Source organism: Pantoea sp. 1.19 (assembly GCF_001922585.1).
Lineage (GTDB): Bacteria > Pseudomonadota > Gammaproteobacteria > Enterobacterales > Enterobacteriaceae > 1-19.
Genome location: NZ_MRBS01000002.1, coordinates 458,897 through 515,973 on the forward strand (window position 1 = coordinate 458,897; position 57,077 = coordinate 515,973).

The window sequence follows — 57,077 nt, forward strand, 5'->3', positions numbered from 1 at the left end:
GGGTTGAACTGGCGGATCTGCTCTTCGGTGACATCCCAGGCCCACAGTTCACAGTAGACACCCAGTTCGCGGACGCGGCGGGCGACCAGCTGAGTGTATTGCGAACCGAAATCCAGAATCAGAATGCGGTGTTTATGAATGTTTTCCGTTGTCATTAAGGCTTTTCCAGGGCAATGAACAGAGCGCCCGGCGCGGGCCGGGCGATGACGCTAAGGGGGATTACGAACCCATGCGGTAGTTGGGGGACTCTTTGGTGATGGTCACGTCGTGCACGTGGCTCTCCTGAATCCCGGCGCCGCTGATGCGGACAAACTCGGCTTTGGTACGCAGGGTATCGATGGTACCACAGCCGGTCAGGCCCATACAGGAACGCAGTCCGCCCATCTGCTGATGGACAATCTCTTTCAGGCGGCCTTTGTAGGCCACGCGGCCTTCGATGCCTTCCGGTACCAGCTTGTCCGCCGCGTTGTCGGTCTGGAAGTAGCGGTCGGAGGATCCTTTGGACATCGCGCCCAGCGAGCCCATTCCGCGATAAGATTTAAACGCGCGCCCCTGGTAGAGTTCGATTTCTCCCGGAGACTCTTCGGTGCCGGCCAGCATGGAACCGACCATCACTGCGGAAGCGCCGGCGGCGATGGCTTTGGCGATATCGCCGGAGAAGCGGATGCCGCCGTCGGCGACCACCGGAATGCCGGTGCCTTCCAGCGCGGCCACCGCGTCAGACACGGCGGTGATCTGCGGTACGCCGACGCCGGTGACGATACGGGTGGTGCAGATCGAGCCGGGGCCGATGCCCACTTTCACCGCGTTAACGCCGGCCTCGACCAGCGCCAGCGCGCCGGCGCCGGTAGCCACGTTACCGCCGATGATTTGCAAATCCGGATATTTGGCACGGGTTTCGCGAATGCGCTGCAGCACGCCTTCGGAGTGGCCGTGGGAGGAGTCGATCAGCAGGATGTCAACGCCGGCCGCCACCAGCGCATCGACGCGCTCTTCATTGCCGGCGCCGGCGCCGACCGCCGCGCCGACGCGCAGGCGACCGTGTTCGTCTTTACAGGCATTCGGCTTACGCTCGGCCTTCTGGAAATCTTTGACGGTGATCATTCCCAGCAGGTGGAAGCTGTCGTCGACCACCAGCGCTTTTTCCACACGCTTTTCGTGCATTTTTTGCAGCACTACGTCGCGGGCTTCGCCCTCTTTCACCGTCACCAGGCGCTCTTTCGGCGTCATTACCGCCGTGACCGGCAGGTCCATGTCGGTGACAAAGCGCACATCGCGGCCGGTGATGATGCCCACCAGCTCGTTGCTATCGTTGACGACCGGGTAGCCGGCAAAGCCGTTACGCTCGGTCAGGGCTTTCACTTCACGCAGGGTGGTGGTCGGCAGCACGGTCTGCGGCTCGGTGACCACACCGCTTTCATGTTTCTTCACCTTGCGCACTTCGTCCGCCTGGCGCTCGATAGGCATGTTTTTGTGGATAAAGCCGAGGCCACCTTCCTGCGCCAGCGCAATGGCCAGCTCCGCTTCCGTCACGGTATCCATCGCCGCAGAGAGCATCGGGATGTTCAGGCGAATGCTGGCGGTCAGCTGCGTGCTGAGGTCAGCCGTGTTCGGCAGGACGGTAGAATGGGCAGGAACGAGGAGAACGTCGTCGAAAGTCAGTGCTTCTTTAGCAATTCGTAGCATGGCAATATCTCAACCTGGGGGTGAATGAGAACAGATAAAATATTGCCGCGGCATTATACAGGGCGTAATCGGTTGCCTCCACCTCTTTTTTCAGAAAAAGTCTTGATCCCCTGCCGCAGGCCTGTAGTATCGATGAATTAACCGCCTGATTTAAAATTTGATCTTCATCACATGTCACTATCCCCGTCCGCCAATATTTTTACCGTTAGCCGTCTGAACAGCGCGGTCCGTCAGCTGCTCGAGGGCGAAATGGGCCAGGTGTGGCTGAGCGCCGAAATATCCAATCTGTCACAGCCCGCCTCCGGCCACTGGTACTTCACGCTGAAAGACGACACGGCCCAGGTGCGCTGCGCGATGTTTCGCAACGCCAACCGGCGGGTGAATTTTCGCGTGCAGAACGGTCAGCAGGTGCTGGTGCGCGCCACCCTCACGCTGTATGAGCCGCGCGGGGATTATCAGCTGATTGCCGACAGCCTGCACCCGGGGGGCGAAGGGCTGCTGCAGCAGCAGTTTGCCGAGCTGAAGACGCGCCTCGCCGCCGAAGGGTTGTTTGACCCGGCGCACAAGCAGCCGCTGCCGCAGCCGGCGCGCCAGCTGGGGGTGATCACCTCCGCCACCGGGGCGGCGCTGCAGGATATTTTACGCGTGCTGCACCGGCGCGATCCCGGCCTGCCGGTGGTCATTTACCCCACGCCGGTGCAGGGCGCCGACGCGCCGGCGCAGATTGTACGCGCCCTGGCGCTGGCCAATGCGCGCGCCGAGTGCGACGTGCTGATTGTCGGACGCGGCGGCGGATCGCTCGAGGATCTGTGGAGCTTTAACGATGAGCGGGTGGCGCGAGCGATCTTTGCCAGCCGCATTCCGGTAGTCAGCGCCGTCGGCCATGAAACTGACGTGACCATGGCCGACTTTGTCGCCGACCTGCGCGCGCCGACGCCCTCCGCGGCGGCCGAGCTCGTCAGCCGCAATCAGCTGGAGCTGGTGCGTCGCCTGCAGTCGCAGCAGCAGCGTCTGGAGATGGCCTGGGATTACTATCTGGCACAGCAGCAGCGCCGCCATACCCGACTGCTGCATCGCCTGCAGCAGCAGCACCCCCAGCTGCGGCTGGCGCGCCAGCAAAGCAGCCTGCTGCGCCTGCAGCGTCGCCTGGCCGATGCCGTGCGCCAGCGGCTGCGCCAGGCCACGCAGCAGCAGGCCCACGCGGAGCAGCGCCTGCACGCGCAGGCGCCCGCGCCGCGGCTGCATCGCGCCGGCCAGCGCCTCAGCCACTGGCAGTACCGTCTGCAGCAGGCCATCTCACAGCAGCTGGCCACGCAGAAGCAGCGCTTTGGCGAAGCCAGCGCCCAGCTGGAGGGCGTCAGCCCGCTGGCCACGCTGGCCCGCGGCTTTAGCGTCACCACCACCGGCGACGGTGAGGTGGTGAAACAGGCCCGCCGTCTGCACCCCGGCGACCGGCTGATCACCCGGCTGGATGATGGCTGGGTGGAGAGCGACGTGGTTCGCGTGCAGCCCCGACCGGCGCGCCGCCGCCAGCGCGGCTGATCGCCAGTCCCCCGCCCGCCCCTTCTCACGCCCTTTATCATTCCGCCGCAGGCAAAAAAAATCCCCCCGCATGCGGGGGGATTCAGAGCCGGTCAACACAGCCGCGGTGTTATTTGGCGTCGTCCAGCGCGTAAGCGATCACGTAATCGCCGCGATCCGGCGACTGGCGTGCACCGCCTGCGGAGATCAGAATATACTGCTTACCGGTTTTCGGCGAGACGTAGCTGATCGGGCCGCCCTGGCTGCCCACCGGCAGGCGCGCTTTCCACACCTCTTTACCCGTGGCGCTGTCGAAGGCGCGCAGGTAGTAGTCCTGCGTGCCGGCGATAAATACCAGTCCGCCCTGCGTAGCCAGCGTGCCGCCCAGCGTGGGCATACCGACCGGTATCGCCGCGCGCATCTTAATGCCAAAGGGACCGGTATCCTGGACGGTGCCGACCGGCACCTGCCACAGAATTTTCTGCGTCTTCATGTCGATGGCCGACAGCGTGCCAAACGGCGGTTTTTGGCACGGGATGCCGATCGGGGACATAAAGCGGTTTTTATTGACCGCATACGGCGTGCCTTTCATCGGCACCATGCCCATCCCGGTATTCACCGCCTCGCCGCCGTTATTCACCGCGCCATCGCGGGACGGCGCGGCCGGGATCAGCTGCACCCACAGGCCGAGGCGCATGTCGTTGGCAAAGATCAGGTGGTGATTGGGATCGGTCGACAGGCTGCCCCAGTTCATGCCGCCCAGAGACCCCGGGAAGCTGAGCGATTTGTCGGTGCCCGGCGCGGTGTAGAGACCGTTATAGCGCATCTCTTTAAACGCAATGCGGCAGGCCAGCTGGTCGAACGGCGTCGCGCCCCACATATCCGATTCGGTCAGGGTATCGGCACCGATCTGCGGCATGCCCACCGAGCGCGGCTGGGATGTGGCATACTGTTCGTTCGGAATATTCGCCTGCGGAACCGGCTGCTCTTCCACTTTGGTCAGCGGCTGGCCGGTGTGGCGATCCAGCACGTAGATCTGTCCGGCTTTGGTGCCAATCACCACCGCCGGCTTGCTGCTACCGTCGGGCAGCGGGAAGTCGATCAGGCTCGGCTGCATCGGCAGGTCGAAGTCCCACAGATCGTTATGCACGGTCTGATAGACCCACTTCTCTTTACCGGTCGTGGCATCCAGCGCCAGCACCGACGCGCCGTACTTGTGGTCCAGTTTGGTACGATTGACGCCCCACAGGTCAACGGAGGAGCTCCCCATCGGAATGAACACGGTGTTCATCGCCGGATCGTATGACATCGCCGCCCAGGAGTTTGGCGTGCTGCGGGTATAGTGCTCACCCGGCTGCAGCGCCATCGTCGGATCGTCTTTGCCCGGATCAAACGCCCAGCGCATGGCGCCGGTTATCACATCGAAGCCGCGCAGTACGCCGCCTGGCATATCGGTGCTGACGTTATCCGCCACGCGGCCGCCCACCACCACGGTGGTGCCCGCCAGCGTCGGCGCCGAGGTCAGCACGTAGCTCGGGTCTTTCGCTTCGCCCAGTCCGGCTTTCAGGTCAACGACGCCATTCTGGCCAAAATCCGGGCAGAACTGGCCGTTATCGGCATCCAGCGCAATCAGGCGGGCATCGATGGTGTTCATCAGAATACGGCGCTGACAGGCGGCGCCCGGCGCCACGCTGGCCGTTGCCGGTGCAATCGAGCCGGCCACCGTCGGCGGCGGCACCGGTTTAGTGGCATCAAAGTAAGCCAGACCGCGGCAGCGCATCCAGACCGAGGATTGGGCATTGATCTCCGCTTTCCAGATCGGCTTGCCGCTGTCGGCGTCGACCGCAATCACATTATTGTGCGGCGTACACAGAAAAATACGATCCCCCACCTGCAGCGGCGTTTGCTGATCTTCCGCGCCGTTACCGTCCGGGCTGAGCGGCGTATCGCCGGTGTGGAAGGTCCAGACCGGCTTGAGGTTTTTCACGTTATCGCGGGTGATCTGGTCCAGCGCCACAAAGCGGCTGCCTCCCGGCGTATTACCGTAGTTATCCCAGTCTTTCTGCTGCTGGCCCTTCTCGACCGGCACCAGCGGCAGCGGCTTACCGGCAAAGGGCACCGTCGGGTGCGGCTGGAACATCTGCACCAGGGTGACAATCATTCCAACGGCAATCAGCCCGCTCAGGCCGAAAGCGACGCCGGCAAAACCGCGCTTGCCTTCACGCTGACGCAGCGCCGGCCAGGTGAGCAGCGACAGCATCATCAGGCCGGCCGGCACCATCAGGCGCGAGACCAGTGGCCAGAAGTCCAGACCGGCATCCATTGGCGCCCAAACCAGCGTACCGATGAACACCAGTGCGTAGATCAAGACCGCAGAAGATTTCCGGCGCAGGAACTGCACCGCCGCCAGCAGGGTCACGATCCCCGCAATCAGGAAGTAAGCACTCCCTCCCAGGCTAAGCAGTTTACCGCCGCCCACCGCAAAAAAAATCCCGACGGCAAGCAGGATCACTCCCAGCACGCCGCATCCTATACCCAATCCTTTGCCGGAGCGGGATTGCATTTCACTCATGTTTTCGCTTCTCCTGATGGTTCACCCCTCCGTTGGCAGCTGCGGGCGACGGGCGTCCGGTACCTGGTGCAAGGGCCATTCCCGGGGGGCAATGGCCGCGGGCCCCTCGCACGGCGGAGGTGGGGGGAGAAAATTGTACCACCTGGTACATAAAAAACTGAAGAGATTAATACGCTGTTAGTGGTGTTACATAATCGTTAGAAAAGCGTAAAGCCGTGGCGGGCAATGGTGACGATCGCCGCACCGGGCGCGGCAATCAAGCGACAGAAACAGTAAGGGGCCTGGCGGCCCCTTGAAGATTAACGCTTATTTTTTTTCAGGTGCGACATTAAACGCTTACGCTTACGCATCTGGGTCGGCGTCAGCGTGTTGCGCTTGCCGGCAAACGGGTTGTCGCCCTCTTTAAACTGGATCCGAATCGGCGTGCCCATTACCTGCAGGGACTTGCGAAAATAGTTCATCAGGTAGCGCTTGTAGGAATCCGGCAAATCTTTCACCTGATTACCGTGGATCACCACGATCGGCGGATTGTAACCGCCGGCGTGCGCATACTTCAGCTTCACGCGGCGACCGCGGACCAGCGGCGGCTGGTGATCATCTTCCGCCATCTTCATGATGCGGGTCAGCATTGACGTGTTCACCCGGCGGGTGGCGCAGTCGTAAGCTTCGGTAACCGATTCAAACAGGTTACCCACGCCGCTACCGTGCAGGGCAGAGATAAAGTGAATGCGGGCAAAGTCAATAAAGCCCAGCCGGTAGTCCAGCGTCTCTTTCACTTCATCGCGCACTTCCTGGCTCAGGCCGTCCCACTTGTTGACCACGATCACCAGCGAGCGGCCGCTGTTGAGGATAAAGCCGAGCAGCGACAGATCCTGATCGGAGATCCCTTCATGGGCATCGACAACCAGCATCACCACGTTGGCGTCTTCAATCGCCTGCAGGGTTTTGATCACCGAGAATTTCTCCACGGTGTCGGTGACCTTGCCGCGTTTACGCACTCCGGCGGTGTCAATCAGCACGTATTCGCGATCGTCACGCTCCATCGGGATGTAGATACTGTCGCGGGTGGTGCCCGGCATGTCATAGACCACCACGCGGTCTTCACCAAGAATGCGGTTGGTCAGCGTCGACTTGCCAACGTTGGGGCGACCAACAATCGCCAGCTTGATCGGCAGCGTGCGCGGATCGAACGGCTCTTCTTCATCGTCCGGGATGGCGTCGCTCTCTTCCGCCGCCAGCGCCGCCCAGTAGGCTTCGTTCTCTTCTTCTTCGGTCAGCGTCTTCGGCTTGTCCTGGTCCATCCACGGCAGCAGCACGTGCTCCAGCAGACTGACTATCCCGCGGCCGTGCGACGCGGCAATCGGGTGAATCTCACCCAGCCCCAGCGACCAGAAATCGAGGATCGCCGCGTCGGCGTCGATGCCGTCGGTTTTATTGGCCACCAGAAAGGTCGGCTTTTCGCGCGCGCGCAGGTGCTGGGCGATCGCCTCGTCGGCCGGCATCAGACCGGCGCGGGCATCCACCATGAACAGCACCACGTCCGCTTCTTCAATTGCCAGCAGCGACTGCGCCGCCATGCGGGTTTCTACACCCTCTTCGGTGCCGTCGATCCCGCCGGTGTCGATGCAGATGAATTCACGCCCTTCCACCTCGGCCCGGCCGTATTTACGGTCGCGGGTCAGGCCCGGAAAGTCCGCGACCAGCGCGTCACGGGTGCGCGTTAAGCGGTTGAACAGCGTGGATTTCCCCACATTGGGGCGCCCGACAAGCGCGACCACAGGTACCATAAGACAAGCCTCATTACGGAAAAACGTTCAGGGACGGGCCGCAGCCCGGCCGTAAGAATAAATAAAACGGGCGGAATATAACGCATCCGCCCGATAATATACAGAGATGATCCCGTAAGGTACGGCAGGCCAGCGGCCCGCCCCACGTCGCACGGGTCGCAGGGTTAGCGCGTGATGGCGTGCACCGTACCGTCTTTCGCCTGAATCACCAGCTTATCGCTGGCCACCACCGGCTCGCTCTGGAAACCGGAGCTGTCCACTTTCTGCTGTGCAACAAAGCGCCCGTCTTCGGTATTCATCCAGTGCAGGTACCCCTCGGCGTCGCCCACCACCAGGTAACCGTTATACAACACCGGCGACGTCAGGTTGCGGTGCAGCAGATCGCTCTGGCGCCACAGGGTCACACCGCCGTCGGTGCTCAGGCCAATCACGCGGTCGTCCTGATCCACCAGGAAGATGCGGCCGCCGTCGACGATCAGATCGCGAACCGAGCCGATTTCCCGCTTCCACAGGATTTGTCCGGAGCGCAGATCCAGCGCAGTCAGGTTACCGTTATAGGCCAGCGCATAGACCACGCCGTTGACAATCACCGGGGTGGTGTCCACGTCGCTCAGGCGGTCGATCTCGGTCGCGCCGCTCGGCTGGGAAATGCGCTGCTGCCAGATAATCTGTCCCTGGTTCATCAGCACCGCGCTGACGCGGCCGTTATCGCCGCCGACGATGGCCGCGCCAAAGGCGGTGGACGGTGCGGACTCTCCGCGCAGCGACAGTGCCGGCATATCGAGATTCACTGTCCATTTCACTGCGCCGCTGTTTTGATCCAGCCCCTGCAGGATGCCGTTGCTGGTATGAATCAGCACCAGGCCATCGCTGACCACCGGGCGCGACAGCGCCTCACCGGCAACGGTCGTCTGCCAGGCAATGCTGCCGTCGCCGGTGTTCAGGGCGTAGGCCTGCGCCCGCTCGCTGCCGATGTAAATCTTATCACCGGCCACGGTCAGGCCACCGGACAACAGCGCAGAGCGATTCCTGGAGAAGAAACCGGTCTTCTCCGACAAGTCCACTTTCCACTTCTCTTTGCCGTTGCTGGCGTCCAGCGCCTTCACCACGCCAAAGCGATCGGCGGCATAGAGCGTGTTGTCCTGCCAGGCCGGGTGCAAATTGGAATAGAAATCACCTGTGCCATCGCCGACCGACGTGTCCCACACCTGCTGCGGGGTGAACTGGTTTTCGACTGTCGGCAGCGGCGACATTTTAACCACATCTTCTTCGCCGCTGAACAGCGAGCAGCCACTGAGTAAAGTGACTGACATCAGCCCTGGCAGAAGTAATTTACGCAATTCCATGACGTCCCTCTTAGCTGGACAAGTTATTCATTTTCATCTGCATCATCTCCTTGAGGGCGGAAGATGCATCGGAAGCAATGCCGTGACTCCAGGCGTCACGCGCGCCCTTCACATCGCCTTTACTCAACAGCGCATCGCCGCGGATGTCCGCCACAATCGCCGCCCAGCCGTCGCTTTTGATGGCGTCAAGGGTGCTCAGCGCCTCATCGGCCTGCTTCAGCTGCAGCTGCACGCGGGCAAGGCGCAGACGCAGCACCGCCTGCAGGTTAGCGTCGTCGGTATCGTGAAGACCGCTGCGCAGCTGGTCGGCCGCGCGCTCAAACTGACCGGCGTCGACGTAGCCTTTGGTGACATCCAGCGACGCCAGCGCGCCGTAGCTGTTCGCGGTGTCGTCGGCAAATTTTGCCGCGGCGCTCAGCGACCCGGGGTTAGCCGGGTTGATTGCGTGCGTCACCTGCTGATAGGCCTGCGACACGTCCCGGGCGTTCACCGCTTGGTGGTTGCTCCAGAACTGCCAGCCGGCCAGCGCGCCGATACCGACGATCACGCCCACCACCAGCGCTTTGCCGTTATTGCTAAAAAAGCGACGCAGCGCGTCTTCCTGCTCATGTTCGTTGCTGTACACTTCCACGCACTCTCTCCTGTCCCTTATCGCCGGCCACTCAGGCCAGCAGCGCCGCCACGGTCGCGGCTACGTCAGCCTGCGCAACGGTGTGCTGTTCACCGGCGCGCAAATCTTTTACGGTCACGCGCTGGTTGGCGACTTCATCCTCGCCGAGGATCAGCGCGACGCGCGCGCCCCACTTATCGGCCCGCGCAATCTGCTTCTTAAAGTTACCGCCGCCGTGGTTAGTCATCAACTTAACCGCCGGCAGCGCATCACGCACCTGCTCGGCCAGCAGCATGGCGGCACACTGCACCCCCTGCCCCGAAGCGATAACATAGACATCAACGATCGGCGTCGGTTCAAAATCCGGATTCACCGCCTGCACCAGCAGAACCAGTCGCTCCATGCCCATGGCAAAGCCGACGCCCGGGGTCGCTCGACCACCCAGCTGTTCGACCAGCCCGTCGTAGCGACCGCCGGCACATACCGTGCCCTGCGCGCCGAGGCTGGCGGTCACCCACTCAAACACCGTGCGGTTATAGTAGTCGAGACCGCGCACCAGGCGCTGATTTACGCGATAGGCAATGCCGGCCTGATCCAGCAGCTGGCACAGCCCGGCAAAGTGCGCGCGGGACTCCTCGTCGAGGTAGTCATGCAGCGCCGGCGCGTCGTTCAGCAGCGCCTGCACCTCCGGGTTCTTGCTGTCCAGCACGCGCAGCGGATTGGTGTACATCCGGCGCTGGCAATCGTCATCCAGTGCCGCTTTGTGCTGCTCGAGGAACGCCACCAGCGCGGTACGATAGTCGGCGCGCGCCGCCAGCGAGCCGATGGAGTTCAGCTCCAGCGTCACGTGATCGGCGATGCCCAGCGCCTTCCACCAGCGGGCGGTCAGCAGAATCAGCTCCGCGTCAATGTCCGGTCCCTGCAGGCCAAACACTTCGGCACCGATCTGATGGAACTGGCGGTAGCGGCCTTTTTGCGGACGCTCATAGCGGAACATGGGGCCCATATACCAGACGCGCTGCTCCTGGTTGTACAGCAGGCCGTGCTCAATGCCAGCGCGCACGCAGCCCGCGGTGCCTTCCGGACGCAGGGTGAGACTTTCACCGTTGCGATCGTCAAAGGTGTACATCTCTTTTTCCACCACATCGGTGACTTCACCAATGGCGCGTTTAAACAGCGGGGTGCTCTCCACCAGCGGGGTGCGAATTTCGCTGTAGCCGTAGCCAGCGAGGACCGATTTCAGAATGGTTTCTACCCGCTGCCAGACGGCCGTATCGGCCGGCAGCGCGTCATTCATGCCACGAATGGCCTGGATATTTTTTGCCACGTAAGGACTCTCTTTATTTTTCGACTTGCTGGACATCAATGCGGTTGGTCGCATCCAGCACGCTGGCTTTCGCGCGAATTCGCGCCTCCAGCTGATCAATCATGTCGTTGTTATCCAGACGATCGCGCAGGCGCACGCCGTCTTCATAAAAGCCGCTTTTCTTATTGCCGCCGGTGACGCCAAGGGTAGAGACCAGCGCTTCACCGGGGCCGTTGACCACGCAGCCGATGATCGAGACATCCATCGGGGTGATGATGTCTTCCAGCCGCTGCTCGAGCGCGTTGACCGTGCCAATGACGTCAAACTCCTGGCGCGAGCAGGTGGGGCAGGCAATAAAGTTGATACCGCGTGAGCGAATGCGCAGCGACTTGAGAATATCGAAACCGACCTTGACCTCTTCCACCGGATCGGCCGCCAGCGAAATTCGCAGGGTATCGCCGATCCCCTCCGACAGCAGCAGACCCAGCCCGATGGCCGATTTGACCGCGCCGGCGCGGGCCCCGCCCGCCTCGGTGATCCCAAGGTGCAGCGGCTGAGCAATCTCTTTCGCCAGCAGGCGATAGGACTCCACGGCGAGGAAGACGTCTGAGGCCTTCACGCTGACCTTAAACTGGTCAAAATTCAACCGCTGCAGGTGCTCTACGTGGCGCATCGCGGACTCCAGCAGCGCCTGCGGCGTCGGTTCGCCATATTTTTCCTGCAGGTCACGCTCAAGGGAGCCGGCATTTACGCCGATACGGATGGGGATGTTGTGGTCGCGGGCGCTGGCCACCACCTGGCGGATGCGCTCCTCACTGCCGATATTGCCCGGGTTAATGCGCAGGCAATCGACGCCGTACTCGGCGACTTTCAGCGCGATGCGGTAATCAAAATGGATATCCGCCACCAGCGGCACGCTGACCTGCTGTTTGATCAGCCGAAAGGCCTCGGCGGCGTCCATGGTCGGCACCGAGACGCGGACGATGTCCACGCCGACGCGCTCAAGGGCTTTAATCTGGTTAACCGTCGCCTCGACGTCGGTGGTGCGGGTGTTGGTCATGGACTGGACGGCAATCGGTGCGCCATCGCCGACCGGCACCTTTCCGACATAAATCCGCGTCGATTTACGCCGGGTAATGGGTGCTTCGTTATGCATATGCTCTTCTCTCCACGGTTACACGAGACCTGTACACGGCCGGGAGCGACTTACTGCGCACCCAGCGTCAGGCGAGCAACCTGGTTGGTACGAATAAAACGGCTAAGATCAACGGGCTGCCCCTGGTATTGAATGCTCACCGCGCGCGGCGCGCCGATTTTCAGCCGGTAGGGCGCGGTGCCGGACAGGCTGAGTTTACCACCACTGCGCTGCATTCCGCTAAACAGCTTTTTGCCCGCGGCGTCGGTGACTTCCAGCCAGCAGTCGGCGTTGAAATCCATGACCACCGCATTGGGATCGGCGGTCACGGCGCTCTCTCCCACGCCGGCGCTGGCGGTCGGCAGGGAACCGGCAGTGGCGGCCGGTGCCGCCCCGTCGGTGACCGCCTGGCTCGGCGCCACAACCGCGGCGCTCTCGGCCGGCGCGGCAGGCGCCGCACCGTCAGCAGGCGTCGCGTTCGGTGCCGTCGCGGTCTGGGCCGGTACACTCTCCTCCGGCGACTGGCTGCCGTCGGCGGCCGGCACCTCGGGCGCCGCGTTAGCCTGCGCGGTCGCGGTGTCGTCCGGCGTCGTGTTCAGCGGAATCGACTGGCTACCGTCGCCCTCGACCGCACTGTTCACCGACAGCAGATCGTCCTGCGAGGCCTGATGGTTTTGCCACCACCAGGCACCGGTCAGGCCGATCACCACAAACAGCACCAGCCAGGTGAAGGTCATTAACCAGCCGTCGCGTTTTTTACGCCGCTTGCCCAGCGAAAAACTCTGCATCGGCTGCACCTTAGAGGGCCGCACCGGCGCAGAGTTAGCCAGCATCGGCAGCAGCTCCTCTTCCGGTACGTGCACCAGGCGGGCATACGATCGGATATAGCCGCGCAGAAAGGTGGAGGCCAGATCCGCCGGGGCCTTGTCCTCTTCAATGTCGCGTACGGTGGAAAGTTTCAGGCAGAGACGCTCGGCAACATTCTGCTGGCTCAGCCCCATTTGTTCACGAGCGGCGCGAAGTCGCGCGCCAGTGGAATTTCCTGCTGATTTTTCTTGCGTGGCTTCAGTATTCATTCGCTAACTAGTCGTGTTGCCGTATCGATGAGGAAAAAAATAACGCCAAACATGGGAACCCCGAGAGCGGAAGCCCGTGCTGACGCGGCGAATCATGTCTCTGCATCATACTGCCTCAAACCGTAAAGAAACGCACCGTTATTGTTGAAAATTCCCAGCTAATTCCGGTACGTAACCGGTCTGAACGGGAGGGGGCATGACGGACAGCCGCCTCCCGCCGCGGACCGCGGCCGGTCAGACCGCTTTTACCGCAATCGGCTCACCGGCGCTGCGCTTGCGCAGGGTGCGCTTGGTACGGTCAATCACCTCGCCGGCCAGCTGGCCGCAGGCGGCGTCAATATCATCGCCGCGGGTTTTGCGCACGATGGTGGTGAAGCCGTACTCCATCAGCACCTTGGAAAAACGGTCTACGCGGCTATTGGAGCTGCGGCCATAAGGCGCTCCCGGGAAGGGGTTCCACGGAATCAGGTTGATTTTGCACGGGGTATCTTTCAACACCTCCGCCAGCTGATGGGCATTATCGGTGCTGTCGTTCACCTGATCGAGCATCACGTACTCCACCGTCACCCGCCCCTGATTGGCATTGGATTTGGCCAGGTAGCGACGCACGGCCGCGAGGAAGGTTTCGATATTGTACTTCTTGTTGATCGGTACGATCTCATCGCGGATGGTGTCGTTAGGCGCGTGCAGCGAGATGGCCAGCGCCACGTCAATCATATCGCCCAGCTTATCCAGCGCCGGTACGACGCCCGACGTGGAGAGGGTCACGCGGCGCTTGGAGAGACCAAAGCCAAAGTCGTCCAGCATGATCTCCATCGCCGGCACCACGTTGGTCAGGTTCAGCAGCGGCTCGCCCATGCCCATCATCACCACGTTGGTGATCGGACGCTGACCGGTCACTTTGGAGGCGCCGATGATTTTGGCCGCGCGCCACACCTGACCAATGATTTCAGACACCCGCAGGTTACGGTTAAAGCCCTGCTGCGCCGTCGAACAGAATTTGCACTCCAGCGCGCAGCCCACCTGGGAGGAGACGCAGAGGGTGGCGCGATCTTTTTCGGGAATATAGACGGTTTCGACCTGCTGGCCGCCTACGCTGATTGCCCACTTTATGGTGCCGTCGGAGGATCGCTGCTCTTCGGCCACTTCCGGCGCGCGAATTTCCGCCACCTGCTGCAGCTTGCCGCGCAGCACTTTATTGATGTCGGTCATCTGCTCGAAATCGTCACAGCAGTAATGATAAATCCACTTCATCACCTGATCGGCGCGAAACGGTTTTTCACCGAGCTCCTGAAAGAACGCGCGCATCTGCTGACGGTTCAGGTCGAGTAAATTGATTTTTTCGGATTTGGGGCTGACTACAGCGGGAGAAGCGGACGCGGACGTCACCTGGGATTCTGACATAATGTTCTCTGGCCTCGTTGTTACACGTTATGGCACGGGGGTAGTGAGTTAAAAGAGACGCCCCCGCTGAGAGACTCAGCAGGGGCGCGTAATTCTACTACCGGCAGGCAGGGGGTGAAAGGGCCGTCGACAATTAAATTGTAAAGGCCACCGCCATCCCCTGCTCCATCCCCATCGGCGTTGCCGGGGGGCAAGGACGCGTATTAGCGGGTGCGCGGGCAGATTTCACCTTCGCCGAAGAAATACGCGATTTCGCGCGCGGCAGACTCGGCAGAGTCAGAGCCGTGGGTGGCGTTTTCGGTGAAGCTGTCGGCGTAGTCAGCACGCAGGGTGCCGGCCAGCGCGTTGGCCGGATTGGTGGCGCCCATCAGATCGCGATGACGCTGAACCGCGTCTTCACCTTCCAGCACGGAAACCACGACCGGACCGGAGGTCATGAACTCAACCAGACCGTCAAAGAACGGCTTCCCCTGGTGCTCGGCGTAGAAGCCTTCAGCCTGCTCTTTGCTCAGGTGCAGCATTTTTGCGCCAACGATTTTAAAGCCTGCGCTTTCAAAACGGTTGTAGATGGCACCAATCACGTTTTTTGCAACGGCGTTTGGCTTGATGATGGAGAAAGTACGTTCGATTGCCATGTTAACCTCTGTCTGAATATTCTGGTGAAAGCGGGAGCGGGGCCCCGGCTTTAGAAACGGCGCCGATTATAGGGGTACAACCGGCCGTTGCCTATCACCGATGCAATAATTTATTGAAAAACCTTGATCAATAACATTGCGCCAATGCCGATTCGCAGGCGCTGGCTGTGCGAATGCGGCCTGCTGGCGGCGTGCTGTATGAAAACCGCCATGACATCCCGGTGGTCTGATTGATTACCACTCTCCGTACGGATAGGTTTTCCCTTTGATGAAATCACGGATAAAAGGATCAAAGCCGTTAACCGCAAGATAATTAAAATCAATCCGGCTGGGAACATGCTTACATATCAGCATATCCTCCCCCGTCATCATGAGCTGCCGGGCAGGATACTGAAGTACTGAAGATTCCCCGTTATTCTCCAGCCAGACCCGCACCGTTCCTCCTGGGGCCAGTCCGATAATCATATTATCCCGGTAATACGTCTTTCCCGGACGATAAGTATCAGGATAGGCCGCGAGCATCTGCCGCCACGTCTCCCGGCTGAACCAGATCTCGGTCTCGTACGCCTTTTTATCGATAACCGAGTCCCAGCACACCGTCATCCTGACCGGCAGCGCCTTGCCGGTATTAAAATTGGCTGAAAAACCGCCTACGCGCTGGCTCCATTTATCTACACTGCTCTGACTGGGTCTGGCTGCGTCAAGCTGTCGAAAGATACTTTCCCGGATATCCCCGTCCTCCAGATATACCATCGTCACCAGCGCCGGCAGATTTTTCGGGTGAAAAAAATTAAACTGCCAGTGGTCATAAGGCAGCTTTTGCCCCCACTGCTCCACCCCATCCCCCAGCAGCGTCCTGACGCCCGCGCGGCGGTCATGGCAGCCGGCAAGCAGCACAACACCCAGCGCGGCCACCATCAGTGCTAATCGTCTCATCCCTGCCTCCTCAGAAAAGCCCGTCCAGCGCGTCCGCGTTCGCGCGGCCCTGCGCTGTCGCTTTATCACACTTGGGATTAAGTTCTGATCGCCGCGCCAGCTCCGGCCACATCCCCTTAACGCCGTTCAGGCTGAAATCTGCCCGTTTCCGTTGACTGGCTGCACCAGTACTGCGGCAATGCAAATCCGCAGGCGCTGGCTGTGCAAATGCGGCCTGCTGGCGGCGTGCTGTATGAAAACCGCCATGACATCCCGGTGGCCTGATTGATTACCACTCTCCGTACGGATAGGTTTTCCCTTTGATAAAATCGGGTGTCTTTCCGTAATAAACATACCCGTTAGGATGTTTCGTTACCCCTTTACATATCAGCATATCTTCCCCCGTCATCGTGAGCTGCCGGGCAGGATGCTGAAGTACAGCAGGATCGCCATTATCCTCCAGCCAGATCCGCACCGTTCCTCCTGGGGCCAGTCCGATAATCATATTATCCCGGTAATACGTCTTTCCCGGACGATAAGTATCAGGATAGGCCGCGAGCATCTGCCGCCACGTCTCCCGGCTGAACCAGATCTCGGTCTCGTACGCCTTTTTATCGATAACCGAGTCCCAGCATACCGTCATCCTGACCGGCAGCGCCTTGCCGGCATTAAAATTGGCTGAAAAACCACCTACGCGCTGGCTCCATTTATCTACACTGCTCTGACTGGGTCTGGCTGCGTCAAGCTGTCGAAAGATACTTTCCCGGATATCCCCGTCCTCCAGATATACCATCGTCACCAGCGCCGGCAGATTTTTCGGGTGAAAAAAATTAAACTGCCAGTGGTCATAAGGCAGCTTTTTCCCATACTGCTCCACACCGTCTCCCAGCAGCGTCTTCACGCCTGCGCGACGGTCATGGCAGCCGGCAGTCAGCGTCACGGCCAGCACGGCCACCATCAGCGGTAATCGTCTCATCCCTGCCTCCTCAGAAAAGCCCGTCCAGCGCGTCCGCGTTCGCCCGCGCCCGGTCTTCCCACTGCTGCTGGTCGTCCATCCGCCATACCGTCCGCATCCAGCCTTTGCCCGGTGCCATCGGCCACACAAAGGAGCGTTCATCCGTCGGCGCATAGTGGTTTCGCAGAAAAACCTCTCCCGAGGACGGACTCACCCACAGGCTCAGGTCGGAGTCGATATTCCAGTTCGCCGAACCGTGCAGGTAGCGCCCGATGATCCGCATCTCCTCCGCCGTAAAGCCCGCCGGCTCCGCGCCCCGCCGGACCGCGCGCCCCTGTGCTATCGCTTTATCACACAGGGGAACCAGCTCAGCGGGAAGGGCAGTGTCAGGGTTTTGCGGGTCAATATCCCCGAATATCACCCCGGCGTCCTGGGCCGCATCCAGCATCACCCGCATGCACACCTTTTCCCAGTCGTTCGGCACCGCTTTCCGCGTCATAAACACCGCCGCGCCGGCTTTCTTCTCAAAAATAAACGCCCGCGCCTTGTTCTGATTGACCAGCGGCCACGAAATCATTTTCGTCTCCACCTTGCCGTGCGGCATCAGGTACTTCAGCGCCGGCAGCGAATACAGCGCCTGGCGCATCTTCTCCGCCTGACGGTACACCGCCGTCTGCGTCTCGTCCGCGCTCTCCGGTATCACCTCAAAGTCCGGCATCGTCAGCAGGGAGATTTCATCCTCTCCCGCGTTGTAGCCCCCGCCGATGTCCGAGTGCGCCCCCGGCAGCGCCAGCTCCGGCCACATCCCTTTAACGCTGTTCAGGCTGAAATGATAGCGGCACTCGTGCATCGCGCTTATCTGAAACACCTTCTGCGCCACCGAGGGGCGCAGCTCAAGATTCACACCGGGGTTGCTGCGCCCGTTGAGGCCGTAAAAGTTCAGCAGGCTGCCAATGGCCGCCACCGTGTCAAACAGCCCCAGAAAGCGCACCTCACCCGCCGGTTTTCCGTGGTGCCCCGCCATAGCCAGCCCCTTGTCTATCGCCGCCGCTATCGCCGCGTCCTGGTGCATCACCCAGTTGGCAAAGTGCCGCGCCGCCGCCGCCCCGCGGCTGAACCCAAACACGTCAAACTGCACCTTCGCGATCGCCACTTTGTCACGGTTAAGTTTGATAAAGCGGGTCAGCTCTGCGCTGATCTTTTCCAGCGCCTTATCGGTTTTCGTCACCACCCCTTCGAACTGCCGGATAAGGCTGCTGCCCAGCGCCATCCCCAGCATAGAGTCGCTCTCGCCGTCCGCCGTCCCGATGCCGCTGACGTAGGCTTTCACCTGCGCCTCTGTCTGGCTGTCGTTGAGTTCATCACTCAGCTGATAAAGGTCAAACAGCCGGGAAATATTGGTGATCCCCCCTGCCAGCTGGCGTTACCCAGCCCCGCTCTGGCGTGTTCTTCATACTTCGCGCACGCTCTGGCTCGCTCCTCGCCGACCAGGCCGGCGCAGTGGGCATACGCCAGCCGCAGATCGTCGGCGTTCGCCCGGTTGTTGCCCGTACCGTCAAAGAACACCCCCACCGTCAGGGTGATCCCCCTGACCGGCACCCGCTGGCAGTAAATAACCTTTACGCTGCCGTGAATATCGGTTCGATGCGTGTTGTCACCGACAACTTCGTAACGGTAATAGCCAGTCTCATCCGACACGTCCTTTTCACTCTCAGTCATAGAAAATCCCTGTATTTAGCAAATAATCGCCGTTGAAGCACCTCTGGCTGATGCGTTCCGATTAACCGCGCCTGTCAACATCGTCACTTTGCCCCGCGGCAACTGTATGGTTATTGGGTGTTTTAAGACGCGTGCGCGTCCATTAATTGCAGTGACCGGGCCGCAGCACAAACAACGCCCGCGAGATACGCGTCGTCCTGATTGCCTCCTGCCGGGTATCTACCGATAACAAAAAGACGCTCAATTTCACACCAATGCCCCCAGTTTCGCAACGCATCCCTTGAGATATGCGAGCCATTGCCCGACACTGCTGTTTTTATGCTGAAGAAGAGGTTGCCATGACCGCTCCCCTGTTTGTTTCCGTTGACTGGCTGCATGAACACTATGCCGACGCTGATCTGCAGGTACTGGATGCGCGGATGCTGCCGCCAGGGCAGGAGGCCGTGCGCGATGTTAACGCCGAGTACCTGAGTGGCCACCTGCCCGCTGCGCCGTTTTTTAATATTGAAGCGCTGTCCGATCACTCTTCACCCTATCCGCATATGCTGCCGCGCGCCGAGGGCTTCGCCGTGGCGATGCGCGAACTGGGCGTCAGCAGCGATAACCATCTGGTGGTATATGATGAGGGCAACCTGTTTTCCGCCCCGCGCGCCTGGTGGATGCTGCGTCAGTTCGGCGTGCAGCGGGTGTCGATCCTCGCTGGCGGCCTGAGCGCGTGGCGCGCAGCCGGTCACCCGCTGGCACCGGGTGAGGTTGCCGCCGAAGAGAGTGAGTTTGAGGCAACCGTGCCGGATCGGGCGGCGGTGCGCAGCCTGACCGACGTGCTGCTGGTCAGCCATGAGGGCGGCGCGCAGATCGTTGACGCCCGCGCGGCAAACCGCTTTCGCGGCGAGGTGGATGAGCCGCGCGCCGGACTGTATCGCGGGCACATTCCGGGCAGCGTTAACGTGCCCTGGACGGCGCTGGTGGAGAATGGCGCGCTGAAGAGCGATGCGGCGCTGCGCGCGGTATTTGCCGCGCACGGCGTGGATGTGGCGCAGCCGGTGATTGGCAGCTGCGGCTCCGGGGTCACCGGGGTGGTGGTCCTGCTGGCGCTGACCCAGCTTGGCGCCGGCGACCTCAGCCTGTATGACGGCTCCTGGAGCGAATGGGGCAGCCGCGCCGATCTGCCCGGCGTGGATCTGGCCCACCGTTCCTGAGTTGGCGACCTGCCCCGCGAGCGGGGCAGGTGCGCAGCGGCCTCAAACCATTTTGACCTTAATGTCGCGCAGAAAGCTGCCCCAGCGACGTTCGTAAAACGGCGTGATATGCGCCGAGAAAAAGTGGCTGATGCCGCCCTCCCCTTCCACCACCTGACAGATATCAATCGGCGCATCGTCGGTCAGGGTATCCGTTGCCACCTGCCCGGCGGTGTGGATGATGGTGGCGATATCGCTGTCCGCTTCGATGCCGATCAGCAGATTGGCCGGGCCATCGGCCTGCTCGCGCAGCAGGGCGACAAAGGCGCGGCGTACCGGTTTAGTCTGGCTGAACAGCGTGGTCAGCGAGGCAATCATCTGCGCCGGCGGCGCCGCCACCTCGGAGAGCAGCAGCGCGCTGCCGCCCTCCAGTACGGTTTGTTGCGTCAGCGCGCTCCCCCCCTCGTCAATCAGCCGGGCGATCTCCGCCGGCGTGAACTCCTTGCCGCTGGGCAGTTTTGGATTGAGAAACAGCGTTTCCCCCTGCGTCAGCGCAAACAGGGTACGCACCGGTAAAATCACGTACGGCTGCGCATCGCTCACCGCGTCCGCCAGCGCCTGTTCAGAGGTGAAGAACGGGATCACCGAGGTGCCGTCCTCCTTCTCCCAGTGTTGCAGATCCAGCGGCGTGCTGGCATCCAGCGGACCATCGCCGCCGTCGGCGCGGGTACCGGGGACCAGCACGCTGGCTTCCAGCAGCTGTGAGAAAAACGCTGGCCGATGGGCCGGCTCGGTTGCCGCAAGGGCGAGCACCTCTTCCAGGCGCGAATTGAATGTGTTCATCAGAAAGTCCCGCAGCCTGCCGCAAACGCGGCAGGCCTCGCAGCATTATTTCAGTAACAGACCGGCAAGGGTGCGCACACCCAGCCCGGTGGCACCGGCTGACCACTGCTCAACGGCGCTCTTGCGGTAGGTGGCAGAGCAGTCGATGTGCAGCCAGCCCTGCTGATAGCGGCTGACGAAATGCGACAGGAACGCCGCGGCGGTGCTGGCGCCGGCGCTGTGGGCCGGGCCGGCGATATTATTCAAATCGGCAAAGTTCGACGGCAGCTGGCCGCGGTGAAATTCCGCCAGCGGCAGGCGCCAGAACGGTTCGTTCTCCCCGGCGGCCACGCTCAGCAGGCGCTGGGCCAGCGCATCATCAAAGGTGAACAGCGCGTGATAGTCGTTGCCCAGAGCAGTTTTGGCCGCGCCGGTCAGGGTCGCCGCATCGATCAGCAGCTCCGGCTGCTGTTCGCTGGCGTCAATCAGGCCGTCAGCCAGCACCAGGCGCCCTTCGGCGTCGGTGTTCATTACCTCAACGGTTTTGCCGTTGCGGTAGCGAATGATATCTCCCAGCTTAAAGGCGTTGCCGCTGACCATGTTGTCGGCGCAGCAGAGCCAGAGCTTCACGCGCTTGTTGAGGCCGCGGGCAATCGCCAGCGCCAGCGCGCCGGTGACCGTGGCCGCACCGCCCATGTCGGACTTCATGGCGTCCATAAACGCGCTCTGCTTCAGGCTGTAACCACCGCTATCGAAGGTGATGCCTTTACCGACCAGGCAGGCAAACACCGGCGCATCAGCGTCACCGCTGGGGTTGTAGTCCAGCGCCAGTAGCACCGGCGGGCGGGCGGATCCGCGTCCCACGGTGTGAATGCCGAGGTAGCCCTGCTCGCGCAAATCGTCCCCTTTGGTGATGCGATAGCTGACCGCCGGGCCGCCCACAGCGGCGAGCAGATCGACCGCCCGCTGCGCCAGCTGCTCCGGACCCAGATCTTCCGCCGGCGCGTTAATGGTATCGCGCACCCAGTCGATGGTCTGCAGCCGACTATCCAGCTCGGCGCGTTCGGCGACGGAGAGCGCCGGCCAGCGGATATGCCGCTCGCCCTTCGGTCCGCGCCAGCCCTGCCAGAAGGCCCAGCAGCGCGCCAAATCCCAGCCCTCACCGTCGAGCGCGACGCGGCGCAGCCCCATGCCGTCGATTTTGCGCGCCGCGCGCTGAATGCGCCCGAGCGCATCCTCACCGGTGTGAATGGTCACCCCGCCGTCGCCGATGCTGGTCAGGGCCTGTTCGCCCCAGCGGGCGTCGGCCGGCGCCGGGGAAAGCTCAATCATCATCACATCATTTGCCATCGCAACACTCTCCCTATCGTGATTCTGTTTTACCGCGTGGCGCGGTCGTCCGGCGCCCTGACGGACGCCGGCGGCCCTCAGTGCTCGCGCGCGTGGTTAATGGTATAGCGTGGGAACTCCACCACCAGATCCTCATCGGCGATGCGCGCCTGGCAGCTCAGACGGCTGTCCGGCTCGAGACCCCACGCTTTGTCCAGCATGTCATCTTCGTCTTCGCTGCTCTCGGCCAGCGTATCAAACCCCTCACGCACCACGCAGTGGCAGGTCGTGCAGGCGCAGGATTTTTCGCAGGCGTGTTCCACGTCCATCCCGTTTCGCAGGGCGACGTCCAGAATGGTTTCACCCGGCTGCGCGTCAAACACCCCGCCTTCCGGCAACATATCCTGATGGGGCAAAAATACAATCTTCGGCATGACTCTTACACCTCGTCCACAGAGTGCCCGGCCAGTGCGCGGCGAATGGAGTCATCCATGCGGCGCGCGGCAAAGTCCTGGGTTACGTTATCTAGTTGTTTCACCGCGGCGGCAATGACGCTGGCGTCATCCCCCTGCAGCGCATCGTGCAGGGCCTGCTGCGCGGCGGTAATCGCCGCCGCTTCCGGCTCGCTCAGCAGGTGGGCGTCTTCCGCCAGCGCCCCGCTGAGGCTCTCCAGCACGCGCAGACCATCGACCTTCTCTTCCGCCAGGCGGCGGGCGTCCACGTCCTGCTGAGCGTGGCTGACAGAATCGGTGATCATCTGCGCAATTTCGTTTTCGCTCAGGCCAAACGACGGTTTCACCTGAATGGCCGCCTCAACCCCGGTGGATTTCTCCATCGCGGTGACGCTCAGCAGGCCATCGGCGTCTACCTGAAAGGTGACGCGAATGTGCGCGCCGCCCGCCGGCATCGCCGGGATGCCACGCAGCGAGAAGCGCGCCAGCGATCGGCAGTCGCCGACCATCTCGCGTTCGCCCTGCAGCACGTGCATGCTCATCGCGGTCTGGCCGTCTTTAAAAGTGGTAAACTCCTGCGCGCGCGCCACCGGGATGGTGGTGTTACGCGGGATCACTTTTTCCACCAGCCCGCCCATGGTTTCCAGGCCGAGCGACAGCGGGATCACGTCCAGCAGCAGCATGTCGCTGTCCGGCTTGTTCCCAACCAGTATATCGGCCTGGATGGCGGCGCCAATCGCCACGACGCGATCCGGATCGATGTCGGTCAGCGGCGAGCGGCCAAAGAAGGCCCCCACCTGCTCACGCACCGCCGGCACGCGGGTCGATCCACCGACCATCACGACATCCTGCACCTCGTCGGGGCTGACGCCGGCGTCCTTCATGGCGCGACGCGACGCCAGCAGGGTGCGCTTGATCAGCGGGGCGATCAGCGCAGTAAATTCGGCGCGCGTGATGCTTCCCTGCCAGTCGCCGAGGGTGACCGGCACGCTTTCGGCGTCGCTGAGGGCGATTTTGGCCGCCGTCGCAACGTCAAGCAGTTCGCGGTTGCGCAGGGCATCGCTGCGGTCCTGCCAGCCGGCTTTTTCCCGCAGCCGATCGGCCAGCAGGCTGTCAAAGTCATCGCCGCCAAGGGCCGAATCGCCGCCGGTGGCCAGCACTTCGAACACGCCGCGGCTGAGGCGTAAAATGGAGATATCAAAGGTGCCCCCGCCGAGATCGTACACGGCAATCACTCCCTCCTGACCGGAGTCGAGACCGTAGGCCACCGCCGCCGCGGTCGGCTCATTGAGCAGCCGTAGCACGTTCAGGCCGGCCAGCCGCGCGGCGTCTTTGGTGCCCTGGCGCTGCGCATCGTCAAAATAGGCGGGAACGGTGATCACCACGCCCTCCAGCGCGTCGCCGAGGCTGTCGCGGGCGCGCTGCGCCAGCGCGCTGAGGATGTCACCGGAGACCTTGATCGGACTGACCACGCCGGCGACGGTGTCGATCAGCGGCAGGCCGTTTTCACTGGCGGCAAAGCGGTAAGGGAGCTGCGGATAGCGCTGCCGGACATCCGCCAGCGAGCGGCCCATCAGTCGCTTCACCGAGCTGATGGTGTTATGCGGATCGCGCGCCGCGCCTTCGCGGGCTTCCCAGCCGATGCGCGCGGCATCGCGGCCGTAGTGCACCACCGAAGGGAGCAGGTGGCGGCCCTGCGCATCGGGCAGGGTTTCCGCCTGGCCGCTGCGCACGGTGGCGACCAGCGAGTGGGTGGTACCCAGATCAATACCGACGGCCAGGCGGCGCTGATGCGGCGCCGTACTCAGGCCCGGCTCACTAATTTGTAATAACGCCATGTTGAGCTTCCCGTATTAAAAATCGAGCAGCTGCTCTTCGAGCGCTTCTGCCTGGCTGCGCAGTTTAGCGAGAAAACGCAGCTTGCGCACGGTGTCCGCGCCCTGCGCCCACTGGCTGGCGGCCAGCGCGTCGCGCAGCTCGGTTTCCCGCGCCGTCGCCATCGCGCTGACGCGGGCAATCAGGCCGCCCAACGCCGCGGCGTCTTTGCGCTGCGCCATCGCCTCCAGCTCTTCACGCAGCTCAAGCTGTTCCATCAGGAACGCGGCGTCACGCATCGTGTGCTGTTCGTTGTTGATGTCGAAGCCGTGCAGGCTGAGCAGGTATTCGGCACGCGGCAGCGGCGAGCGCAGCGCCTGATAGCCCTGATTAAGGGTGGCGGCCTGCTGAACGGCCTGCAGACGGACGGATTCGGATTCGGTAGCGAAGCGATCGGGATGATACTGACGTTGCAGTTCCTGAAAACGGCTTGTCAGCGCCGCCGCATCGATATCCCAGCTTTGCGGCAGACCAAACAGGGTGAAGTAATCCATAAACGACTCGAAAAACGCGGGTTTCAGTAAAAACGAAATCGCCCCGACGGCGTCGGCGCGATTTCATCAGGTGCTACAGCGGGCGTCAGACGTGGAAGCTTTCGCCACAACCGCACTCGTCTTTGACGTTCGGGTTGTTGAACTTGAAGCCCTCGTTGAGCCCCTCTTTGACAAAGTCCAGTTCGGTGCCGTCAAGGTAGACGAGGCTTTTGCCATCAATCACAATCCGGACCCCTTTCTGTTCAAAGACGGTGTCTTCCGGCTGCGGCTCGTCGACAAACTCCAGCACGTAGGCCATACCGGAGCAGCCGGAGGTCCGCACCCCCAGCCGCAGGCCGTAGCCTTTACCGCGATGGGTGAGAAACTGGCTCACGCGGGATGCCGCGCTGTCGCTTAAGGTGATCGACATACCGCCTCCGCTTACTGTGGCTCTTTTTTACTCTTGTAATCCGCAATCGCGGCCTTGATCGCGTCTTCTGCCAGGATTGAGCAGTGAATTTTCACCGGCGGCAGCTCCAGCTCTTCGGCAATCGCCATGTTGGTGATGCTTTGCGCTTCGTCGAGGGATTTGCCTTTCACCCACTCGGTGATAAGCGAGCTGGACGCGATCGCAGACCCACAGCCGTAGGTTTTAAACCGTGCGTCTTCGATGATGCCGCCATCGCTGACTTTGATCTGCAGTTTCATCACGTCGCCGCAGGCCGGGGCGCCGACCATGCCGCTGCCGACGGAAGGATCGCTGTTGTCAAACGACCCAACGTTGCGCGGATTTTCGTAATGATCGATGACTTTTTCGCTGTATGCCATGGTAAGTATCTCCTGCTTCCTGAAATTAGTGATGTGCCCATTCGATGGTGTTCAGATCCACGCCGGCTTTGAACATGTCCCACAGCGGGGAGAGCTCGCGTAAGCGGCCGATGGATTTCTGTACCAGCGCAATGGCGTAATCGATCTCTTCTTCGGTGGTGAAACGCCCCAGCGAGAAACGGATAGAACTGTGTGCCAGTTCATCGTTCATGCCGAGTGCGCGCAGCACGTAGGAAGGTTCCAGGCTGGCAGAGGTACAGGCGGAGCCTGAAGAGACCGCCAGGTCTTTCAGCGCCATGATCAGCGACTCGCCCTCAACGTAGTTAAAGCTGACGTTAAGAATGTTCGGCGCGCCCTGCTCGAGGTCACCGTTGAGGTACACTTCTTCAATGTCTTTGATGCCGTGCCACAGGCGGTCGCGCAGTACGCGCAGACGGGCCATCTCGTCGGTCATCTCAGCTTTGGCAATCCGATACGCTTCGCCCATGCCGACAATCTGGTGCACCGGCAGGGTACCGGAACGCATGCCGCGCTCGTGACCGCCACCGTGGATCTGCGCGTCCAAACGGATACGCGGCTTGCGGCGTACGTAGAGCCCGCCGATGCCTTTCGGGCCATAGATTTTGTGCGCGGAGAAGGACATCAGATCCACTTTCAGCTGCGCCAGATCGATAGGCAGCTTGCCCACGCTTTGGGTCGCGTCGACGTGGAAGATGATGCCGCGCGCACGGCAGAGCTCGCCGATGGTCGCAATGTCCTGCACCACGCCGATTTCGTTGTTCACGTGCATGATCGACACCAGTACGGTGTCTTCGCGCATGGCCGCCTGCAGCGTATTCAGATCGATAATGCCGTTGCTCTGCGGGGCGAGGTAAGTGACCTCAAAGCCTTCGCGCTCCAGCTGACGGCAGGTATCCAGCACCGCTTTGTGTTCGGTTTTGCAGGTGATGATGTGCTTGCCTTTTTTCTGATAGAAGGTGGCCGCACCTTTAATCGCCAGGTTATTCGACTCGGTCGCGCCGGAGGTAAAGACGATTTCACGCGGATCGGCGCCGACCAGATCGGCCACCTGGTTACGTGCGATATCCACCGCTTCTTCCGACTGCCAGCCGAAACGGTGCGAGCGGGAGGCGGGGTTACCGAACGTGCCATCCAGCGTCAGGTACTGCATCATCTTCTCTGCCACGCGCGGGTCAGCCGGCGTTGTGGCGGAGTAATCGAGATAAATCGGTAATTTCATTGCTCTTCAGGCTCCGTACATCACTTCAATTCGCAAAAGGTGATCCGATTCCCCGCGGCCGGCGGGGAAAAATACTGGGTGCGGCCGCATCGTGACCGCCACCGGGTCTCAGGCGCGCAGGTTGACGCTGATGGTCTCTTGCCCACGGCCGGTCGGGGCGCGGCGATGCTCGTTGGCATCTTTGCCACTCTGCCGGTCGGCCACGTCGAGGATCTCCTGATTGTTGACCAGCTCGGCCAGCGTAATATTGTTCAGAAAATCACTGATGCGCTCACTCAGATCGCGCCACAGCGCGTGGGTCAGGCAGCGTTCGCCCCCCTGACACCCCTCTTTGCCCTGACATTTGGTAGCATCCACCGACTCGTCGACGGCGGTGATCACCGCGCCCACCGCAATCTCCGCGGCGGTTTTGCCCAGCAGGTATCCGCCACCGGGGCCGCGTACGCTGGCGACCAGTCCGTGCTTGCGCAGGCGGGAAAACAGCTGCTCAAGGTAGGAGAGCGAGATCCCCTGGCGCTCGGAGATGTCCGCCAGCGGTACCGGGCCTTCATGGGAGTGCAGCGCAACGTCAAGCATGGCGGTTACGGCGTAGCGCCCTTTGGAAGTCAGTCTCATGGCAAACGTTACCTCAGGTCAGCCCCGGACGGGGAAATGTCAGAAAAGATGGTACCGGAGTCTGACATTCCTGAGTGATTTGGTCAACTATTTATCTGACTAAAATACTCAACTATTCCCGTCGCGCGGCTTACCAAAGGCGGCCAGCATACCGCGCAGAATATTCAGCTCGTCGCGCTCCGGACGGGCGCGGGTAAACAGGCGCCGCAGCTTACTCATCACCTGGCCGGGATTGGCCTGGCGGATAAATCCGCTGTCGACCATCATCTGCTCAAGGTGCTGATAGAAGCGTTCAAGGTCGTCCACCAGGGGGTAAGGCGACTCGGTATACACCGGCTTGTCGCCCTGCGTGGCCTGCCCGGCCAGCCACGCCATGCGCACCTCGTAGGCGATGATCTGCACCGCCATCGCCAGGTTCAGCGAGCTGTATTCCGGGTTGGCCTGAATGGCCACGTGGTAGTGGCATTTCTGCAGTTCGTCGTTGGTCAGGCCGACGCGTTCGCGGCCAAACACCAGCGCCACCGGCGCCTGCTGCCCCTCGTCCACCGCCTTTATCCCACACTCGCGCGCATCGAGCATCGGCCACGGTAGCGAGCGGGAGCGGGCGCTGGTGCCGACCACCAGGCCACAGCCGGCAATGGCGTCATCCAGTGTGTCGACAATCTTCGCCTCGCCGATCACATCGCTGGCGCCCGCAGCGAGCGAGATGGCCTGCGAGTCGGGTTTCACCAGCGGATTGACCAGATACAGCGAGGAGAGACCCATGGTCTTCATGGCGCGGGCCACGGAGCCCATGTTGCCGGTGTGGGAGGTTTCCACCAGCACGATTCGAATATTTTCCAGCATATTGGCGTCTGTCAGATCGGAGAATGGCGCTATCCTAACATAAAAGCAGGACATGAGCAGAACAGCCTGTTATACTTCGCGCCGATTAAAATTCGTGCGTCAGTGGACGCCGAGGCCGTTCTTTAACATCCATGAGAGAGACCCATGCATCCAATGCTCAACATTGCCGTGCGCGCTGCGCGTAAGGCCGGAAACGTGATTGCCAAGAATTATGAAACCCCGGACGCGGTAGAAGCCAGCCAAAAAGGCAGCAACGATTTTGTCACCAATGTTGATCGCGAAGCGGAGCGCCAGATTATTGAGGTGATCCGTAAATCTTACCCGAAGCACACCATTATCTCCGAAGAGAGCGGTGAGCTGGCCGGCGAAGAGGCGGATATTCAGTGGGTTATCGATCCTCTGGATGGCACCACCAACTTCATCAAACGCCTGCCCCACTTCTCCGTCTCCATCGCCGTGCGCATTAAAGGCCGCACCGAAGTGGCGGTCGTTTACGATCCGATGCGGAATGAGCTGTTTAGCGCGGTGCGCGGCCAGGGCGCCCAGCTGAACGGCTATCGCCTGCGCGGCGGCACCGCCCGCGATCTGGACGGCACCATTATCGCCACCGGCTTCCCGTTCAAAATGAAGCAGCACAGCCCGGCGTTTATCGCTATCGTGGCCAAACTGTTCACCCAGTGCGCTGATTTCCGCCGTACCGGCTCCGCCGCGTTGGATCTGGCCTATGTGGCCGCCGGCCGCGTGGATGGCTACTTTGAAATTGGCCTGAAGCCGTGGGATTTCGCTGCCGGCGAACTGCTGGTACGCGAAGCGGGTGGCCTGGTGACCGACTTTACCGGTAATCACAACTACCTGACCACCGGTAACCTCGTCGCCGGTAACCCGCGCGTGGTGAAATCACTGCTGGCCGCCATGCGTGATGAGCTGAGCGAAGCCCTGAAGCGCTAAGCGTTCCCGGGCCGCCCCCGCGCGGCCCGATATCACAGCGCGCGCAGTCCGCCTGAGGCGATCGGCTGCGCTGCCTGCCACAGCACGCCCCCCGCCACCAGCAGCAGCACGCCCCCTGCCAGCAGCAGAGTCGCCGCGCCGAGGCCCTGAGCACCGCCGCGCCCCCGACTGAGCCGCACCGCCAGACGACGCGACAGCTGTACCAGCAACGCCATCAGTGAGACCGTCAGCGCCGTGCCGGCCGCCATTACCAGCGCCGCCACCACTCCCCAGGCATAGACGCCGATCACTTTAGCAAACAGCAGCATCATGATCGCCCCCGAACAGGGACGCAGCCCCATTGACAACACCACCGCCAGCCGCATCCGGCCAGTAACCGCCTGCGCCAGCTGCTGCGGATCCGGTAGATGCTGATGGCCGCAGCCGCAGCGGCCCGCCGCCGGCTGGGCGCAGGCCCCGCCTGAGGCCGGTGGGTACAGCGCCTGAATGCGCGGCGGTCGCAGGCGCTGGCGGATCTGGCGCAGTGCGCGCCAGATCATGACGCCGCCCAGCAGCATCACCAGCAGATAGCTGCCCTTCTCCAGCCAGTAGCTGCTGAGGTGCAGCTGGCGCGAGCTGAGCGCCAGCAGGTGTAAACAGACCGTCACCAGCACGATGGCCACCGCGCCCTGCAGCAGCGAGGAGAGCAGCGTCAGCCACAGGCTGGTTTTCAGCCGCGTCGGGTGGGTCGCCAGAAAGGTGGCGATCACCACTTTGCCGTGGCCCGGTCCGGCGGCGTGCACCACCCCGTACAGCAGGCTGAAGCCGATCAGCATCGCGCCCGCGCGCTCGCTGTGGCCCGCGACCTGCAGCAGCAGGCGGGTGGTTTCGCGATTGAGCTGGCGCTGCCAGTCGGCGCTCTGCAGCAGCAGCTGCGGCCAGAGCAGCCAGAGCAGCAGCGCCCCCAGCAGCAGCAGCGCGGCAAACAGCCACAGCGGCCAGCGCGCCGCGGGCCGGCGAGTGGGAAAGATCACGGACACGTTAGCGTAACCGTTTGTGCAAATTGTCGGCCCAAATCCATCTCCTCCGCAGGGGCATCGGCTTTGTCCAGCGACAGCGCGTACTGCTTTAGCGCCGCGCCGGGCGTGGGCGTATCCACGCGGGAGCGGCAGCGGACCGCCGCCGCATCGCCCAGGCTGAATGCCGCCGCATTGTCGTAATGCATATCCACAAAATAGGTCGGGTCAAAGGTCATCAGGGTCAGCGACAGGCCGCTGAGCGGCAGCGGCTTCGCCAGCGGCAGCACAAAACTCAGCACCGCCTGGTGTCCCTCGCGCGCCAGCCCGTAGCGCGGCGGCACCGTATCAAACTTCACCCGCTGCCCCCGATGCCACATCTCGCTAAAGTAGTGCTGCCCGAGAACGTTCGCCATCACTTCGGCCGCCAGTTTTTTCCACACTTCGCTGCCGGGCGCTGCCGTTCCGGCATCGTAGAGCAGATCCGCCGACGTGATGTCATCCATCTTCCAGCGCATGGCGATACCGGTGAGCTTGCCGTCATCAATCACCGGCTGTGCCTGCAGGGCAATAAAGCTGTGCGGATGCGCCGCCGGGGCCGCGCTGAACAGCAGTAAGCTGGCCGTCAGCAGCCGGCGGATAAGTATGTTATAAGATAACAAAAGTGCGGTCATCGTCTTTCCTGTAAAAAATTCTGTGATCGCCATAGAACCGCTGAACAAAATCCCGCCGCGCGGCGTGCATCACCGGCGGGCCTGGCTACGCTTATTCTGTCATAACCAACTGGAATAACAGATGATGCCGTCAGAACCCGCCGCCGCGCCTGTTTACGCCAGTGCGCAACGCCAGAACCATCTGCTGTTACTCATGTCGTTACCTCAGCCGGCGCTGACCCTGCGCACCGCCTGCGACATGTACGCCGTCGATGCGCCACGCGCCCGGCAAGATATAGCGGAGGTTGAGAGAGAAATCCAGCGCGCCCATCGCCTGCGCGTCAGCTGCGAAGCGGACGGCATTTACCGCGTGCAGGGCAGCGAGCTGGACCGCCGCCTGTGTCTGCTGCACGGCGTACGCCGCGCGCTGCGCCACAGCCCGGCGTTTATTGACGGCCACTTTACGCCGGCGCTGCGCGCCAGCCTGCGTCAGCGGCAGACGGCACGTGGGCTGAGCGATACGGTCAATTTGCAGGCGCTGATCGACTACTGCGGCCGTCGCCTGACCCGCCCGTTCTGCCCGCGCGACGGTCAACTGCTGCAGCTGATGTTTCTCTACGAGCTGTGCCAGCTTCCCGCGCCGCGCTTCAGCCCGCAGCAGCAGCAGTGGCTACGCAACCGCCGCGAGCGCCAGGTGGCGGAGAGCGTGGTACAGCTCTGGCGCCGCCACCATCCGCCGCTGCACGACAGCGAGGCGGATCTGCTGACGCTGCTGTTTAGCCAGCTGCATATTCCACAGCGCGCCGAGGCGCAGCACCCCAGCGAACAGCAGCTGCTGCGGCAGATTGCACTGCTGATTCACCGTTTTGAAACCCTGGCCGGCCGGCATTTTCAGGATCGCGACGCCCTCGGCGCACAGCTTTACAGCCACCTGAGCCAGGCGCTGGAGCGCTGCTGCTTTGCCATCGGCATTGATACAGCGCTGACCGGGGATGTCCAGCGTCTTTATCCGCGCCTGATGCGCACCGCCTGCGCCGCCCTGCGCGGAGTGGAAACGTTTTATGGTATTCGGCTCAGCCACGCCGAACGCAGCCTGGTGGCGGTGATTTTTGGTGCCTGGCTGATGCAAGAGAACGCGCTGCAGGAGAAGCAGGTGCTGCTGCTGACCGGTGAAGACAACGATCTTGAGCAGCAAATTGAGCGGCAGATTCGCGAGCTGACGCTGATGCCCATTAGCGTCAAGTACCTGGACGCGCAGGCCTTCCAGCGCGATGGCGCACCGCGCGGCACCGCACTGGTGATCAGCCCTTACGCCACGCCGCTGCCGCTCTACTCGCCGCCGGTGATCCACACCGGGCTGACGCTGGGCCAGCATCAGCAGCAGCGGATCCGCTCACTGCTGGAGTCCTGAGGGGGCCAGCGGCGGACGCAAAAACAGCGCCGGCACAACGATGGCCGCCATCACCCAAAACACCCCGTCGTGCAGATGCTCATACAGCAGGCCGCTGAACAGGGTCATCACCGCAATGCCGCCGCCCATTGCCAGCGCCGAATAGACCGACTGCAACCGGATCACCTCCCCTCCCTCGCGGGCGGCTATGAAGCGCATCGCGGCCAGGTGGCAGACGGTAAAGCTTCCGCAGTGCAGTAGCTGCGCCACCACCAGCGCCGGCAGCGCGGTCGTAGTGGCCATCAGGCTCCAGCGCAGCAGCGCACACAGCCCGGACAGCAACAGCATGTCGCGCGCGCTCCAGCGGCGGAACAGTCGCTGACTGCTGGCAAAAACGGCGATCTCCGCCACCACTCCCAGCGACCAGAGCCCGCCCACCACGCTGGCGGAATAGCCCGCCTCCTGCCACGCGATCGCGCTGAAGCCATAATAGGCGGCGTGCGCCCCCTGCAGCAGGGTCACGCAGAGCAGAAAGCGCCAGACGGCAGGCTCGCGCAGCATCGCCGCCCACACCGGCCAGCCGCCGCGCGGTCGTGCCCCGGCCTCCCCCGCTTCGCCGACCGGCCGCACCTGCGGCCGCAGCAGCATGCCGGCCAGCATCGCCGCGATGCCCAGCGTCAGCAGCAGCAGAATCGCCTGCGGCGACCAGGCGCTGACCAGCATGCCGGTCAGCGCCGAACTGATCACAAACGCCAGCGATCCCCACAGGCGAACCGGGCCGTAGGCCAAACCGATCTGCCGGGTCCAGGTAGCGGCCAGCGCGTCGCTCAGCGGCACCAGCGGGGAGAAGAAGAGGTTAAAGCCAAACATGACCAGCAGCAGCCACAGCCAGTGGCCGCCAATCCAGAAACCGGCGGCAAACAGCAGCGTCAGCGCGGCGATGGCCCGCAGCGCGTTCAGCAGCTGCGTTGGGTGCTGCACCCGCGAGGCGATCAGCAGGCTGCCGGTAAAGCGGGCAATCATGCCGGTGCCGAGCAGCAGGCCGATTTTTTCCGGGCTGAGGCCGGCGCTTTGCAGCCACAGCCCCCAAAACGGCAGGTAGACGCCGTAGGAAAAGAAGTAGGTAAAGTAGCTGAGTCCCAGCCAGGTTGCAGAGCGAAGCATCATCGGTTATCTCGTTTTCCCCTCAGGCAGGCCGTTGAACAACGCGGTAGCGCGGCAAAAAAAAAGCCCACCGCGGGGTGGGCTTTATGCATGTTACGAGGCAACGCAGGGATCAGGCGTAGACCGGGAAGCGGGCGCAGATCGCCAGCACCTTGCCTTTCACTTTCTCAATGGTGCCTTCGTCGTTGACGTTATCCAGCACGTCAGCGATCCAGCCGGCCAGCTCGCGCGCTTCGGCTTCTTTGAAACCGCGGCGGGTGATTGCCGGCGAACCGATGCGGATACCGGACGTCACGAACGGGCTTTTCGGATCGTTCGGCACGCTGTTTTTGTTGACGGTGATGTTGGCACGGCCAAGGGCGGCATCCGCCTCTTTGCCGGTCAGGTTTTTGCTCACCAGGTCAATCAGGAACAGGTGGTTATGCGTCCCGCCGGAGACGATGTTGTAACCGCGTTCGATAAGCACGTCCACCATCGCTTTGGCGTTCTTCGCCACCTGCTGCTGGTAAGTTTTGAATGCTGGCTCCATCGCCTCTTTGAACGCCACCGCTTTACCGGCGATCACGTGCATCAGTGGACCGCCCTGGCTGCCCGGGAACACCGCAGAGTTAAGCTTTTTGTAGAACTCTTCGTCGCCGCCCTTCGCCAGAATCAGGCCACCGCGCGGACCCGCCAGCGTTTTGTGGGTGGTGGTAGTGACGATGTGCGCATGCGGGATCGGCGTCGGGTAGACATCAGCGGCGATCAGACCGGCGACGTGCGCCATGTCGACAAACAGCCACGCGCCAACGCTGTCGGCGATTTCACGCATTTTTGCCCAGTCGCAAACGCCAGAGTAAGCGGAGAAGCCGCCGATGATCATCTTCGGCTGGTGTGCTTTTGCCAGCTCCGCCAGCGCGTCGTAATCAATTTTGCCGCTGTCATCGATGCCGTAAGGCACGACGTTGTAGAGCTTACCGGACAGGTTGACCGGGGACCCGTGGGTCAGGTGACCGCCGTGCGCCAGATTCATGCCGAGGATGGTGTCGCCCGGCTGCAGCAGCGCGGTAAACACGGCGAAGTTAGCCTGCGAGCCGGAGTGCGGCTGTACGTTAGCGTAATCAGCGCCGAACAGCGCTTTGGCGCGATCGATTGCCAGCTGTTCTACCACGTCAACGTGTTCACAGCCGCCGTAGTAGCGCTTGCCCGGATACCCTTCCGCGTATTTGTTGGTCAGCTGTGAACCTTGCGCCTGCATAACGCGCGGGCTGGTGTAGTTTTCTGAAGCAATCAGTTCAATGTGCTCTTCCTGACGCACCTTCTCTTGCTCCATCGCCTGCCACAACTCGGCATCATAATCGGCAATGTTCATATCACGCTTTAACATCCGCATCTCCTGACTAAGCTCACTGAATATCGGTCCTGTCCCCGGCGGGGGATCGGGAGGGCCACAGTGTAAACCGTTTGGCTGGGGATGAATAGCGTCTCGACCACCTTTTTACGCAAACGATTGGCTGTAGCTGTAGCAAGGGTTGCCTGTTATTACTGTCGGCGGTAAATCGCCGCGGTACCCGCGCCGTTTGATGCGCTAACCGGACGGGTTACGCACAAATTATCCGCCCCGACAGGCAAAAAACGGTAGCCATTCCGGAGTACGCGCTATAACATGCATTTAAAATACATGTTATAGCGCGAGGTTTTTATCATGTTAGATGCCCACACCATTGCCACCGTGAAATCCACCCTGCCGGCCATCGCCGCCCTTGGCCCCGAACTCACCGTGCATTTTTATCAGCGGATGTTTCGCCACAGCCCGGAACTGAAGCAATTATTCAATATGAGTAACCAGCGCAATGGCGATCAGCCCAAAGCGCTGTTTGAGGCCGTGGCGGCCTGGGGCAGCCATCTCGATGATATGGCGGCGGTGGCGCCACTGGTCGAACGGATCGCGCAAAAACACTGCAGCGTCGCGCTGGAGCCGTCGCAGTATGCGATTGTGGGTGAGCACCTGCTAGCCAGCATTGACGAAATGTTACACCCCGGCGCCGAGGCGCTGGCCGCCTGGCAGCGCGCCTACGCGGCGCTGGCGCAGATTTGCATCGATCGGGAAGCGGCGATTTATCAGGCGCAGGAGCGGAAAACCGGCGGCTGGCGGGGGACGCGGCCGTTTCGCATCCGCGAGCTGACTCGCCAGAGCGACCAGATCCTCAGCGTGACCCTGACCCCGGACGACGGCGGCCCGCTGATGGATTACCGTCCCGGGCAGTACGTCAGTCTGTGGCTGCGCGATGCAAGCCTGGCGGAGCGGCAGGTGGTACGTCAGTATTCACTGACTCAGCTGCCGAACGGCCGCGACTACCGGATTGCGGTCAAACACGAGGCGGGCGGTAGCCTCTCCGGCTGGTTGCATCAGCAGGCGCAGCCCGGCAGCGAAATCGCCCTGACCGCCCCGGCGGGAGAGTTTACTCTGGAAGCGACGCCGGAAACGCCGGTCACGCTGATCTCCGGCGGCGTCGGCCTGACGCCGCTGCTGGCAATGCTCCACGACCTGAGCGCCCGCCGACATCCGGCGCCGGTCAGCTGGTGGCACGCCACCGATAACGGCGCCAGTCAGGCCTTTGCCGACGAGATCGCCGCACTGGGCAGTACGCTACCAAATTTTGCGCAGCAGGTCTGGTTCAGCCAGCCGCGCCCGCAGGATGCGGGCCGCTACACGCACCGCGGCTGGATGGCGCTGGCGGATGCCCACTGGCAGGAGACGGATCCACGCACGCACTACTACCTGTGCGGGCCGGTGGGTTTTATGCAGTATGTGGCCAAACAGCTGATCGCCGGCGGCGTGGCGGAGACGCGGCTGCATTACGAAGTGTTCGGCCCGCATAAAGTGGTGTGATACCCCGGGGCGGGCCAGTGGCCCGCCCCAACGGCGGCGATTAAATCGCCTCTTCGTCCTCTTCGCCGGTGCGGATACGCACCACCCGCGCCACGTCATAGACAAAGATTTTACCGTCGCCAATTTTGCCGGTCTGGGCGGTCTGCATAATGGTATCCACGCAGGTATCGACGATATCATCGCTGATCACGATTTCAATTTTCACCTTCGGCAGAAAATCAACCATGTACTCCGCGCCGCGGTACAGTTCGGTATGCCCTTTCTGGCGGCCAAAGCCTTTGACTTCGGTCACGGTCATCCCGGTGATGCCCACTTCGGCCAGCGCCTCACGCACATCGTCTAACTTAAACGGTTTAATGATTGCATCGATCTTTTTCATACAGACCCTTGTTCAGTAATCTTCCCTGCGCAACGCCCGGGAAAGGGAATCAGTCTATGTCGCCGCGAACGGAGGCCGCCAGGCGGTCTGTCTCTTTTCGGCGGGTACGCTATCACACTCTGTCGCAGGAGGGCATAGCCTAGTCTTTAAAATCAGCGGCATCGAGCAAATGACGCGACAGCAGCTTGTAGAATTCGGTGCGGTTGCGCCCCGCCAGCCGCGCCGCGTGGGTGACGTTGCCTTTGGTCATTTGCAACAGCTTGCGCAGATAGTTTAGCTCAAACTGATTGCGCGCTTCGACAAAGGTCGGCAGCGCGGTGTTCTCCCCGCTGAGCGCCTCTTCGACCAGCGCTTCACCAATCACCGGCGCCGTACTCAGCGCCACGCACTGCTCCACCACGTTAACCAGCTGCCGCACGTTACCCGGCCAGCTGGCGGTGATCAGCCGCTGCAGCGCATCGGTGGAAAAACGGCGCACCGGCGACGCGTGGCGCTCCGCCGCCTGACGCAGCAGCTGCGCCGCCAGCAGCGGAATATCCTCCGCCCGCTCGTGCAGCGCCGGCAGCTTCAGACTGACCACGTTCAACCGGTAGTAAAGGTCTTCACGAAACTCGCCGCGCGCCATCGCTTTCGGCAGATCGCGATGGGTGGCGGAGAGGATACGCACGTCAATGTCGCGATCGTGATTGCTGCCCAGCGGCCGCACTTTACGCTCCTGTAGCACGCGCAGCAGCTTCACCTGCAGCGCCTGCGGCATATCGCCTATCTCATCGAGAAACAACGTGCCGCCCTCGGCGGCCTGGAACAGCCCTTCCCGGCTGCTCAGCGCCCCGGTAAAGGCCCCTTTCGCGTGGCCAAACAGCTCCGACTCCAGCAGCTGCTCAGGCAGCGCACCGCAGTTGATGGCAATAAAGGCCTGCCCGGCGCGCGGGCTGGCGGCGTGAATGGCCCGCGCCAGCACCTCTTTGCCGGTGCCGCTCTGGCCGCTTATCAGCACGCTAACGTCGGCGCGCGCCACGCGCTGCGTCTGCTCCAGCAGGCGCAGCATCAGCGGGCTGCGGGTGACAATACCGTCGCGCCAGTTCGCCGCGCTGGCCGCCGGCGCCCGTTGCGCCAGCGCCTCGTCGATGGCGCGGTACAGGGCATCGCGATCAACCGGCTTGGTCAGAAAGCTGAAAACGCCCTGCTGGGTCGCCGCCACCGCGTCGGGAATGGAGCCGTGCGCGGTCAGCATGATCACCGGTAGCCCGGGCTGCTGCTTCTGAATTTCACTAAACAGCGCCATGCCGTCCATCTCATCCATCCGCAGGTCGCTTATCACCACGTCCACGGCGTGCTTCGCCAGCAGGCGCAATGCCTCCTGGCCGCTGGCGGCGGTAGTAACGTGAAATCCTTCGCTGGTCAGCCGCATGCCTAACAGTTTTAACAGGCTTGGGTCATCATCGACCAGCAGTAGCCGGGCGCGTTCCGCGGTCATGGCGTCGGCGTCTCCTCTGGGTGACCGCCTTCGGCGGCATGGGGGGAACCGGCGTCCGCCGTCGGCCGCACCGGGCCGGCATCGGCGCCGCGCGGTGCGTCGGAAAGATCGGCCGGCTTGCGCGCCGACAGCTGACGCTCAATGTCGGTCAGTCCCTCCAGCTTGCGCCGGGTGACGGCCAGATCGTGACGCAGGGTAATCTGCTGCTGACGCAGCGCATCCAGCTGGGTGTCGCTGCGGGTCTGCAGCGCAGCGTAGCGGCTGCGCGCCTCGGAGAGCTGCAGCTGGGCCTGCTGATTATCTCGCCACAGCTGCCACATCGGCCGCACCGGGCGGGGAATGGCGACGCTCTCAGCGTCTACCGCGGTCATATAGTCGCGGCGCTCGGTGGGGGCCACGTTGCCGTTACTGAGCAGGATCCCGCGACGAAACGCCGCGGGCCAGCCGTCATCAGACAGCTGGCGCGCGGTTGCGCGGGCCTCCGCCGGCGACAGCCGCGCGGCGCATTCGGTCGCCCGTAACCAGTAGAGCGGATTATCCAGCGCTGTCGGCTGCGCCAGCGACCAGAGTCCCTCGCAGGGGGCGGCGAGGTAATCGACTACCCGCACCGGCGGCGCACTCACCGGCGCCCGCATCGGGACGACCGGGGCGGGACGCGGCGCCGGCGCCTGCTGGCAGCCGACCAGTAACAACGTTATCGCTATCGCGGCGCAGCGGGGCAGCTTCAGCCCCTGAAACCATTGCGCGGATTTCATCACGTCAGCCCTTCCCGGCAATCAGTTGAAGTTCAATTTGAAAGCAGACATCCGCGTCCGCCACCGTCACCAGGCGCAGCTCTCCCTGCAGCTGGCGCACGCACTCGCGGGCGATACTCAGGCCCAGGCCGCTGCCTTTGACCGCGCCGGCGCGCTGTTTACTGCCCTGCCAGAACGGCTCAAACAGCATCGCCTGCTCATGGGTGGGGATCGGCGTGCCGCTGTTCGCCACCTCGATAAACACACGTTTACTTTGACTATAGCTGCGAATCGCGATCTCTCCGCCTTCCGCCCCGTAGTGTATCGCGTTTGAGTACAGATTATCTATCGCCCGGCTTAGCAGCGTGGCATCGGTGTCGCAGCGCGTGGCCTGCAAGTCAACGGTGGTGTGCAGCTGCCGCGCGCGCGCGCTGAGGTGATGCGAGGCGACAATCGCCTCCACCAGCGCCGCCAGATCCACCGCCACCCGCTCGATCGGCCCGTCGGCCAGCTTGCGGTTGTAATCGAGCAGCTGCTCGATAAGCTGCTGCAGATGGCGGCTGCTGCCGTCGAGGATCGCCACCACCTCGCGCTGATCGGCGGTCAGCGGGCCGGCAACGCCATCGGCCAGCAGCGCCGTGCCCTCACGCATACTGGCCAGCGGCGTTTTCAGCTCGTGGGAGATGTGGCGCAAAAACTCGTGGCGCTGTGACTCCAGCCAGCCCAGCCGCTCGTTAAGCCACAGGATACGCTGCGCCAGCGAACGCAACTCGCGCGGGCCCTGCAGGTGATTGGCCAGCCCCAGCGGCTTGCCCTCCCCCAGGCGATTGATCATTCGCTCAACGCCCTTGACCGGACCGATAATCATCCGGGTAAACAGCACCACCAGCAGCAGCGTCACCAGAAACAGGATCAGCGCCTGCCAGCCAAAATACTGGCCGCGTTCGGCAATTTCGCGCTGCAGCTGCAGCCCGCGGGAAAAGACCACTTCGCGGGTGACCTGCACCATACGGCCATTGGCGGCGGAGAAGCGCTCCAGCGCGGCGGCCGCCGCCGCATCAGGGGCGTTATTCTGACAGACCTGCTGCGACAGCGCGGTCAGTGTCTGACGCAGCTGCTGGTAATCGCTCACCTCGGGCAGCGCCGGCGCGTGGGCATCCAGCATCTGTGAATAGCGGGCGCGCTGGGTCTGATAGAGTCGCGCCAGCATCGGGTCGTCCAGTACGCAGTACTGGCGATAGCTGCGCTCCAGCTCCACCGCGGTACGCGCCATCGCTTCGCTGCGGCGCACGTCGGTCAGGGTGGTACGGTTGGTATCCGCTGCCCGCTCGCTGAGCGCGGCCAGGCTCTCCCAGGCCTGCCAGGCCAGTACCAGCAGCGGCAGCAGCACCAGCAGAAAGGCCATCAGCACCAGCTGGCGTAACGAACGGGGGAACGGGCGCCACTTTTTCACAGGCGTTATCTCATCGGGGGGCAATAGTGCGGATGCTAACGGACTGCGCCAGAAAAGAAAACGGCAGCCGCACGGGCTGCCGTTTTACCCCGCCGCACGCGGTGCGCCGGGAGGGAATGGGTGGTGCCTAACTCAACGTTTCGTCCGGTGTCTGATAACGCCGCTGACGCGTGCGATTATCGGTCTGTTGGACGGCAGGCACCGTTTTGTGCGTCATTCGGAATTTTATGAGCACTTGTCCGCTTGCGCAGGGCTGTCATAAACAGGTGAATGAGCCACTGAGAGTATAGTAGCAAATAGCGTGCCAGTTTTAAATAATTAAGAAAAAACGCAGTCACGCCGGGGAGCGGGCCGCCGGCGGACGGAAAAGCGAAGCCCTCGCGGCGCACCGAAGTGTCGCCAGATAACAACACCTCCACAAATAAAAAAAATTAACCCGCATTATCAGCGGGTTAAGTGTCTCTTTTTGGCGACAGTACAGTGTGATCCCTGTCGCTATGTTGCTACAGTCGGGCGCGGGGCTCCGCCCTGCGCCCGCCGGCGCAGCGTTAGCCTAACTGCTTACGCGCGTTGCGGAAAATACGCATCCACGGGCTGTCCTCGCCCCACTCTGCCGGATGCCAGGAGTTGCTGACGCTGCGGAAGACGCGCTCCGGATGCGGCATCATGATGGTGACGCGCCCGCTGTCGTTGGTGACCGCGGTGATGCCGTTCGGCGATCCGTTCGGGTTAGCCGGATAGGTTTCCGTCACCTTGCCGTAGTTATCAACGTAGCGCAGCCCCACCAGCCCCTTCGCCTCCAGCGCGGCCAGCTGCGCATCATCGCGCAGTTCCGCAAAGCCCTCACCGTGCGATACGGCAATCGGCATCCGCGAACCGGCCATGCCCTCCAGCAGCAGCGACGGGCTGCTGGCGACCTCCACCAGGCTGAAGCGCGCTTCAAAGCGCTCAGACTGGTTGCGCACAAAGCGCGGCCACAGCTCGCTGCCCGGGATCAGCTCACGCAGGTTGGACATCATCTGACAGCCGTTACAGACCCCCAGCGCCAGCGTCTGGGGACGGTGGAAGAAGGAGGCAAACTCATCGCGCACCCGGCTGTTAAACAGGATAGATTTCGCCCAGCCTTCTCCCGCTCCCAGCACATCGCCGTAGGAGAAACCGCCACAGGCCACCAGCGCCTGCACATCGGCCAGTCCGCGACGGCCGGCCAGCAAATCGCTCATGTGCACATCAATGGCGTCAAAACCGGCGCGGTGAAACGCCGCGGCCATCTCAACGTGAGAGTTAACGCCCTGCTCGCGCAGCACGGCGACCTTCGGACGCGCGCCGGTAGCGATAAACGGGGCGGCGATATCGGCGGCGATATCGAAGCTCAGCGTCACATTCAGCCCCGGATCCTGGTCATCCTGCTTCGCCGCGTGCTCCTGATCCGCACAGGCGGGGTTGTCGCGCAGGCGCTGCATCTGCCAGGTGGTCTCTGCCCACCAGGTGCGCAACACGCTGCGGCTTTCGCTGTACAGCGTCGCGTCGCCGTGGCGGATCGTAAAGCGATCGCCCACACACGCCTGACCGAGACGATGCACGCCGTCGGCGAGGCCGTGCTCGGCCAGCACCTGCTCTACCGCTGCCACATCGGCGGCCGCCACCTGAATCACCGCGCCCAGCTCTTCATTAAACAGCGCCGCCAGCGCATCGCTGCCCAGCGCGGCAATATCCACCTCCACGCCGCAGTGGCCGCTAAAGGCCATTTCCGCCAGCGTCACCAGCAGGCCGCCGTCGCTGCGATCGTGATAGGCAAGCAGCCTGCCTTCCGCCACCAGCTGCTGAATCGCATTGAAGAAACCGGCCAGCTGCTGCGCATCGCGCACGTCGGCCGGCAAGTCGCCCAGCTGGCGATAGACCTGCGCCAGCGCGGTGGCACCGAGCGCGTTTTGCCCCTGGCCGAGATCGATCAGCAGCAGCGCATTGTCCTGCTGCGGCTGCAGCTGCGGCGTCACGGTACCGCGCACGTCCTCGACGCGGGCAAAGGCGGTGATCACCAGCGACAGCGGCGCGGTCATTTCGCGCGTCTCTCCCTCCTGCTGCCAGCGGGTTTTCATCGACATCGAATCTTTGCCCACCGGTATGGTGATGCCCAGCGCCGGACACAGCTCCTCGCCTACCGCTTTCACCGCCGCGTACAGCCCGGCGTCTTCACCCGGGTGACCGGCCGCTGCCATCCAGTTTGCAGAGAGCTTCACGCGCTTCAGTGAGCCAATCCGCGTCGCGGCGATATTGGTCAGGGCCTCGCCCACCGCCAGACGCCCGGAGGCGGCAAAGTCGAGCAGCGCCACCGGCGCGCGCTCGCCCATCGCCATCGCTTCACCGTAGTAGCTGTCGAGGCTGGCGGTCGTTACCGCGCAGTTGGCTACCGGAATCTGCCACGGGCCGACCATCTGATCGCGCGCCACCATGCCAGTGACGCTGCGGTCGCCGATGCTGATCAGGAAGGTTTTTTCTGCCACGGTCGGCAGATGCAGTACGCGCTTCACGGCCTCAGCCAACGCGATGCCGTCGCGCACCAGCGGCTCGCCTGCCGCCTGCTGGCGGCGGACATCGCGGGTCATCTTCGGCGTTTTCCCCAGCAGCACATCGAGCGGCATATCGATCGGCAGGTTGTCAAAATGGCTGTCGCTCAGGGTAAGGTGCCGCTCTTCGGTCGCTTCACCGATCACCGCGTAGGGCGCACGCTCGCGCTGGCACAGCGCGTCAAACTGCGCCAGCCGATCCGGAGAGACCGCCAGCACATAGCGCTCCTGCGATTCGTTACACCAGACTTCCAGCGGGCTCATGCCCGGCTCGTCGCTGAGGATATCGCGCAGTGAGAAGCGGCCACCGCGGCCGCCATCGCTGACCAGCTCCGGCATCGCGTTCGACAGGCCACCCGCGCCGACGTCGTGAATAAACAGGATCGGGTTGTCTTCGCCCAGCTGCCAGCAGCGATCGATAACCTCCTGACAGCGGCGCTCCATCTCCGGGTTATCGCGCTGCACCGAGGCGAAATCAAGATCGGCATCGGACTGGCCGGAGGCCATGGAGGACGCCGCCCCGCCGCCGAGGCCGATGTTCATTGCCGGGCCGCCGAGGACAATCAGCTTCGCGCCCACGCTGATTTCCCCTTTCTGCACGTGATCGGCGCGGATATTGCCCATCCCACCGGCCAGCATGATCGGTTTATGGTAGCCACGCAGCTCGCTGCCGTTGTGGCTGGTGACCCGCTCTTCATAGGTGCGGAAGTAGCCGTTCAGCGCCGGACGGCCGAATTCGTTATTAAACGCCGCGCCGCCCAGCGGACCGTCGGTCATGATCTCCAGCGCGCTGACGATGCGATCCGGCTTGCCGAAATCCTCTTCCCACGGCTGTTCAAAGCCGGGGATGCGCAGGTTGGAGACCGAGAAGCCCACCAGGCCGGCCTTCGGTTTGGCCCCGCGTCCGGTGGCGCCCTCATCGCGAATTTCGCCGCCGGATCCGGTCGCAGCACCCGGCCATGGCGAAATGGCGGTCGGGTGGTTATGGGTTTCCACCTTCATCAGGATATGGGTCTCTTCCTGATGAAACGCATACTCACCGCTTTCTGCCTGCGGGTAGAAGCGCCCCACCGCCGAGCCTTCCATGACCGCCGCGTTATCTTTATACGCTGACAGCACGTGGTCCGGCGTGATTTCAAAGGTGTTCTTGATCATGCTGAACAGCGATTTCGGCTGCGCTTCGCCGTCGATAATCCAGTCGGCATTAAAGATTTTATGCCGGCAGTGTTCGGAGTTGGCCTGCGCGAACATGTAGAGTTCAATGTCGTGCGGGTTGCGGCCCAGCCGTTCAAACGCCGCCTGCAGGTAGTCAATTTCATCCCCGGCCAGCGCCAGGCCGAGCTTCTGGTTAGCCGCTTCCAGCGCCGCGCGGCCCTCACCGAGCACGTCCACGCACTGCAGCGGCTGCGGATCGTGGTGGGCAAACAGCTGCTCCGCCTGCGCCAGATCGCTGAACACCGTTTCCATCATGCGATCGTGCAGCAGTGCGGCCAGCTGCGCCCACTGGGCGTCGCTCAGCGTCGGTGCAGTAACGTAAAACGCCAGCCCGCGCTCGAGGCGCTTTACCTGCGGCAAATCGCAGTTGTGGGCGATATCGGTGGCCTTGGAGGACCACGGCGAGAGCGTTCCCGGACGCGGCGTCACCAGCAGCAGACGCCCTTCCGGCGCGTGTTCAGCCAGCGACGGGCCGTATTTCAGCAGGCGCTGCAGACGGGCTTTTTCATCATCCTTCAGCGGCGCGCTGACATCGGCAAAGTGCACGTACTCCGCATAGATATCACTGACGGGCAGCTGGGCTTCCTGAAAACGGGTCAGCAGTTTATTAACACGAAATGCTGAAAGGGCGGGCGAACCACGCAGAATTTCCATCATCAAAGATCTCTCGTCGTTGAAGCGTCGAAGGCCGCTTCAGTGGGCGCTTACGGGGGAAAACGGCGGCTATTATAGAGAATAGTGACCGGCTACGAAACCGTTTGCGCTGTTTTTCTCACGCGCCGAGGCTGAGTGAAAAATAGACGATCCAGGGCAAATGTTGTTGCTCTGCCCGCCGTTGTTGCGCAAAATGCCCACGCGCGGGACACCTTAAAAGACCATCTATACTGCCTGAAAAAGACAGAACCCCGCGCCCTTTCGAGAGATAACTATTTGAAACGCTTTAAATTCACCTATCTGCCGATCGGTGTTATCACCGTTCTGCTGGCGCTGGCGCTGTGGCCTGCCATTCCGTGGCACAGCAGCAACGCCGACCGCATCTCGCAGATCCAAGCCAGGGGCGTGCTGCGCGTCAGCACCGTTAACTCCCCCCTCACGTGGTACAGCGTGAACCAGGCCCCGGCGGGGATGGATTACGAGCTGGCAAAACGTTTTGCCGATTACCTCGGGGTCAAACTGGAGATGAAGGTTCGTCCGAACCTCAGCCAGCTGTTTGAGGATTTGGACGAAGACCGCGCCGACGTACTGGCGGCGGGGCTTATCTATAACCAGGAGCGCCTGAGCCGCTTCCGCACCGGGCCGAGCTACTACTCCGTCTCCCAGCAGCTGGTGTACCGCATCGGCGCACCGCGGCCGAAAAATCTCGGCGAGTTAAAAGGGCGCCTGATCGTGGCGGCGGGCTCGGCCTATCTCAGCTCGCTGCGGCAGGTCAAGCAGAATCAGTATCCCGATCTGGACTGGGCGATCTCCACCGATCAAAGTCCGAAGGCGCTGCTGGAAGCCGTTGCGGCGGGAAAACTGGATTACACCGTGGGTGATTCGGTCACCATTGGCCTGCTGCAGCGGGTGCATCCCCAGCTGGCAGTGGCGTTTGACATCACCGATGAGGAGCCGGTCACCTGGTATACGCCGCGCGGAGAGGATGACAGCCTGAACGCCGCGATGCTCGACTTCTTTAGCCAGATGGGCGAAGAGGGAACGATGGCGCGGCTGGAGGAGAAGTACCTCGGCCACGTTGGTACCTTTGATTATGTGGATACCCGCAGCTTCCTGCGCGCCATCGACACTACGCTGCCGGATATACGCAGCCTGTTTGAGAAGTATGCCGACAGCATCGACTGGCGGCTGCTGGCGGCGATCTCCTACCAGGAATCGCACTGGAATCCGCAGGCCACGTCGCCAACCGGGGTGCGCGGTATGATGATGCTGACGCGCAATACCGCCGACAGCCTGGACGTCACCGACCGCACCGATCCCGAGCAGAGCATCCGCGGCGGCAGTGAGTATTTGAAGCGCATGATGGCCAAGGTGCCGGAGAGCGTGCCGCAGGATGAACGCATCTGGTTTGCCCTCGCAGCTTACAATATGGGCTACGCGCACATGCTGGATGCCCGCCGGCTGACGGCTAAGCAGAACGGCAACCCCGACAGCTGGGCCGACGTGAAGCTGCGCCTGCCGATGCTCAGCCAGAAACGCTACTACACGCAAACCACCTATGGCTATGCGCGCGGGCATGAAGCCTACGCTTACGTGGAGAATATCCGTAAATACCAGCTGAGCCTGGTGGGATATCTGCAGGAGCAGGAGAAGCGGCTGGCGCAGCAGGCAACCGAACAGGCAGGTCTGGACGCGGGCTATCCGGCGGTGGCGCCCAGCCTGGCGCTGAACCGCCCCTGAAGGATCATTCCTGCGGCGCGCGTCCGGCCTGGCGCAGCGCCTTTTTTTCCGCTCGCCGCTGGCGGAAGAACGCACTGAGCATCGCGGCGCACTCGTCGGCCAGCACCCCTTCGCTCAGCGTTACCTGATGATTCATGCCGGGATGACCGAGCACGTCCAGCAGCGAGCCGGCGGCGCCGGTTTTGCCATCGCGCGCGCCAAACACCAGCCGGCCAATCCGGCCGTGTACCATGGCGCCGGCGCACATCACGCAGGGCTCCAGCGTCACATACAGGGTCGTGTCGAGCAGGCGATAGTTGCCCAGCACCTGTCCCCCCTGGCGCAGGGCCATGATCTCCGCGTGGGCGGTGGGATCGTGGTGGCCAATCGGTCGGTTCCAGCCTTCACCTATGACCCGCTCCCCCTGTACCAGTACCGCGCCGACCGGCACTTCCCCCTCGTCCCACGCGCGGCGCGCCAGCGTCAGCGCATGACGCATCCAGTACTCATCTTGCTCGTGACTCACAGGGACTCTCCGGGAACGCAGTCAATAACGGCGGAGGAGTATAGCGAATTACTCCAGCTGTTGCAGGTCCCCCTGCGGGGTGACGCGAAAGCGGTGCTGACAGAAAAACAGCAGCGGATTATCCTGTTTGCTGTCGCTGTAGCCGCTCCACAGCTGCAGCGGCGTCCCGAGCTTATCCTCCAGCTGTGCCACCTTGACGTGCCCGAGGCAGCGCAGCGCCAGCACCCGACCACCGCAGCGGCGGGTCATCTGGCTGGCGATCAGCTGCACCCGCGGAAGGAAACTGGAGTCGTGATAAACGCGCTCCACCAGCGACTGCGGTGAGCCGGTGATCAGCCAGACGTCGGCATCGCGGCTGGCCAGATACTCCTCCAGCCGCTGCTGCACCCGCGGGAAGGCGGTGACCCGACGGCGAAACCAGGCGGCGAAGGCCACCTCGCGGGCCACCATACGCTTTTCGCTGTGGCCAAAAGTGATTGCCCATAGCAGTAAGCTCATTGGCCAGCGCGCCGCGCGGCCGCGCAGCAGCAGCCCAAAACCAATCACCGGCAGCAGCGGCACCACCAGCAGCAGATTGAGCGGCTGGCGCCACAGCAGCCAGCGCAGCCAGGTGCCAAACATATCTTGCTGATGTAATGTGCCATCCAGATCGAAAAATACCACGCGGCGACTGGCCAAACCTCACTCCTCGGGATCCGTAAATCCTAATATCCAGGCAAACAGGAAGCCGCTGATGACCGCAACCAGCCACCCCAGCAAATAAAGCATCACTTTACCGGAGACGATGGTCAACGCCAACGGCAGACCGGAGATGCCGAATGTAATCAGCGTAGCAACTTTTGCCACGCTGACCACGGCGCCGCCGACCGCGCCGCCGAGACAGGCGGCAATAAACGGCCGGCCCAGCGGTAGCGTCACGCCAAAAATCAGCGGCTCGCCAATGCCCAGCAGCCCCACCGGCAGCGCGCCCTTCACCAGTCGCTTCAGCCGCGGATTGCGGGTTTTCAGCAGCACCGCCAGCGCGGCGCCAATCTGGCCGACTCCGGCCATGGCGAGGATCGGCAGCAGCGCATTGTGGCCGTGGGCCTGCACCAGCTCCACATGGATCGGCACCAGCCCCTGATGCAGCCCGGTCAGCACCAGCGGCAAAAACGTGCCGGCCAGTAGCGCCCCAACCCAGGCGCCGCCGCGATCCAGCGCCAGGGTGGCGCCGTGGGCGATCGCCTCTGACAGCCAGCCGCCGATCGGCTGCAGCAGCACGATGGCCAGCGAGGCGGTGATCAGCGTGGTCAGCAGCGGATTGAGGATCAGCTCCAGCGACTCCGGCAGCCGCGCGCGCAGCCACTTCTCAATGGCGCACATCAGCACGACCACCAGCAGCACGGCGATCACCCCGCCGCGCCCCGGCTGTAGCGGTTCACCAAACAGGGTAATCTGCGCCAGCGCCGGACTGGAGAGGATCCCCGCCATCACGCCCCCCAGTGCGGTCGAGCCGCCGAACACCCGCGCGGTATTGACCCCGACCAGAATATTCATGATGGTAAAAATGGCGCTGCCGAACAGCGCCACCAGCCCAATCAGATTGGGATACTCGCTGGCCAGCGGACCGGCGATATCCGGCCGCTTCAGCAGATTGACGATCCCGGTTATCAGCCCCGAGGCGATAAACGCCGGGATCAGGGGAATAAACACGTTGGCCAGCGGGCGCAGCGCCCCGCTCAGCGGCGCCTGCCAGCGCGCCTTCGCCGCGGCTTTTTGCTCGCTGACCACCTGAGTCAGCGCGGCGCCGCGCGGCGCGATGCGCGCCTGCATCGCATCGGTCACCTTCGCCGCCGCGCCGGGGCCGAGAATAAACTGATGCTGGTCCCCCTGCTTGACGTAGCCCTTGACTCCGGCCAGCGCGTTCAGTGCCGGCAGGTCAAGCCGGCACTCATCCCGCAGTACCACCCGCACCCGGGTCATGCAGTGTTCGAGACGCAGGATATTGTCCTGACCGCCCACCCCCGCCAGCAGGGCGGTCGCCAGGGTTGCCGTCTTGTCCATTGGCTACCCCTCCAGCGCCTGGCGCAGGAAACCGCGGTGCTGCGCCAGCCGCGCGCGCGCGGTATCGGCATCCAGATCCGCCAGCACCATCAGGATGGCGGTTTTCACTTCGTTATCGCAGGCGGCCAGCGCCGCGCTGGCCGCCGTCGGGGCGCAGCCAGTGGCTTCCACCACCATCCGCCCGGCGCGGTCCCGCAGCTTGATGTTCGTGGCCTTCATATCCACCATCAGGTTTTCAAACACCTTGCCGATTTTCACCATCGCCCCGGTGGAGATCATATTCAGCACCAGCTTCTGCGCGGTGCCCGACTTCAGCCGCGTGGAGCCGGTCAGCGCCTCCGGCCCGACCAGCGGTGAAATGGCGATGCCGGCTTCGCGGGCAATCGGGGCGTCCGGATTACAGGAAATCGCTACCGTCTGGCAGCCGCAGGCCCGCGCGTAACGCAGGCCGCCTATTACGTAAGGCGTGCGGCCGGAAGCGGCAAGGCCGACCACCAGATCGCGGGCGCTGAGCGCCAGATCGCGCAGATCGGCCTCGCCGAGGGCGGGATCGTCCTCCGCCCCTTCGACCGCGGTGAGCAGCGCGCCCGGTCCCCCGGCAATCAGGCCGACCACCACGCCGTGCGGTACGCCAAAGGTGGGCGGACATTCGGAGGCGTCCAGTACCCCCAGTCGCCCGCTGGTGCCGGCCCCCATATAGATGAGTCGCCCGCCGGCGCTGAGCGCCGCGGCGGCGGCCTCCACCGCCAGCGCCACCTGCGGCAGGGTCTGCTGTACCGCGCCGGCCACGGTGGCATCCTGCTGATTAAGCAGGGTCACCATCTCCAGGGTAGACAGCGTATCTAACTGACGGGTCGCGGGATTGCGGCCTTCCGACAGCAGGGTGCCCAGATTCATATCACCTCCACACATTTGAATAATTAATTCACAAATATTACATAACGCACGAATAAATAATTTATTTTACCTCACGTTTCTTGCGTTGAGATCATGGCAAGCCGCCGCGGGGAGGCTACACTGGGCCTCTTTCTCGCTATCGGAGATCCGCATGAGCGCCCTGCTACGTATTCGTCAACTTTATCCGCGGCTGGCGGCTAACGAGCGCCGGCTGGCGGATTACCTGCTGTTGCAGCCCGATCGGGCGCGGCATCTTAGCTCGCAGCAGCTGGCCGACGAGGCGGGCATCAGCCAGTCTGGTGTGGTTAAATTTGCGCAGAAGCTCGGCTATAAAGGCTTTCCGGCGCTGAAGCTGGCGCTGAGCGAGGCCCTGGCCATACCGCTGCCGGAAGCGATCCCGCTGCATAACCGGATCCGCAGCGACGATGCGCTGAAGACGATAGGCGACAAGCTGCTGGCGGAGAAGCTGGCGGCCATGCGCGCCACGCTGGAGATTAACAGCGAGCCCCGGCTGGCCGAGGCCCGGCAGCGGCTGTTGGCCGCGCGGCGCATTCTGCTGGTAGGGATTGGCGCGTCCGGCCTGGTGGCGAGGGATTTTGCCTGGAAGCTGATGAAGATCGGTTTGAACGCCGTGGCCGAGCAGGATATGCATGCCCTGCTGGCCAGCGTACAGGCGCTGCAGCCCGACGATGTGCTGCTGGCGCTCTCTTACAGCGGCGAGCGGCGCGAGATCAATCTCGCCGCCCAGGCGGCCCGGCAGGTCGGTGTCAGCGTGCTGGCGCTGACCGGTTTTTCCCCTAACGGCCTGCAGCAGCTTGCCGACCACGCCCTGTATACCGTGGCGGAAGATCAGCTCACGCGCAGCGCGGCCATCTCCTCGACCGCCGCGCAGCTGATCCTGACCGATCTGCTGTTTATGGCGCTGCTGCAGCAGGATCCGGCGCGGGCGTCTGATCACATCCGCCACAGCGAGGCGTTAGTCAATAAACTGCAGTGAGTGCCACTGGCTGATGTTCGCCGCCGCGGAGGGCAAAATCGCCCTTTTTGGCAGTCATCTTCCGCCGCCTGTGCCAAAATTATGGCCACAGAAAATCACCGGAACAGGATGTCAACCATGCGTAAAAAGAAGATTAAAGTGGGGCTGATCGTGGATGAGTTTTTTGGGGCGGTGAATACCCGCTTCGGCGGCTACGGCTACCTGGCCCGCTATTACATCAGTCGCTATTTGCCTAACGACGAGTTCGAGTTTGAAGTGCTGCTGGGCAAAGGCCGCAGCCACTTTTTCAGCGAAGAGTATCGGGTGGACGGCCTCACCCTGTATAAACTGCCGCGCCGCGATGCCTTTGCCCGCCGCTGGCTGAAACGCCAACATTACGATCTTTACTTCAGCGTTGAGCTGACCCACGACCACGTGCTGCGCAATGAGCCGCGCCGCGACGTACCGCTGGTGCTGTGGATTCAGGATCCGCGCCCGCAGTATGAGTGGGCGGAGATCTTTACCATGACGCACCATCCGGAAACCTCTTACTACAACCAGAAGATTTACGATTGGGTGCATGAGTGGTATCGGCAGGGACGGGTCACGTTCGTCTCTCAGGCGCGCTGCCTGAATGCTAAAGCGATCGATCTCTACCGGCTGCGGCCGGATACCGAGATCGCTTATCTGCCCAATCCGATCGACATTGATGAACAATTTGACGTCGCCCGCTGGCCGAAAAAAAACGCGGTGGTCTTCTTAGGCCGCATCGCCTCGGTGAAGCGCGGCTGGATCTTCTGCGAAATTGCGAAGGCGATGCCGGAGTATGAGTTTTACGTGTTGGGAAAAGTGTTTCGCGCCGACGATAAAAATCACCAGTTAAGCGCGGAGTATGCGCATTTGCCAAACCTGCATTTTACCGGTCACGTCGAGGGGGAAGCGAAAAATCGCTACCTGCGCGATGCAAAAGTGCTGGTTAACAGCTCCATTCATGAGGCGCTGCCGGTGTCGTTTCTGGAGGCGCTCTCCTGGGGGACCCTGCTGGTCAGCAACCGCAATCCGGATGAGCTCACCTCGCGCTTCGGGATCCACGTCGGGGAGGTGCAGGGCAACGGATTCGACGCGGTACCGCGGTTTGTCGAGGCCATTCGCCAGTTGATTGAGGATGAGCCGCGCCGCCAGCGGCTGGCCGCCGAGGGGGTAGCCTGGGTGAAAGCGGTCCATAACAACGCCGACTTTATCGCTAACAGCCACCGCATTCTGCGCAGCGCACTGCCCGATGCAACGCGCCAACGGCGCGCCTGACCCTGTTGCCGTCGCCCGCCGCGACGGCGTTGCTTTCACGGACATTCACTATGGCTTTACTGATCACATCACGCTGCATTAATTGCGATATGTGCGAACCGGAATGCCCCAATCAGGCAATTGCCATGGGGGCAACCCACTATCGCATTGATCCGGACCGCTGCACCGAGTGCATCGGCCACTACGCGGCCCCTACCTGTCAGCAGGTGTGCCCGATCGATAACACCGTCATTATCGATCCGGCACGCCGCGAATCCCGCGAGACGCTGTGGGAGAAGTTTGTCATCCTGCAGCACGGGGCCTGAGGCTCAGCTTTCGATGATCACCGTGGCGCAGGCGTAGTGCCGCTCGTCCGCCAGCGTCACGTGCACGTGCTTCACCCCCAGCTGCGCCGCCACCGCGGCGGCGCGCTCCCGGAAGCGCAGCCCCGGCTTGCCCAGCGCGTCGTTAAAGATCTCAAACTGGTTAAATGCCAGCCCGCCGCGGATGCCGGTGCCGAAGGCTTTGGCCGCCGCCTCTTTCACCGCAAAGCGCTTGGCCAGAAAGCGCACCGGCTGCGGATGCGCCTGATACTGCTGCCACTCGCTGTCGCTCAGCACCCGACGCGCCAGCCGATCGCCGGAGCGGGCGATCACCCCTTCGATGCGCCCGATCTCCACAATGTCGGTGCCCAGACCCAGGATCGCCATCAGCGACGCGCGGCCTGCATCTGTGCCTTCATCTCGCGCACCGCATCGGCCAGCCCGCTGAACAGCGCCCGGCCTACAATCGCGTGGCCGATATTCAGCTCGTGCATCTCCGGCAGGCGAGCAATCGGCTGTACGTTATGGTAGGTCAGGCCATGGCCGGCATTGACCTTCAGCCCCTTCCCGGCCGCATAGCGCGCCGCCTGGGCAATGCGCGCCAGCGCGTCATCGCGCGCTTCTCCCTCGGCCGCCTCGGCGTAGGCGCCGGTGTGGATCTCAATAAACGGGGCGCCTACCGCCACCGCGGCGTCGATTTGCCGCTCATCGGGATCGATAAACAGCGAGACCAGAATATGGGCCTCGCTCAGCTGGCGCACCGCGGCGTGCATCTTGTCGAGCTGTCCGGCAACGTCCAGACCGCCTTCGGTGGTCACCTCTTCGCGCTTCTCCGGCACCAGACAGCAGAAGTGCGGTCTGATCTCGCAGGCGATGGCCAGCATCTCATCGGTGACCGCCATCTCCAGGTTCATGCGGGTCTGAATGGTGTCGCGCAGGATGCGCACGTCGCGGTCGGTAATGTGGCGACGATCCTCACGCAGGTGTACGGTAATTCCGTCCGCCCCCGCCTGTTCAGCAACAAACGCCGCCTGTACCGGATCGGGATAGTCGGTTCCGCGCGCGTTGCGCACGGTCGCAATGTGGTCGATATTGACCCCCAGCAGCAATTCAGCCATGACACTCCTCAACGTTAAGCAAATGGTGCAATGATGCGCCGCCGTGACGCCAGCGCGGCGGCCCTCAGGCCGACGGCGGCGGTGTTTTCGGCACGAACTGGCGGAACAGCTCCTGGCTCTTCAGCGGCTTACCACCAAGATAGGGTTTAAGCGCCATGCGCGTAAAGCGTTTTGCCGCTCTCAGCGCATCGGCGTCGGGAAACTGACGCTCAGCCAGCGCGCGCAGCTGTCGCCCGGTGAAGGTGCGCTGCCCCTGCACCAGGCTGGCGATGAAGCCACGCTCTTCGCGATAGCTGTAGGTCATCTCATCGCTGACCGGTTCGCCGCTGCCGGCGCAGTGCAGGAAGTCAACGCCGTATCCGAGGTGGCCCAGCAGGGCCAGCTCAAAGCGGCGCAGGGCCGGCTCGGGTGAGCCATCCGCCGCGGCCAGCGACTGGATGCCGTGCAGGTAATCAAAGAACAGCGCCGGAAAGGCAATCTCCTGCTCCAGCACGCGCGCGAGTAACTCGTTCAGATAGAGTCCGCAGTAGAGCGCAGTGCCGCTGAGCGGCAGCGCCAGCGAGACCGGTTCAGCATTACGCAGGGTTTTTACCGCCCCGCGGCCGCTCCAGCGCACCAGAAGCGGCGTAAAGGGCTGCAGCGCCCCCTTGAGCGGCGATCGGCGGCTGCGGGCGCCTTTCGCCAGCACCCGCATCCGTCCTTCACTTTCGGTAAACAGATCGAGCAGCAGGCTGGTTTCGCTCCAGGGGCGCCCGTGCAGGACAAATGCGCGCTGCCAGCCCTCCATCGCCGGCCTGCTTATTTCAGATCGTCGGTGTAGCCCAGGCTGCGCAGCGCGCGCTCGTCGTCCGCCCAGCCCGATTTGACTTTCACCCACAGCTCGAGATGCACCTTGCTCTCGAACATCTCTTCCATGTCTTTGCGCGCCTCGATGCCGATGGTTTTGATTTTGGCGCCCTTATTGCCGATAACCATCTTCTTCTGCCCTTCGCGCTCAACGAGGATCAGACCGCTGATGTCATAGCCGCCGCGCTCGTTAGTGAGAAACTGCTCAATCTCAACGGTCACCGAGTAAGGCAGCTCCGCGCCGAGAAAGCGCATCAGCTTTTCGCGAATGATCTCGGAGGCCATGAAGCGCTGTGAACGGTCGGTGATGTAATCTTCCGGGAAATGGTGCTCAGACTCCGGCAGATGCTTACGCACGATCGCCGCAATCGCATCCACGTTATTGCCGTGTTCCGCCGAGACAGGCACCACGTCCATGAACGTCATCTTCTGGCTGAGCTGCTGAATGTGCGGCAGCAGCACCGACTTGTCGGGGATATTATCGATCTTATTGATCGCCAGAATCACCGGGGTATCACCGTCTTTCAGCTTGTTCAGGACCATTTCGTCATCCGGCGTCCAGCGGGTGCCTTCCACCACGAAAATGATCAGCTCAACGTCACCGATCGAACTGCTGGCCGCGCGGTTCATCAGGCGGTTAATCGCCCGCTTCTCTTCCATGTGCAGGCCGGGGGTGTCGACGTAAATCGCCTGGTAACCGTCCTCGGTATGGATGCCCATGATGCGGTGACGGGTGGTTTGCGGTTTACGCGAGGTAATAGAGACCTTCTGACCCAGTAGCTGGTTCAGTAACGTCGATTTGCCCACGTTCGGGCGCCCAACAATGGCAATAAAGCCCGAGTGGGTGGAGGTCATGTCGCTCATTCGAGTCCTAACTTTATCAGCGCCTGTTCGGCGGCTGCCTGTTCAGCTTTGCGGCGGCTGGAGCCGGTGCCGACCACCGGATCGGCCATGCCGCTCACCTGACAGTGAATGGTAAATTCCTGGTCATGCGCTTCGCCCCGTACCTGCACCACCAGATAACCGGGCAGCGGCAGGTGGCGACCCTGCAGATACTCCTGCAGACGCGTTTTGGGATCTTTTTGCTTATCGCCGGGGCTAATCTGTTCGAGGCGGGTGTGGTACCAGCTCAGGATCAGGGCCTCAACGTTTTGGATGTCGCTGTCGAGGAAGATGCCGCCGATTAACGCTTCAACCGTATCGGCAAGAATCGACTCGCGGCGGTAGCCGCCGCTTTTCAGCTCGCCTGGGCCGAGGCGCAGGCACTCACCCAGCTCAAACTCCCGCGCCATTTCCGCCAGCGTATTGCCGCGCACCAGCGTGGCGCGCATGCGGCTCATATCCCCTTCATCAACGCGGGGGAAACGGTGGTACAGCGCATTAGCAATCACGTAACTGAGAATGGAATCACCCAGAAATTCCAGTCGCTCATTGTGCTTGCTGCTGGCGCTGCGGTGAGTCAGCGCCTGCTGCAGTAACTCCTGATGAGTAAAAGTGTAGCCCAGCTTGCGCTGCAGCCGATTAATTACGATGGGGTTCATGCGTTACCAGTCTTCATGCGTTGTGATTCTGCAGACGAAACGGGGCTGAGTTCAACACGTTCCGTTTCGTTTGCAGTGGCTTACCCAGGTAAGCCACTGACCTGGCCCCGGTGAGGGGCCGCTCTTAGTGAATGCCGCCGATGCGGCTCAGGCGCACGCCCGTCGGCCATTCGCCTTCCTGCTTCTCGAAGCTCATCCAGATTGCGGTGGCTTTGCCCACCAGATTTTTCTCCGGCACAAAGCCCCAGTAGCGGCTGTCCGCGCTGTTATCGCGGTTATCGCCCATCATGAAATAGTGCCCCTGCGGTACCACCCAGCTGGCAACGGGCTGGCCGGGCTGGCGAAAGTAGCTGCCGACCTGGCTGCTGGCTTCCGGTACCAGTAGAATACGGTGGGTAACGTCGCCCAGCGTTTCGCTGCGCTCGGCGAGACGCAGCCCACCGCGCAGGGTGTCACCCGGCGGCACCTGGAAGAAACCATTACCCGCTTCGTTACCGTCAAAACCGGCGAAGGTTTGCACAAAATCACTGGCTTTCACGTTAGAGTAGGTCACCGGCAGCGCGGTATCGCAGCGTGAGGCCTCACCGCAGCCCGGATTAATGGTCAGCTCTTTACGCAGCGGATCGTAAGTCACCCGGTCGCCCGGCAGCCCAATCACCCGCTTGATGTAGTCGAGGCTGGGATCTTTCGGGTATTTAAATACCGCCACGTCGCCGCGCTTTGGATGGCCGGTTTCAATCAGCGTGGTCTGGGTTATCGGATCTTTAATGCCGTAGGCAAATTTCTCCACCAGAATAAAATCGCCAATCAGCAGCGTCGGCATCATTGAGCCGGAGGGAATCTGAAACGGCTCGTAGATAAACGAGCGCACCACAAACACCAGCGCCAGCACCGGGAAGACCGAGACCGCCGTCTCCGCCCAGCCCGGCTGTTTGGCCACTTTCGCGAGGGTCGCTTCATCAATGGCATCACCGGTTT

At 62.4% G+C, this 57,077-nt stretch carries 53 protein-coding genes (2 of these 53 running past the window's edge); 9 read left to right on the forward strand and 44 right to left on the reverse strand.

Translation table 11 applies throughout. From position 1 onward, the window contains the following. Together guaA and guaB are read right to left on the reverse strand one after the other, a co-directional pair. On the reverse strand, positions 1 to 155 hold the 5' end (the start) of the coding sequence (guaA, locus tag BS626_RS06055; RefSeq protein ID WP_075181486.1) for a glutamine-hydrolyzing GMP synthase. The gene continues 1,426 nt to the left of window position 1, outside the view; only the first 155 of its 1,581 coding nucleotides appear in the window; its start codon is at positions 153 to 155; the stop codon falls past the left edge of the window. Between the two features lie 64 nt (positions 156 to 219). Next, positions 220 to 1,686 (reverse strand): IMP dehydrogenase, encoded by a 1,467-nt coding sequence (guaB, locus tag BS626_RS06060; protein ID WP_075181487.1) that lies wholly within the window; start codon positions 1,684 to 1,686, stop codon positions 220 to 222. Positions 1,687 to 1,857: 171 nt separating this feature from the next. Here guaB and xseA point away from each other — a divergent pair, with 171 nt between their 5' ends. Further along, positions 1,858 to 3,228 (forward strand): exodeoxyribonuclease VII large subunit, encoded by a 1,371-nt coding sequence (xseA, locus tag BS626_RS06065; RefSeq protein ID WP_075181488.1) that lies wholly within the window; start codon positions 1,858 to 1,860, stop codon positions 3,226 to 3,228. Between the two features lie 109 nt (positions 3,229 to 3,337). Here the strand turns inward: xseA and BS626_RS06070 are convergent, their stop codons facing one another. The 13 genes from BS626_RS06070 to BS626_RS19015 form a co-directional block, all read right to left on the reverse strand. Beyond that, positions 3,338 to 5,779 carry a glucose/quinate/shikimate family membrane-bound PQQ-dependent dehydrogenase gene (locus tag BS626_RS06070; protein ID WP_075181489.1) on the reverse strand — a complete coding sequence of 814 codons (2,442 nt, stop codon included), beginning with the start codon at positions 5,777 to 5,779 and terminating at the stop codon, positions 3,338 to 3,340. 299 nt (positions 5,780 to 6,078) lie between these two features. Next, entirely contained in the window at positions 6,079 to 7,566 is a 1,488-nt protein-coding gene (gene der / locus BS626_RS06075; protein ID WP_075181490.1) for a ribosome biogenesis GTPase Der, read from the reverse strand. 164 nt (positions 7,567 to 7,730) lie between these two features. After that, complete coding sequence (bamB, locus tag BS626_RS06080) at positions 7,731 to 8,912, reverse strand: outer membrane protein assembly factor BamB (RefSeq protein WP_075181491.1); 1,182 nt, start codon at positions 8,910 to 8,912, stop codon at positions 7,731 to 7,733. Positions 8,913 to 8,922: 10 nt separating this feature from the next. Then, entirely contained in the window at positions 8,923 to 9,543 is a 621-nt protein-coding gene (locus tag BS626_RS06085) for a YfgM family protein (protein WP_075181492.1), read from the reverse strand. A 31-nt stretch (positions 9,544 to 9,574) separates the two neighbouring features. Next, entirely contained in the window at positions 9,575 to 10,849 is a 1,275-nt protein-coding gene (hisS, locus tag BS626_RS06090) for a histidine--tRNA ligase (RefSeq protein ID WP_075181615.1), read from the reverse strand. A 13-nt stretch (positions 10,850 to 10,862) separates the two neighbouring features. Next, complete coding sequence (gene ispG, locus BS626_RS06095) at positions 10,863 to 11,984, reverse strand: flavodoxin-dependent (E)-4-hydroxy-3-methylbut-2-enyl-diphosphate synthase (protein WP_075181493.1); 1,122 nt, start codon at positions 11,982 to 11,984, stop codon at positions 10,863 to 10,865. Positions 11,985 to 12,034: 50 nt separating this feature from the next. Next, positions 12,035 to 13,039, reverse strand: a complete 1,005-nt coding sequence (gene rodZ, locus BS626_RS06100; protein ID WP_075181494.1) for a cytoskeleton protein RodZ — start codon at positions 13,037 to 13,039, stop codon at positions 12,035 to 12,037. A gap of 234 nt (positions 13,040 to 13,273) precedes the next feature. Continuing rightward, a complete protein-coding gene (locus BS626_RS06105) occupies positions 13,274 to 14,443 on the reverse strand; it encodes a bifunctional tRNA (adenosine(37)-C2)-methyltransferase TrmG/ribosomal RNA large subunit methyltransferase RlmN (protein ID WP_075181495.1) in 1,170 nt (389 codons plus the stop codon). A 203-nt stretch (positions 14,444 to 14,646) separates the two neighbouring features. Beyond that, positions 14,647 to 15,078, reverse strand: coding sequence for a nucleoside-diphosphate kinase (ndk, locus tag BS626_RS06110; protein WP_075181496.1), 432 nt, complete (start codon positions 15,076 to 15,078; stop codon positions 14,647 to 14,649). A 234-nt stretch (positions 15,079 to 15,312) separates the two neighbouring features. Next, positions 15,313 to 15,996, reverse strand: a complete 684-nt coding sequence (locus BS626_RS06115) for a DUF2931 family protein (protein ID WP_240494265.1) — start codon at positions 15,994 to 15,996, stop codon at positions 15,313 to 15,315. Positions 15,997 to 16,282: 286 nt separating this feature from the next. Beyond that, positions 16,283 to 16,969: a DUF2931 family protein gene (locus BS626_RS06120; RefSeq protein ID WP_075181498.1), complete on the reverse strand. Its 687-nt coding sequence runs from the start codon at positions 16,967 to 16,969 to the stop codon at positions 16,283 to 16,285. Between the two features lie 10 nt (positions 16,970 to 16,979). Next, on the reverse strand, positions 16,980 to 18,278 hold the full coding sequence (locus BS626_RS06125) for a DUF2235 domain-containing protein (protein ID WP_371328485.1): 1,299 nt from the start codon (positions 18,276 to 18,278) through the stop codon (positions 16,980 to 16,982). 35 nt (positions 18,279 to 18,313) lie between these two features. Continuing rightward, on the reverse strand, positions 18,314 to 18,667 hold the full coding sequence (locus BS626_RS19015; protein ID WP_305790490.1) for a hypothetical protein: 354 nt from the start codon (positions 18,665 to 18,667) through the stop codon (positions 18,314 to 18,316). A 338-nt stretch (positions 18,668 to 19,005) separates the two neighbouring features. On the opposite strand from BS626_RS19015, the gene sseA reads away from it, so the two are divergent. After that, entirely contained in the window at positions 19,006 to 19,866 is an 861-nt protein-coding gene (gene sseA / locus BS626_RS06130) for a 3-mercaptopyruvate sulfurtransferase (protein ID WP_075181499.1), read from the forward strand. Between the two features lie 42 nt (positions 19,867 to 19,908). On the opposite strand, the gene sseB is transcribed toward sseA, so the two are convergent. The 10 genes from sseB to trmJ form a co-directional block, all read right to left on the reverse strand. Beyond that, positions 19,909 to 20,688, reverse strand: coding sequence for an enhanced serine sensitivity protein SseB (sseB, locus tag BS626_RS06135; protein ID WP_075181500.1), 780 nt, complete (start codon positions 20,686 to 20,688; stop codon positions 19,909 to 19,911). Positions 20,689 to 20,733: 45 nt separating this feature from the next. Next, entirely contained in the window at positions 20,734 to 22,017 is a 1,284-nt protein-coding gene (gene pepB / locus BS626_RS06140; protein ID WP_075181501.1) for an aminopeptidase PepB, read from the reverse strand. 77 nt (positions 22,018 to 22,094) lie between these two features. After that, on the reverse strand, positions 22,095 to 22,430 hold the full coding sequence (fdx, locus tag BS626_RS06145) for an ISC system 2Fe-2S type ferredoxin (protein ID WP_075181502.1): 336 nt from the start codon (positions 22,428 to 22,430) through the stop codon (positions 22,095 to 22,097). Positions 22,431 to 22,435: 5 nt separating this feature from the next. Next, positions 22,436 to 24,286, reverse strand: a complete 1,851-nt coding sequence (gene hscA / locus BS626_RS06150) for a Fe-S protein assembly chaperone HscA (protein WP_075181503.1) — start codon at positions 24,284 to 24,286, stop codon at positions 22,436 to 22,438. Positions 24,287 to 24,301: 15 nt separating this feature from the next. Next, positions 24,302 to 24,817, reverse strand: a complete 516-nt coding sequence (gene hscB, locus BS626_RS06155) for a co-chaperone HscB (protein ID WP_075181504.1) — start codon at positions 24,815 to 24,817, stop codon at positions 24,302 to 24,304. Positions 24,818 to 24,902: 85 nt separating this feature from the next. Continuing rightward, positions 24,903 to 25,226 carry an iron-sulfur cluster assembly protein IscA gene (gene iscA / locus BS626_RS06160; RefSeq protein WP_075181505.1) on the reverse strand — a complete coding sequence of 108 codons (324 nt, stop codon included), beginning with the start codon at positions 25,224 to 25,226 and terminating at the stop codon, positions 24,903 to 24,905. Positions 25,227 to 25,237: 11 nt separating this feature from the next. Next, positions 25,238 to 25,624 (reverse strand): Fe-S cluster assembly scaffold IscU, encoded by a 387-nt coding sequence (gene iscU / locus BS626_RS06165; RefSeq protein ID WP_075181506.1) that lies wholly within the window; start codon positions 25,622 to 25,624, stop codon positions 25,238 to 25,240. 25 nt (positions 25,625 to 25,649) lie between these two features. After that, positions 25,650 to 26,864, reverse strand: a complete 1,215-nt coding sequence (locus BS626_RS06170) for an IscS subfamily cysteine desulfurase (RefSeq protein WP_075181507.1) — start codon at positions 26,862 to 26,864, stop codon at positions 25,650 to 25,652. Positions 26,865 to 26,972: 108 nt separating this feature from the next. Beyond that, positions 26,973 to 27,479: a Fe-S cluster assembly transcriptional regulator IscR gene (gene iscR / locus BS626_RS06175; RefSeq protein WP_075181508.1), complete on the reverse strand. Its 507-nt coding sequence runs from the start codon at positions 27,477 to 27,479 to the stop codon at positions 26,973 to 26,975. 108 nt (positions 27,480 to 27,587) lie between these two features. Then, positions 27,588 to 28,325, reverse strand: a complete 738-nt coding sequence (trmJ, locus tag BS626_RS06180; protein ID WP_075181509.1) for a tRNA (cytosine(32)/uridine(32)-2'-O)-methyltransferase TrmJ — start codon at positions 28,323 to 28,325, stop codon at positions 27,588 to 27,590. A 144-nt stretch (positions 28,326 to 28,469) separates the two neighbouring features. Here trmJ and suhB point away from each other — a divergent pair, with 144 nt between their 5' ends. Beyond that, positions 28,470 to 29,273 carry an inositol-1-monophosphatase gene (gene suhB / locus BS626_RS06185; protein ID WP_075181510.1) on the forward strand — a complete coding sequence of 268 codons (804 nt, stop codon included), beginning with the start codon at positions 28,470 to 28,472 and terminating at the stop codon, positions 29,271 to 29,273. 32 nt (positions 29,274 to 29,305) lie between these two features. Here suhB and BS626_RS06190 read toward each other — a convergent pair whose 3' ends face one another. After that, positions 29,306 to 30,292, reverse strand: a complete 987-nt coding sequence (locus BS626_RS06190) for a nickel/cobalt transporter (protein WP_075181511.1) — start codon at positions 30,290 to 30,292, stop codon at positions 29,306 to 29,308. Then, positions 30,283 to 30,942, reverse strand: a complete 660-nt coding sequence (locus BS626_RS06195; protein ID WP_075181512.1) for a DUF1007 family protein — start codon at positions 30,940 to 30,942, stop codon at positions 30,283 to 30,285. The genes BS626_RS06190 and BS626_RS06195 overlap by 10 nt, the downstream gene beginning before the upstream one ends. Positions 30,943 to 31,066: 124 nt before the next feature. On the opposite strand from BS626_RS06195, the gene csiE reads away from it, so the two are divergent. Continuing rightward, positions 31,067 to 32,332, forward strand: a complete 1,266-nt coding sequence (gene csiE / locus BS626_RS06200) for a stationary phase inducible protein CsiE (RefSeq protein WP_075181616.1) — start codon at positions 31,067 to 31,069, stop codon at positions 32,330 to 32,332. On the opposite strand, the gene BS626_RS06205 is transcribed toward csiE, so the two are convergent. Together BS626_RS06205 and glyA are read right to left on the reverse strand one after the other, a co-directional pair. Beyond that, positions 32,315 to 33,478: a 3-phenylpropionate MFS transporter gene (locus BS626_RS06205; protein WP_075181513.1), complete on the reverse strand. Its 1,164-nt coding sequence runs from the start codon at positions 33,476 to 33,478 to the stop codon at positions 32,315 to 32,317. The two genes, csiE and BS626_RS06205, sit on opposite strands and share 18 nt — an antisense overlap. Positions 33,479 to 33,587: 109 nt before the next feature. Then, positions 33,588 to 34,841 carry a serine hydroxymethyltransferase gene (gene glyA, locus BS626_RS06210; protein ID WP_075181514.1) on the reverse strand — a complete coding sequence of 418 codons (1,254 nt, stop codon included), beginning with the start codon at positions 34,839 to 34,841 and terminating at the stop codon, positions 33,588 to 33,590. Between the two features lie 318 nt (positions 34,842 to 35,159). On the opposite strand from glyA, the gene hmpA reads away from it, so the two are divergent. Continuing rightward, a complete protein-coding gene (gene hmpA, locus BS626_RS06215) occupies positions 35,160 to 36,347 on the forward strand; it encodes an NO-inducible flavohemoprotein (protein WP_075181515.1) in 1,188 nt (395 codons plus the stop codon). 40 nt (positions 36,348 to 36,387) lie between these two features. Here the strand turns inward: hmpA and glnB are convergent, their stop codons facing one another. From glnB to purL, 5 genes are all read right to left on the reverse strand, one after another. Then, positions 36,388 to 36,726: a nitrogen regulatory protein P-II gene (gene glnB / locus BS626_RS06220; protein WP_075181516.1), complete on the reverse strand. Its 339-nt coding sequence runs from the start codon at positions 36,724 to 36,726 to the stop codon at positions 36,388 to 36,390. 139 nt (positions 36,727 to 36,865) lie between these two features. Then, a complete protein-coding gene (gene glrR, locus BS626_RS06225; RefSeq protein WP_075181517.1) occupies positions 36,866 to 38,203 on the reverse strand; it encodes a two-component system response regulator GlrR in 1,338 nt (445 codons plus the stop codon). Continuing rightward, a complete protein-coding gene (gene qseG, locus BS626_RS06230; RefSeq protein WP_083615909.1) occupies positions 38,200 to 38,958 on the reverse strand; it encodes a two-component system QseEF-associated lipoprotein QseG in 759 nt (252 codons plus the stop codon). The genes glrR and qseG overlap by 4 nt, the downstream gene beginning before the upstream one ends. Positions 38,959 to 38,962: 4 nt before the next feature. Then, on the reverse strand, positions 38,963 to 40,390 hold the full coding sequence (locus BS626_RS06235; RefSeq protein WP_075181519.1) for a HAMP domain-containing sensor histidine kinase: 1,428 nt from the start codon (positions 40,388 to 40,390) through the stop codon (positions 38,963 to 38,965). Positions 40,391 to 40,938: 548 nt separating this feature from the next. Continuing rightward, positions 40,939 to 44,829 carry a phosphoribosylformylglycinamidine synthase gene (gene purL / locus BS626_RS06240; RefSeq protein ID WP_075181520.1) on the reverse strand — a complete coding sequence of 1,297 codons (3,891 nt, stop codon included), beginning with the start codon at positions 44,827 to 44,829 and terminating at the stop codon, positions 40,939 to 40,941. A 273-nt stretch (positions 44,830 to 45,102) separates the two neighbouring features. On the opposite strand from purL, the gene mltF reads away from it, so the two are divergent. Next, a complete protein-coding gene (mltF, locus tag BS626_RS06245) occupies positions 45,103 to 46,566 on the forward strand; it encodes a membrane-bound lytic murein transglycosylase MltF (RefSeq protein ID WP_075181521.1) in 1,464 nt (487 codons plus the stop codon). Between the two features lie 4 nt (positions 46,567 to 46,570). Here mltF and tadA read toward each other — a convergent pair whose 3' ends face one another. The 4 genes from tadA to murQ are packed head-to-tail and all read right to left on the reverse strand — an operon-like array spanning position 46,571 to position 50,011. Beyond that, positions 46,571 to 47,071 carry a tRNA adenosine(34) deaminase TadA gene (tadA, locus tag BS626_RS06250; protein WP_075181522.1) on the reverse strand — a complete coding sequence of 167 codons (501 nt, stop codon included), beginning with the start codon at positions 47,069 to 47,071 and terminating at the stop codon, positions 46,571 to 46,573. Positions 47,072 to 47,119: 48 nt separating this feature from the next. Continuing rightward, on the reverse strand, positions 47,120 to 47,692 hold the full coding sequence (gene yfhb, locus BS626_RS06255; protein WP_240494276.1) for a phosphatidylglycerophosphatase C: 573 nt from the start codon (positions 47,690 to 47,692) through the stop codon (positions 47,120 to 47,122). A 60-nt stretch (positions 47,693 to 47,752) separates the two neighbouring features. After that, a complete protein-coding gene (locus tag BS626_RS06260; protein WP_075181524.1) occupies positions 47,753 to 49,114 on the reverse strand; it encodes a PTS transporter subunit EIIC in 1,362 nt (453 codons plus the stop codon). Between the two features lie 3 nt (positions 49,115 to 49,117). Then, the gene (gene murQ, locus BS626_RS06265) at positions 49,118 to 50,011 is read right to left on the reverse strand and encodes an N-acetylmuramic acid 6-phosphate etherase (RefSeq protein WP_075181525.1); all 894 of its coding nucleotides are present in this window, start codon (positions 50,009 to 50,011) and stop codon (positions 49,118 to 49,120) included. A 151-nt stretch (positions 50,012 to 50,162) separates the two neighbouring features. Here murQ and BS626_RS06270 point away from each other — a divergent pair, with 151 nt between their 5' ends. The 3 genes from BS626_RS06270 to BS626_RS06280 all read left to right on the forward strand — a co-directional run bounded on the left by BS626_RS06270 (position 50,163) and on the right by BS626_RS06280 (position 52,597). After that, positions 50,163 to 51,008, forward strand: a complete 846-nt coding sequence (locus tag BS626_RS06270; RefSeq protein ID WP_075181526.1) for a MurR/RpiR family transcriptional regulator — start codon at positions 50,163 to 50,165, stop codon at positions 51,006 to 51,008. Between the two features lie 117 nt (positions 51,009 to 51,125). Then, positions 51,126 to 52,292 (forward strand): glycosyltransferase family 4 protein, encoded by a 1,167-nt coding sequence (locus tag BS626_RS06275; RefSeq protein WP_075181527.1) that lies wholly within the window; start codon positions 51,126 to 51,128, stop codon positions 52,290 to 52,292. Positions 52,293 to 52,342: 50 nt separating this feature from the next. Beyond that, entirely contained in the window at positions 52,343 to 52,597 is a 255-nt protein-coding gene (locus BS626_RS06280; RefSeq protein ID WP_075181528.1) for a YfhL family 4Fe-4S dicluster ferredoxin, read from the forward strand. 3 nt (positions 52,598 to 52,600) lie between these two features. Here BS626_RS06280 and acpS read toward each other — a convergent pair whose 3' ends face one another. The 6 genes from acpS to lepB form a co-directional block, all read right to left on the reverse strand. Beyond that, positions 52,601 to 52,981 (reverse strand): holo-ACP synthase, encoded by a 381-nt coding sequence (gene acpS / locus BS626_RS06285; RefSeq protein ID WP_075181529.1) that lies wholly within the window; start codon positions 52,979 to 52,981, stop codon positions 52,601 to 52,603. Then, positions 52,981 to 53,712: a pyridoxine 5'-phosphate synthase gene (gene pdxJ / locus BS626_RS06290; protein WP_075181530.1), complete on the reverse strand. Its 732-nt coding sequence runs from the start codon at positions 53,710 to 53,712 to the stop codon at positions 52,981 to 52,983. The genes acpS and pdxJ overlap by 1 nt, the downstream gene beginning before the upstream one ends. Before the next feature lie 64 nt (positions 53,713 to 53,776). Then, positions 53,777 to 54,499 (reverse strand): DNA repair protein RecO, encoded by a 723-nt coding sequence (gene recO, locus BS626_RS06295; RefSeq protein ID WP_075181531.1) that lies wholly within the window; start codon positions 54,497 to 54,499, stop codon positions 53,777 to 53,779. 11 nt (positions 54,500 to 54,510) lie between these two features. Beyond that, complete coding sequence (gene era / locus BS626_RS06300; protein ID WP_075181532.1) at positions 54,511 to 55,422, reverse strand: GTPase Era; 912 nt, start codon at positions 55,420 to 55,422, stop codon at positions 54,511 to 54,513. Further along, the gene (rnc, locus tag BS626_RS06305; RefSeq protein ID WP_075181533.1) at positions 55,419 to 56,099 is read right to left on the reverse strand and encodes a ribonuclease III; all 681 of its coding nucleotides are present in this window, start codon (positions 56,097 to 56,099) and stop codon (positions 55,419 to 55,421) included. The genes era and rnc overlap by 4 nt, the downstream gene beginning before the upstream one ends. 124 nt (positions 56,100 to 56,223) lie before the next feature. Next, positions 56,224 to 57,077, reverse strand: the 3' portion of a protein-coding gene (gene lepB, locus BS626_RS06310; RefSeq protein ID WP_075181534.1) for a signal peptidase I. Its footprint extends 121 nt past the window's final position; 854 of the gene's 975 nt are visible here — the last part of the coding sequence; its start codon lies off the right edge, out of view; it ends in the stop codon at positions 56,224 to 56,226.

Bases quoted from the DNA above. Each gene is read 5' to 3' on its own strand.
- guaB (WP_075181487.1), bottom strand. From the start codon at position 1,686: ATGCTACGAATTGCTAAAGAAGCACTGACTTTCGACGACGTTCTCCTC.
- xseA (WP_075181488.1), top strand. From the start codon at position 1,858: ATGTCACTATCCCCGTCCGCCAATATTTTTACCGTTAGCCGTCTGAAC.
- BS626_RS06070 (WP_075181489.1), bottom strand. From the start codon at position 5,779: ATGAGTGAAATGCAATCCCGCTCCGGCAAAGGATTGGGTATAGGATGC.
- der (WP_075181490.1), bottom strand. From the start codon at position 7,566: ATGGTACCTGTGGTCGCGCTTGTCGGGCGCCCCAATGTGGGGAAATCC.
- bamB (WP_075181491.1), bottom strand. From the start codon at position 8,912: ATGGAATTGCGTAAATTACTTCTGCCAGGGCTGATGTCAGTCACTTTA.
- ispG (WP_075181493.1), bottom strand. From the start codon at position 11,984: ATGCATAACGAAGCACCCATTACCCGGCGTAAATCGACGCGGATTTAT.
- rodZ (WP_075181494.1), bottom strand. From the start codon at position 13,039: ATGAATACTGAAGCCACGCAAGAAAAATCAGCAGGAAATTCCACTGGC.
- BS626_RS06105 (WP_075181495.1), bottom strand. From the start codon at position 14,443: ATGTCAGAATCCCAGGTGACGTCCGCGTCCGCTTCTCCCGCTGTAGTC.
- ndk (WP_075181496.1), bottom strand. From the start codon at position 15,078: ATGGCAATCGAACGTACTTTCTCCATCATCAAGCCAAACGCCGTTGCA.
- BS626_RS06115 (WP_240494265.1), bottom strand. From the start codon at position 15,996: ATGGTGGCCGCGCTGGGTGTTGTGCTGCTTGCCGGCTGCCATGACCGC.
- BS626_RS06120 (WP_075181498.1), bottom strand. From the start codon at position 16,969: ATGAGACGATTACCGCTGATGGTGGCCGTGCTGGCCGTGACGCTGACT.
- BS626_RS19015 (WP_305790490.1), bottom strand. From the start codon at position 18,667: ATGACTGAGAGTGAAAAGGACGTGTCGGATGAGACTGGCTATTACCGT.
- sseA (WP_075181499.1), top strand. From the start codon at position 19,006: ATGACCGCTCCCCTGTTTGTTTCCGTTGACTGGCTGCATGAACACTAT.
- sseB (WP_075181500.1), bottom strand. From the start codon at position 20,688: ATGAACACATTCAATTCGCGCCTGGAAGAGGTGCTCGCCCTTGCGGCA.
- pepB (WP_075181501.1), bottom strand. From the start codon at position 22,017: ATGGCAAATGATGTGATGATGATTGAGCTTTCCCCGGCGCCGGCCGAC.
- fdx (WP_075181502.1), bottom strand. From the start codon at position 22,430: ATGCCGAAGATTGTATTTTTGCCCCATCAGGATATGTTGCCGGAAGGC.
- hscA (WP_075181503.1), bottom strand. From the start codon at position 24,286: ATGGCGTTATTACAAATTAGTGAGCCGGGCCTGAGTACGGCGCCGCAT.
- hscB (WP_075181504.1), bottom strand. From the start codon at position 24,817: ATGGATTACTTCACCCTGTTTGGTCTGCCGCAAAGCTGGGATATCGAT.
- iscA (WP_075181505.1), bottom strand. From the start codon at position 25,226: ATGTCGATCACCTTAAGCGACAGCGCGGCATCCCGCGTGAGCCAGTTT.
- iscU (WP_075181506.1), bottom strand. From the start codon at position 25,624: ATGGCATACAGCGAAAAAGTCATCGATCATTACGAAAATCCGCGCAAC.
- BS626_RS06170 (WP_075181507.1), bottom strand. From the start codon at position 26,864: ATGAAATTACCGATTTATCTCGATTACTCCGCCACAACGCCGGCTGAC.
- iscR (WP_075181508.1), bottom strand. From the start codon at position 27,479: ATGAGACTGACTTCCAAAGGGCGCTACGCCGTAACCGCCATGCTTGAC.
- trmJ (WP_075181509.1), bottom strand. From the start codon at position 28,325: ATGCTGGAAAATATTCGAATCGTGCTGGTGGAAACCTCCCACACCGGC.
- suhB (WP_075181510.1), top strand. From the start codon at position 28,470: ATGCATCCAATGCTCAACATTGCCGTGCGCGCTGCGCGTAAGGCCGGA.
- BS626_RS06195 (WP_075181512.1), bottom strand. From the start codon at position 30,942: ATGACCGCACTTTTGTTATCTTATAACATACTTATCCGCCGGCTGCTG.
- csiE (WP_075181616.1), top strand. From the start codon at position 31,067: ATGCCGTCAGAACCCGCCGCCGCGCCTGTTTACGCCAGTGCGCAACGC.
- BS626_RS06205 (WP_075181513.1), bottom strand. From the start codon at position 33,478: ATGATGCTTCGCTCTGCAACCTGGCTGGGACTCAGCTACTTTACCTAC.
- glyA (WP_075181514.1), bottom strand. From the start codon at position 34,841: ATGTTAAAGCGTGATATGAACATTGCCGATTATGATGCCGAGTTGTGG.
- hmpA (WP_075181515.1), top strand. From the start codon at position 35,160: ATGTTAGATGCCCACACCATTGCCACCGTGAAATCCACCCTGCCGGCC.
- glnB (WP_075181516.1), bottom strand. From the start codon at position 36,726: ATGAAAAAGATCGATGCAATCATTAAACCGTTTAAGTTAGACGATGTG.
- glrR (WP_075181517.1), bottom strand. From the start codon at position 38,203: ATGACCGCGGAACGCGCCCGGCTACTGCTGGTCGATGATGACCCAAGC.
- qseG (WP_083615909.1), bottom strand. From the start codon at position 38,958: ATGAAATCCGCGCAATGGTTTCAGGGGCTGAAGCTGCCCCGCTGCGCC.
- purL (WP_075181520.1), bottom strand. From the start codon at position 44,829: ATGATGGAAATTCTGCGTGGTTCGCCCGCCCTTTCAGCATTTCGTGTT.
- yfhb (WP_240494276.1), bottom strand. From the start codon at position 47,692: ATGTTTGGCACCTGGCTGCGCTGGCTGCTGTGGCGCCAGCCGCTCAAT.
- BS626_RS06260 (WP_075181524.1), bottom strand. From the start codon at position 49,114: ATGGACAAGACGGCAACCCTGGCGACCGCCCTGCTGGCGGGGGTGGGC.
- murQ (WP_075181525.1), bottom strand. From the start codon at position 50,011: ATGAATCTGGGCACCCTGCTGTCGGAAGGCCGCAATCCCGCGACCCGT.
- BS626_RS06270 (WP_075181526.1), top strand. From the start codon at position 50,163: ATGAGCGCCCTGCTACGTATTCGTCAACTTTATCCGCGGCTGGCGGCT.
- BS626_RS06275 (WP_075181527.1), top strand. From the start codon at position 51,126: ATGCGTAAAAAGAAGATTAAAGTGGGGCTGATCGTGGATGAGTTTTTT.
- BS626_RS06280 (WP_075181528.1), top strand. From the start codon at position 52,343: ATGGCTTTACTGATCACATCACGCTGCATTAATTGCGATATGTGCGAA.
- acpS (WP_075181529.1), bottom strand. From the start codon at position 52,981: ATGGCGATCCTGGGTCTGGGCACCGACATTGTGGAGATCGGGCGCATC.
- pdxJ (WP_075181530.1), bottom strand. From the start codon at position 53,712: ATGGCTGAATTGCTGCTGGGGGTCAATATCGACCACATTGCGACCGTG.
- recO (WP_075181531.1), bottom strand. From the start codon at position 54,499: ATGGAGGGCTGGCAGCGCGCATTTGTCCTGCACGGGCGCCCCTGGAGC.
- era (WP_075181532.1), bottom strand. From the start codon at position 55,422: ATGAGCGACATGACCTCCACCCACTCGGGCTTTATTGCCATTGTTGGG.
- rnc (WP_075181533.1), bottom strand. From the start codon at position 56,099: ATGAACCCCATCGTAATTAATCGGCTGCAGCGCAAGCTGGGCTACACT.